Genomic DNA, 57671 nt, shown 5'->3' on the forward strand with positions numbered 1-57671 from the left:
AGGCGTGGGAACCGCGCTGCCCGATTCCCAGAAATAGTCGAACCGGGTGGCAGAAAGCTGATCAGCGTTGAGGCCCGCTTCGGCGCCTACATAGAGGCCGGGCAGATAGCCGGCGGCGGACACGACTTCATACCAGCAATCGCAATAGGCCATGATCGCGGCAGCGGGTGTGCCGTCTGCCACGCCTTCGAGATCGAGCCAGATGCTCACGCCGGGCGGCAGGCCCACTGATGCCGCGTTGACGGCTGCCCAATGCCCCTGCTTGAGGCCCAGTCCGGCGCTCGGCACCCAGCCGGCGGCCGCGACATGCTGAACCGCCATCAGCGCCAGTCCGGCCTGCAGGATGGCGAGCGCTTCCTGTGAGGTGAGGTCGGACTCCTGCTCGGGCCCGTCGCGCGTCAGATAGCGGACCGCGAACCGGAAGCCTTCGGACGCGAATGCGCCGGCACTGTCGCTGGTCAGCACGGTGTCGGTATCGAAACCGCGCGTGCCTGCGGAAGCGGGCTCGACCGTTCCCGGCAACTCGAGATGTATCTGCAGTGCCATTGATGGCGTCGTCGTCGTCGGCGGCGTCGTCGTCGTCGTCGTCGTCGGCGGCGGCGGCGGCGGAGGAGGAGGAGGAGGAGGAGGCGCTGGCGGCGGCGGTGCGGGCGTCGGAAGCGGCGCGACGCGCGGCATCCCACGCTGCAGGAAACGCTCGAGGTGCCAGCTGGTCTTGGCCCGGCGCTCTGGTGATCCTTCGCGCAGCGCAGTGACCCATGCATGATAGAGGTGCCGAAAATGGTGCATCCGGCGGTGGTGCAGGAACAGATCCTGGACGACGATATGCGCGGGCATGTTGGCGCGTACGATCTGGCGGGCCTGATGCCGCCAGCCACGGTCGGCGTCTCCGTCGCCGGCAGGCATCACCGCGCTGATGCGGAAGCTATAGTCCTTCCGGGCATCCTCATGGTTCCCGTGATGATGATGATGCTCACGTGCGTAACGGAGCAGCGTCCATTCGACGATATAGAGCCGCTGCTCGTGACCGGCTGCGGCATGCACCAGTCGATCGGTCATCGCGACGGCCTCAGTCACATCCCGCAATTCACCGAGCACCCAGCACGCATCCTCGATATCCCGGCACACCAGATAGACCGGACCGCTGCCCGGAAGCGCGCCGACCGAATAGCGTGCGGGGTCGGCCAGTGCCGGCATCAGTGCAGCGGCCACGGTCTGGCCGGCGAGGGGCGATGGCTCGTCCTCGGGGACCCGGTCGCGATGCGTGGTATCGACCGGCAGGAAGGTTTGAGAGACCACCGCGCTAAGCTCAGGCGGGAGCCGCCAGCCGAAGCTCGCATCGCGATCTGCAACGACTTCGGCGCCGTCGCGCCGGCATGTCGCGTCGAGCAACGCCAGTTCGATTCGGCAGCGTATCTCGAGGCCGGCTACCCGGGAATCGCCATGCGTGCGGCGATAGTCGAACCCGCGGCCACGATCGCGCGTGGCGGGAACGAGCCTTGTGAGCAGCGCCTTCTTCGCCTCGATTAGTGCCTTGCCCGGCGCTATCTCCACGCTGCCGCATGCCGCGTCGGCAGGCGGCGTCAGTGCTTCGGCATAGAGCGATAACAGGAAGTCGAGCACTTCCGTCTGGCGCGCGACAACCGGATCGCTTGCGGCGACCAGCGCCTCGAGACGCGGCTCGTAACCCGGCTTCAGCAGCGGCAGGACATCGGGCACGATCCCGACCAGCGACTGGCTGACATAGGTCCGGTCGCCCCCTGCGGCGATCGAGAACAGGTCACGGACGAACGCCAGCTGGGCGAAGAAATCCGCCATCAGCTGGTCGAACACCATCAGATAGCCCTTGAGCTGTCTGGCCTGACCGTGACGTGCCGGGCCTGCCCCGGACGGCAGACCATAGGCGCCGATTCCATAGACTTCGGGAAATTGATTCTGGATCGAGCTGTACATCGCCAGATCCGTTCCCTGACCCGAAGGGGGGCGATAGTCGCGGGCATAATCCGTCCAGAGATCATAAGTCCGGCGCTGATCCGCCCAGTCGCGCGCCAGCTTGCGCTGCACCCGGACCGGGTTCGTCCGGCAACGGCTCGTGCCGTGCCTCAGGCGGATCGCGTGGCCGTCGACCCCCGCTTCCGTCTCCAGCCACAGGATGTGACCGCCGGGGATTTCGATTGTATCGCCGAGGGTGAAGGTCCGGTCGGGGAGATGCACCGACAGGTGATCGACCGAAAGCACGCCGGGGACTTCGGCCATGACCTCGAGGAGATACTCGACCGGCATTTCGACAGGCAGAATGGTCAGTTGATCGTCGTCGATGAAACCACGCAGCATCAGCGGGCCGGTGAAGATTTCGGACGTGGTCAGGCCCGCGGCGCGCTGCTGATCGAGCGAAGTGCGTTTCGGCTCCGGCGCCAGTGCCAGGCCGAGCTGGAACAGCAATTCGGCGAGCACCGCGTCGGGATCGACATGGTCGTCGAGCTGGACCTCGGCCCGGATGCGTGTGCGGAGCGGGCGAAGCACGACGACGTCCTCGACATCCTCGCACAAGGCGCGATGTGCGGTGTAGCAATCGAGCACCCTGCGGCGCACGTCATGGGGATCGGGGCCATGATCGTCGCAACCGGGATCGAGTTCCGGAACCAGCACGGCGATGCTGTAGAGCCCCGATACGGCGTGCGGACCGGTCGCCGGCACCTTCGCGAACCATGCGTTGCCGACATGCGGCACCCGATCGATGATCAGCCGCCGCAGATCGTTGGTCGTGACAGGATTGACCGGCATGATCGCGCGCGCCGGATAGAGCGCCTGACGCCGCAATGCGATCCGGCCGGTTCCCGGCGTGCCGAGCAGATCCTCAACCGGGAAGTCGGCGCGATAAGACAGTTCGGTCAGCGCATAACAAAGCTGCTGCAGGATCGTGACGCCGGGATCGGACCAGTTGTAGTTGGTCCAGATATTCCCCGACAGACCCTGAACCAGCGCGGTGCCCTGATCCAGCAACGCGGCATAGTCGAGCCCGGTGTCCTCGCCCGACGGCGGCAACGGCACGGGGTGGGTTCCGTCGCTCGTCATGCGCCAGCTCGCCGGGTGCGATTGCCCAGGCGCGGGAGCGCGGGCTCGATGCTCGACTGGGTCTTGCCTGTCAGGCAATGCGACGTCGCCGAGGTCAGATAGTGCCAGCCTGTCAGGCCGGTCGGGTCCTCCGGGACCAGTGCGATCGACAGGATCGCGCGGACATAGGGACGATTGCGAACGAAATGCGCGACTTCGTTGAGGGTGTAATAGTCGTCCGGTCGCGGACCCAATGCAGGTGCCGGCCAGGGTGAGAGATACTGGATCAGCTCGCTGTTGAGCCGCTCCTTGTTGGCCTCGAGCGTATCCTCGTCGGTGAAGACGAGATCGGCGACCACTTTAAGCCGCAGATAGGTCGGGTTGCTCACCGCCAGGTCGATGAACGGACTGATCCGGCTACTCAGGAAATTGTGGATGTCGCTGAGCATCGCCGAATCGCTCGACGGGATCGTCGAATCTTCGATCGCCGGGGTTTCGCGACCCGGAATGGGGACGATCCAGACACCGCCGGGCACCGGCGCTGCACCGCCATTGCTCGCCGGGACGACCGCAACCTGCCACAGTGACGGGAAGGCAGCGAGGACGAGGTGCGAATAGTCCCAATCCTGAATGCCGCGATCCTTGTGGCGCAGCCGCTCGGCGAGCCACATCTCGAAGCCCGGCCCGCTCGCCGCCGGGGTTCCGCCGGAGGACGGCATCGGCTGGTCGATCGAACCGATGCCGGGCAGCGGTGTCTCTGACTTGGTGATCGTCCCCGCGCGGAGCGGGATGCCGAGATCTGAGCCGCCGCCGGGGCCGACCCAACTCGCCATCGCCGCATTGGTGGCCAGTCCGGCCAGATCGGGGAAGATCGCCGGATCCCCTCTGGTGCCGACGCGCAACGCGGACGGGGTGTCGGCATCGCCCTCGGTGATCGTGAAGCTGAAGATGCCCGAGTTGCGCAGATCGTCGGTCGTGTCGCGCAGGGGCGTCAGATGGGTCCAGCCGGACCTGCCGGTTGCCTGCTCCCAGTCAATCGCGGGCGTTTCGGTCGGCCATCCGCCGATGGGCGGTGCCAGCTGGAACAGCATCGTCAGCTGCTCTGCGGGGTCGGAAAGGCCAATGAAGAGTGCGCCCGCCTGCTCGATCGGAACCAGCAGCGGCACCGAATCGGTGCGCCAGGGGACGGCAGCGACTTTGTCGAAAGGAAGCAGATGGTAGAGGATGGCGTGCGGGGCCTCGTCCGCTTCTTCTGTCGGCGCGGCGGTGGGAAGCGCAGCAGACGCGGTATAGTCGACGGTGATGCTCGCCGCGGTGGGCAGCCATGGCTGGTTGGGAAAGCCGAGCAGATTGGCGCCTTGCATGCATTGCTGGATGCAGTCGCTGGTTTCCGATCCCGAGGCGTCGGTGAGCCGCGCCTGCGCGTCCTGCACTCCCGCCTTCACCATCGAGCGCGCGACGGGGGCGAGCCGTCCGGCCGCGCTCGCCTGAACCGCAAGCACGCCGGAGCCCGCATCGATCAGCGCGCGCGCCTTGGCGAGCGGCGCGGCGGCGGCGATGGCGCTTCCGTTTTCGGCAAGCCAGCCGTCCAGGTTGGCGTGCGTGGTGGCGGCGTCGGGCAATGAACCCCGGAGCCTGTGCAGCCACCCGAACGGCCCGCCCCGGCCGTTGCCGAGCGTTACCGACAGGCTCGCGCGCAGATCGTCCGCGAAGTCGTTCGTGGCGATCGCAGTTTCGATCGCCTGCAGCGCAGCGCCATCCAGACTGGCGACCACGCGGCTGGCAGCGGCCCTGACCGATTGATCGAGTCCGCTGTCGGGCGACTTGGCGACCACGGCAAGGATCGGCGCGAAATGTCCGTCACGCTGCGCGTCGGTGCCCGATTGTCCGCATTGCTGCGCACAGGCCGAAGCCGCCGCAGTCAGCTGCACAGACGCCGCCATCACATTGGGCGCGTACAGGATGTTGCCGAACGCCGTGTCGGGCTGGGCGAGGGTCAGGCGGACCGTGCTCAGCGCCGGATCGTAATAGGCCTGGGGGGCGACGGAACCGACCGAGGCGACAAGCTGCGTCTCGGGCAGAAGCTGGCCGTCCGGCGCGGGTGTCGGATCGCGGGCGGTCGTCTGGAAGAGATAATGGGGCGGCGCATCGGTCGCGATGGACCACCAGCCGGGGTTGAAGACGGTCAGGTCCGCGAGGAAGCTCTGATTGTCATACTGGCTGCCGGGCGGCACGGTGCGGCCATCGGCGTCGACGATATAAGCTCTGTAATAGCCCTGAAAACCGGTGGTGGTGACGGGAAGCCCGAACCAGCCGATCTCCATCGTGAAGCTCGTCATCCGCTTGGCGAAGAGCTCGGGCGCGGTGATGTCGAGTATCGCGCCCTGCACCGGCGGCGAGCCGAAGATCAGGAAGGGCTGGGTCGTGTCGACGGGGCCGCCCGGCGTCGATGCCTCGAGGTCGGCGAGACCGATCACTTCGACATCGATCGACAGCGCCGACAGCATCATGTCGGCAAGCAGGGCATAGGGATAGACGATTACGCCCGACATCGGGTCGGTCGGATCAGCGCTCAGCACCACCGAATCCTGTCGCAGCGCGGCGACCAGCACAGGCAGATCGAGAACCGGAATCGTACCAGGTGTGGCGTCTGCTGCCGGGGGCTCGACCCCGAGCGCGACGAAGGGATCGGCGTCGCCGTCGAGCACGAAGGTCAGCACGAACAGCCCGTAGCTGTCGGTCACCGGAGTCACCGAATACCCGCCCTCGATCTCGACCCAGCCGCCCGTCGTCGAATAGCGCAGCGCGAACGCCGCCTCGATCAGCGTCGTGAAGACCGTATTGGCGGCAACCCCGCCCGCTGCGGCGCCGATCGCCTCGCACATGCTCCACACCTTCGCGAGGCTATCGTCGGTGAGCGTCAGCCCGATCGTGATCGATCGCGTGCCGCCGGCGAGCATGAGCGTGGGACTCGCGATCGCGAACCCGAGCGATGCGGCGACGGTGGTCAGCACACCGCTGACGCCCGTTTCGGTGGCGCCGAACAACGGAAACGGCGAAGCGATCCTCGGCGCCTTATCCGACAGCGCGACCGAGCCGCTCAGCACTTGCGCCAGAATCGGTGGCTTGTCCTGCGCGATCGTCTGGCTTGTCACGCGAAGCGTACGAAGCGCGGCGACGGACGCAATATCAACCGAAAGTGCCGAATCGAGCGCATAGGCGATGCTCTCGCCATCGCCATCGGTGCCGGCAAGGAAGCGCGTGCCCAGCGGCAGTTCGGCGCGCGTCTCTCCCTTGGCCGGCGTGAAGGTCAGGCACAGCGTGTCGGGCGTGCCCTTGCGGCTGGTCTGGCGCAGAACCTCGCTCTGATAGAAGTCGATAAGCCGGGCGGGAAAGCGATTGATCGAAGCCTGGGCGTGGCCGAAGAGCTTCGCAAAGGCGTCGTACAGGCCCGATTGCGGGGGGTGGTTTCTGTCGTTGAAGGACGCGTCGAGCGCCACCAATGTCGCGTCGCGCGCCTGATCGAGCGCAGTCAGCAACGCGATGGCGATGGCGTCGAGATGCTCGACGAATTCCTCCAGCCAGTCGCGGTGATGAAGGCCCGGCACCTGTTCCGGGGCGTGGCCGCCCAGCAGTAGCCGGAGGCGCTGCGCAGGCCCGGCCAGAAGGTCGCGGCGGTCGACTCCGGTCAGGTCGGTCAGCAACTGATCGAACGTGCCCCCGCCCGCCTGTCCGAGCGTCAGGATACGCGCCAGCCGCTGGATCGCCTGCGCCGCAAGCCGCGTGTGCTCGATCCGCGTATCGGCACCGTCCGCTTCACGCAGCGTTGCAATGACCTGATCGAAATCTGCCTGGATGCTCGCGAGGTCGAGGCTGGCGCGCAACGCGAGCGCGATGCTCGGATCGGCCTCGAAGAAGGCCGACCAGTCCCCGTCAGCGGTATCGGTCAGGTCGTAGAAGCGGATCAGCTTCCCATAGTCGCCAGCGAAGGCGAGCAGCGTGGAGAGACTTCGCCCGTCCACCTCGACCCGGCGCGGCGACGGCGCTGCGCGCACGCGATCGATCTGGCTGGGGGCCTGATTAAGCGCGAGAAGGTCGTCGGGCGCGGTCACCGTCGATCGCCCTACATCTCGGGCGGCGCGAGCGTGGCTTCGTTCAGGTAGAACGGATAGACCAGATTGCTGCGCGCGTTGGTCTGGCGGACGATATAGTCGACCGAGATCAGCACTTCGCCCGATACGGGATCGACGGGTGTCACATCGACGCGCGTGACGTCGATCCGTGGCTCCCAATCGAGAATGGCCTTGAGGATCAGCGAGCGGATGTCGTTGATCAGCGTCTGGGTGAGCGCGTCGAACACTTTGAGGCGCAGGTTGGTGCCATAGGTTGCGGCCATGATCCGCTCACCCATGCTGGTCGAGAACAACACCCAGAGGCATTGTCTGATATTGGACTCCCCGCTCGACATCACCACCGTGGCCGGAATCCGGTGCGGATCGAACGTCGGCGGAAAGCTCCAGCCGGTGCCGAGAAAGGCGGTCGACGTGTCGATTTCTTCGGCCATCGCCTAGCCCCCGATCAATACGGTCGGCAGGCCGAGCGTGATCGTGCCCCCATGCGCGGTGCTGTCGCCCATCCGTGCGGCGGGGCGACCGCCGATCTGCACGGTCGCCGATCCCTTGATGACCGAATCGGGGGGCCCGACACACACGCACAGATCGCCGAGACACGCTGCGGGCAGACCGCCAATCAGAACGTTCGGCATGCCGGGACCGGTGATCGGGCCACCAACATGCGGTATCGGTGGCACGCCCGGTGTCACCATCGGACAGGCGTGGAAGTCCGTCACGCGCGCGGCGGGGGGCATCGAAGCGGCTCCTGCAAACGGGTCAATTGATCTTCACCATGCCGCCCTGAACGGTGACCATGCCGCTGGACACGAGCTTGGCCTCCGCCGATCCCTGAGCGGCGAAACTGGTATCGGCGTTGGCCTTGATCGTCAGGCCGGCGATATCGACCCCGGCGGTGCCCTTGATCGACACCTTGCCCTGAGCAGTGATCGCCACGTCAGTCTTGGCGTTGAGCGTCAGCTTGGCGGCGCTGTCGATGGTGACGCCGCTGCTCGCCATCGTGATGGTGCTGCCGGCCTTGTCCTTGATCACGACCTCTCCAACCTTGTCGTCCAGGCGGATGCTCTGCTTGCCGGGCGTCGAGATCTCGATGATCTTCTCTTCCTCAAAGAAATCGATGCGCAGTTTGGATTTGGTGACGATCGTCTTCTGGTTGTTCTTGGCGTCGGGGGTGACCGGCGGCGGGTTCTTCTTGCTGTAGAGGCTGCCGACGATCACCGGGAAACGCGGGTCGCCGTCCATGAACGCGACCACGACCTCGTCGCCGATCTCGGGATAGAATTCCGCGCCGAACTGATTGGATGCGTAAAAGCTTCCCAGTCGCGCCCAGACGCCAAGCGTGCCCGCCTGAAGCAGCGGCAACTGGACCTGAACGCGGAACTCGCCATCCGGATCGCCATCGATCTTGAGTACGATGCCGGTCTGCAAATTGGAGATAGGCGGCAACAGACCCGCGGCGCCGGGGGCGGAGATTTCGGATGCGGTGGCGGCGAACCATTGGGGAGAAAGCCCGATCTCGACATGCGTCATCCACTCCCCGTTCGAGGTGTGCTGATGGACGCCCGAAACATAGGCGGTGCCATTGAACCGGCCGCCCAGTCCTTCGAGTTCGACCGTGCAGCCGGGCTTGGGAAGCGGGCTGCCCTGAAAGCGGATCTCGCCGCGGATCTTGGCGAGCCGTGCCTTGAGCAGTTCGGCCGAGGACCAGTCGGTGAGGTCCGCCGGCTGGAGCGTTCCGGCGGTTTGCTGCGGATAGCGCGCGATGCCAAAGACCTGCGCGAGCTGATCCGATGACAGATTGCCCAGATCATTGTCGCTGGCGCTTGCCTTGCCGGATACCGCGAGCGCCTGTGTGGCCGGGTCCCATGCCGTGCTCTGGATCGAGTCCGCTGTATATTGGGTCGAGGCGTCCATTGCGGCGCGGAAATCGAGGATCGATTCGCCGTAGCCGAGCGTCAGTACGGGCGGGCTGCTCATGTCGGGCGGCGCCACCGTCACCTTACCGTCCGCGACGATCACGACCATGCCGTTGAGCTGCGCCCGGATCAGCATCAGGTCCCAGTCGCTGGCATAATATTGGACGATCGATGGCTGGACCGGAGAGGTGGTACTGACTTCGGCCTTGAGTCCCGCCTCGCCGATCAGCTTCTTGATGACGTCGCTGTCGGTCATCTTCTCGAAGATCGCATTCTTGCGCGCGAGCGTCATCGCCATCGCCTTGTCCGTGGCTTCGACGATCAGGCGCGATGGTCCGTCCTGTGTGACCTGAAGACCCTGACGGTAGATCAGCCCCGAAAAGACCTCGACCTCCTCCTGATCATAGCCCAGCGCGATCTTTACCGTCTTGCCCGGGATCAGCTGATCGGTCTCGCTGATCGGGAAGGTCGCATCCGAAGGGTTGCCGTCGGAGATGACGAGTCGCGCCTGAGGGAGCTTGTTGACGCCGGTCCAGATATCGATCGAGATGACCTGATAGGCATGGTCGAGCTCGCTGCCGTTCGCGGTGATCCTGACCGCGATCAGCGCGCCGGCGGTCTGAGTGGGGGAGGGGGCGGTCATGCTGCGGCCTCTGCGCGGGTCATGGGCGGGAACACCAGCTGCATACCGGGGTGCAACTGGCGGAAACCGGGCAGTCCGTTGAAGGCGGCGACACGCAGATAATAGGTGCTGGAGCCGTAGATACGGTGGCAGAGCGCGGGAAGCGTGTCGCCTGCCACCACCGTCACCAGATGACTCATATCCGGCGACTCCATGTTGGCCTCGGCCGCGAGTTGCTTCTCGCTGGCATAGGACAGGAAGGTCGTGGACACCTTGGCGCGGATCGGCGTGCCGTCGGGCTTGAACAATGTGTAGTTGATCTTGAGCCTGCTCAGCACGCACTGGAATTGCAGCTGCGCCCAGGACAGTTTGAGATAGTTGGGGCGGTGGATGACGCCGTTCACCGTGGCCACCAGCTTGACGAAACTATCGATCAGCCCCGCGACCCCGTCGCTCGGCAGCGGGGTTCCGGGGATTGGCGGGGGGATCACGCCGGTTGCGTCGAACACCAGATCGAACGTGATTACCTCCTGCCCTACACGATCATATTCGGGCGAAGCGCCCGGGCTGCCGGGGGCCTGGCGGTCGGCGTAGGCGATCGAATAGTCGTGTGTGTAGCTGGCGGGGTTGATCCAGACGGTGAAGGGGGCGCCCGTCTGGCTGTTATATTGCGCATCCGAATAGGCGGTGATCACCAGATGTTCGAGGCTGCCCGAGCTCATCTCAGCGCCGCTCCATCAGATTGAGCGTTGCGAGCACATTGCGCACGCATTCCTGGACCAGCGCTTCGCGTTGCGCGTCGGTGAGTCCGGCCGGCGATGAGGCATCGATATCGGGCGCAGCCGGTCTACCCGGCCCTGTGGCTTCGCCGATGGCCATCCGAATGGCGATCTCGCTGAGGTGCAGCGCCATGGTGCGTGATGTTCCCCTAATAGCCGATGAGTGCTGAGACCGCCGGCACCATGGTCACCGCTTCGTTCATGGGCATGCGCGTGACGGCCGCGTACGAGAATTCGAGCGTTTCGGTCAGATACTGGTTCTTGAGCGAATCGAACGGGCCGGTGACCCAGCGGACCGGCCACGCCCGGTCGAAGCTCCATGCTACCAGCGGGAAACGTTCAGGGCCGAGCAGCATGACGACCAGAGTCTGCGTCAGGATCGGTTGATTGAGCGTCGAGCCGACGGTCTGCGCTGCCCATTCCGACAGGAAGGACGGCTCGGTGACATAGCCGCGCTTGAGTACCAGATTGGGCGAGCTGGTAACCCCGGGAAGCTGGTGCGCGTAGCGGTTCTCGCCGCCTTCCTTCACCGTCTCGACCTCGATCTTCGCCTCGACCCCCGACACTTCCTGGAAGCTGGCGTCGGCACCGCTCAACAACTGCAAGGCGGTGCCGCTCCCCGCCACCGTCACCGTGAACGAGAATGCCGGTGGCGGGGTATAGACATTCGCGGCCACTAGGGTGCCGAGATGACCATCGTCTCGAATGCGATATCGAGGCTCTCGACCGCGACTTCATTGCCTTCGGACTTGAGGTCGGTGCCGGTGACCTTGATCGGAAAGGCATTGTTGAGCGTCCACACCATCTTTGGCGCGGCGGTCTCATCGAGCAGGCTGACCACCACCGTCTGGCGCGCGATCGTGTTGAGTTTGATCTGGTTGAACCAGTCCCACAGCGCCGTGTCGTTGACGAAGATGCCCTTGCGCAGCGTGACGTTTCCGACCTTGCCCAGCCCGGGCATCTTGATCGGATAGAAACTGGGGCTGTCGCCATGGCGATATTCGATCGGCGTGTTTTCGGTGCTGAGCCCGGTCACTTCCTGGAAGCTGACCGTGCCCGAAGGAAAGCCGGCAACCGTGAAATAGAATTTCGGTAGCGGCCATACAGCGTCTTCTACTTCGCCTGCCATCATGCGCTCCTGTCATTGGAAACCGTTGGAGAAATGCGTTCGATCGCGAGCCTCGCGATCAGACGCCCTGCATCGTCTGGGTGAAGGTCAGCTCGATGAACTCAGCCGGGTGGATCATCTGAACCGTGACGTTGACGATCATGTAGCCGTTGAGCACGTCGAGCCCGCTCATTGTTGTCGGCACGCCGCATTTGACGGTGAAGGCGTCGCTCGCCTTGTCGCCCATCAGACCGCCGGCCTGCCAAAGCTGGGTCAGGAAGTTCGAGATCGTCGCGACGACGGTCGCCCAGGTGCCGCCGTCATTGGGAGCGAAGACGAACTGGTTGAGCGCCTGTTTGATCGACTGTTCGATATAGACCAGCGTCCGGCGGACCTGGATATAGCGATAGTCGGCGCTGTTGCCGTCGAGTGTCCGCGCGCCCCAGACCACGGTGCCGCGGTTGACCATCGATCGCAGAATGTCGATCGCATTGCCGTTGAGCGGTACGTTGAAATCGCCCTGCTGGTCGTCGCTCAGCGGGACCTTCGGCTCGACAATCTCGTTCAGCGCGAAATTGGCCGGCGCGTTCCAGACGCCGCGCTGAGCATCGTTGAGCGCCCATATTCCCGCCATGATCCCGCTCGGCGGCACGACGTTGAGCTTGTCGGCAAGGATCTGCTGGATGTTGCTGAGCAGCGGCACCGCGTTGAGCAGATACTGGTCGAGCGAGGTGATCTGTTCGGCCGTGGGCTCCGCCGGCATGGTGAAGAGCGTGCTGGCCAGCGAGACCAGCAGCGTATCGGGTGCAGTGCCGACCGTGCCGGTGACGTCGGCCGGCTTGGTGCTGGGCGTCGGGGTCGGTGTCCCCACGACCGGGAAAGCCGCGGCGATATGCGCGGCGACGTCGAGGAACTTGTCGGTATAATTGACCGTGCCGTCTTCCGTAGGGGACGGATAGAGTTTCAGCGCCTCCGTCGTCAGCAGGTTGTTCATCAAATTGGCGCTGTCGGCCAGGTTGGCATAGGTCACATCGGACTTGGACAGCAGCGACGATTCAAGCGCCGGGCCATAGCAGGTGCCGTAGCTGAAGAAGGGCGAGGCGGCCGAGATCAGGTTGTAGAATTCCTGAGCCTGCACCTTCATCGTCGGATAGGTCCAGTTGGCGGGAACGAGCGCGCCCGGCATGTCGAGGATCGCGACGCGATCCTGCAGCGTGTAGGATTGCCGCAGCATTTCATAGGCGACTGGCTGATAGTCGGGATAGGTATAGGTCGTGGTCGAGACGTTGGTTTCAGCGTCGGTCTCGGTTGTCGTGTTCACGAGCAGGCAGGCATCGGGCACCACCAGCATTGTCCCGCCGCGCGTGTCGTTGGCGACGGTCAGGCCGTCGAGCAGATCCTGCGCGGCGACGGTGGTCGGGTCTTCGGCCGGTGTCGGATCGACGGTCCGGTTGCCCCAGTAATTCTTGACGGAAATGACGAAGCAATCGCCGCCGCCATTGGCGTAGAAGAGCTGCATCGCCGCAAACAGATTGAACTGCGAGACGAACGCCAGATTGCCGGGGGTCAGCGACGAGGTTCCGACCAGATAGGTCACCGCGCTCGTCGTGGTGCCGTTGTTGGAGTTGGCCTGGAAGTCATAGGTGGATGCGGTGCCCTGCGCCTGCACGACGCCGTTGGCGCTGTAGCCATAGCCGAAATAATTGTAGTAATCGGCCATCGAGCTGATCGGCACCGCCTGCAGATACATCTGCTTGTTGTTCGACGGATCTCTGGCGGTTTCGGTATAGCCGATGAAGATCGGAACCGCGGTGGCCACGCCGACGACGGACGGCGGGAAGGCGGAAAACTCGGTTACATAGACACCCGGCGTCTTGCGGTCCTTCGTGAGCGACGTAGCCATAGCTTTGCTTCCTTCACGGTTGGGCGGCGTAGGCCACCGGTTCAGACATAAACGAACATCTCCGACGTCCCCGTCGCACTCTCACCAACTGGACCTGGCCAGACCGGCACAGCCGGCGCCACCGGCAACCGTGCCACAGAGATCGCATTTTCGCGGCCGCTGGCGTCGCGCCGGAGACCGTCGAGACGGAAGCGTTGAGCCGATTTCTCGCGAAGCGGGAGCGGCGTATCAGTGGTGAACAGCGTGGCGAACGAGCCGTTGGGCAGGCGCACGGGATCCGGCTCCGCCTCGAACTCGGCGCCCGGTCCGCTGATCTCTACGTCCCGCAGCCGTGAGCCGGGGACCTGTGACACGACATAATATTGCCAGTAGGTTTCGCGCGCGTCGAACGCGAGCCGATAGATCAGGCGATCGAGTTCGGCGGGCCGGGGATCGGCGTGAAAGAGCGGCGGAATCGGATAGATTCCACCGCTGTCGGGCTCGGGCTGGGTGAACAGAAAGTCGAGCAGGACCATGCTGTCGCCACCCGAAGGGACATAGAGCACTTCGCGCGGGTAAATGGCGTTCCCGATCGGCTCGCCGCCCTCGGCCTCGAGCGAGATCGTATAATAATCATTGGGGAGCGAAGTGAAGTCGAGCCAGGCGCGCTTCGGGGAGGCCGGCGTGGCGCCATCGAAGAGCGTTACATCATCGGCGCCGGGCGACGGGAGGACGATCTTCCCCGAAAGATCGGTGACGATCACCCGATGGGTCGCTGGCGGCACCACCAGCGTGACTTCGCCGTTGACCACGTCGCGAAGCGCGTCTCCCCCCATGAACTGGCCCTGCGCGAGCATCGCGACGGTCGGACCGGGGGCCCCCTCTGACTCGCCGTCATGCGCCTGCAGATTGCACCCGAACAGGTTGACCAGCGACTGTTTGGTCTGGATCGGCAGCGCGGTGACGCCGACGAACGCGGGGTTGTTGAGCAGCAACAGGAACGTCATGCGCGTCCAGAAGCCGGTCTGTGCTTCGGGGTTCTGTGCTTCGCGCCGCAGATATCCGATCAGATTGTCGAGATCGGCGGGCTGGTAGAGGACGCTGAAGCCGGTGCCCTCATTCCTGAGGATCAGACCGAGCGAGGCCATCAACTGCGATGTCGCTTCGGTGGGGACCACGTCGAAGTCCGCGCAGAGGCCCTGGTTCTGAGTATAGTAATTATGGGTGAAGATTACGCTGAGCAGTCGCTGGTAGCGGTTCGAAAGGCGCGGAGGGGCATAAGTGAACGAGCGCGATGCCGGTCCGATGCCACCGCTCATGGTTGCATATCCGACTCGGGAGCTTCCGAAATTCCGCCGCCGCTGACAGGATAGGCGCGTGCTTGCATCGCCGGGGATGCAAATTGCAGCATCCTCAGCTTGTAAAATACGCTTGGCAAATACCGTGTGCCTAACATGCTCATGATATAATTGACTTCAACTGGGTCTATGCTGGACAATTCCAGCGTTATCTTGTCGATCTCAGGTCCCAGATCAGGCGCATTTGCTTGCGTGAACCATGGGTTCTGCTGAAAGAACGAAATGATACCGGAAATGGCGGACAGCCCATCCGGGTAATTATGCCCGGAGAAATTGGCCATAAATACCAAATGAAGGTCTATGTATATTGGTGGCTGAACGACAGCGAAGCTGTCCGGTCCTCCTTTTGTCGGCGTGTACGTACTAACAACATTCTCACGCGTTATATTGTACAGGGTCATAACGACCTTATCACGGATGGATTCGCTCACCGAACCATCGTGATAAACCGAACTTGTAAGGACAACCCAATCGTCCCCGCGACGATCTAGATTCTGCATATACTCATTTGCGAGCTTGCGGATTACCTCAAGGACTCCGCGGATGCTCGCCATATCATGATGGTTTGCATATGACCTGAAGAGTCGCAAGAGACAAAAGGAACCAACTTGGTCTTAACCAACCGGCGTCGGGCGTACTTCATCGAATCTGAAGTCGAGAGGACGTCAGTGCTGGTCGTTTATTTGTAATACAGGTGATGACTGCAAGTCAGTGTCCGAGATAACGGCCTTCCTTGCGCAGCTCCTCGCGGATTCCACTCATGATATCCGCGAGTTCGACTCGTTGTGGTTTGCGGGACACCGCCAGCAGGCAGGCGTGGCGCAGTACGTTGACGATCGCTCCGCCGGCGAGCTCGTGATCGGCGGCGAGCGTCTCGAAATCGACATCGGGTGCCAGCGCGAACCTTCCGGTTTCGAACATGTCGCGCCACAACCGCAGCCGCGAGGGGGCGTCCGGCATCGGGAACAGGATCGTCGACTGGAAGCGGCGGGCGAATGCCTCGTCCATATGACTGCGCACATTGGTCGAAAGGATCACCAGACCGGGGAAATCCTCGAGCCGCTGGAGCAGATAGGCGATCTGCTGGTTCGCCGCCCGGTCGTTGGCGCTGCTGGCCTCGGTGCGTTTGCCGAACAGGGCTTCGGCCTCGTCGAAGAACAGAATCCAGTTGCGATTCTGCGCCTGGTCGAACAGCCCGGCGAGGTTCTTCTCGGTCTCGCCAATCCATTTGGAAACGACGCGCGACAGATCGACGCGATAAACGGGTAGGCCATGGTGTTTGCCGAGCAGACAGGCGGTCAGCGTCTTTCCCGTGCCCGGGCTTCCGTAGAAAAGGCAGCGGTAACCCGGCTTCAGCCGGTGGGCGAGGCCCCAGTCGTCGAGTAGGGTCTGCGAATGGCGGATCCACGCGCCGATCATGTCGACCTGCGCGAGCGTGGCCGGATCGATCACCAGGTCCTGCCATTCGAGGCGGGTCGTGACCGGCTCGGCCGGGAAGTGCTCGCCGGGCCGAAAGACATAGTCGTCGCCGGTGAGCAGGCGTTCGACATATTCGCGTGACAGCTGCAACAGCGCAGAGGCCGGTGGTTCCTCAGGGTGCCGATGGTCGATCGACACGATGCCCGATGCGATCAGCCGATGCTCCGGTGCGAACAGCGCGCGGGCGTGGCTGCGCTCCCTCCGGTTGCCGCCGGCAAGCAGGAACAACGCGGTCTCGACGCTGGGCAGGAAGCCGGCATGGGACTGGGCGAGGACGCCGCCGAACTCGGTGAACCGGCGACCGGTCGCCTGGTTCTGGAGCAGGAACGGATCGAGCAGTTCGGGCGCGGCGTGCGGCGCCAGCGCGAGCGCCAGCACCAGGCGTTCGCGCGGGTCAAGCGCGAGATCGCGCAGGATTTGCGCGAAGGAATCGGTGCCGCCGGTCAGGTCGGGCGGCGCAGGAAGGTCCGCGGTTATCGCGCTGCCATCGCCCTGATACAAAGCGAAGCGATGCTGAACCACCTGCTCAAGCCAGGCGAGTTCGCGATCGATCGTCGGTTCCGGGCGCGGAATCTCGTGCAGCATCGGTTGGGCCTCACCAGTCGACATGTACAGGCTCCGCCATCCAGCGATGATAGATCAGGGCAAGGCTCCACGGGATCTGGTCGACCAGCACGTCGAGCGTCTTGCGCTGGACATTGAGGGTCCAGCGGTCCGCTTCGCGCCTGAGACGGCCCTCGCGCTGGAGGAAGGTCTCGCGTAATCCTGCGGGCGAGGTGTTCCTGATGATCGGCCAGTTGGCGATCACCGCGCGGGTCAACTCGTCGCAAAGCAGGCGGTCGGCGTCGGTGAGTTCGATCGCGCGTGCGATGGGCGCAGCGGCGGGAACGCCGCTCAGCAGCTTGTTGAGCGCGAGTTCAGGCTCGGGCGCGTCGCAGCGCTCATCGACCAGATATTGCAGCATATGGACGGCACGCGATGCCGCTTCGATCCCCATGACGCGCGGCACCCCTTGCGCGTCCGGCGTCAGCACCCCGATCCGCTCGAAGAAGCGCGGAAGGAACGGGTTGAACAACACCAGCCCGGCGTTCGCGAGATAGAGATGGTCGCCGGCCTGCGGCTCGGGCAGCCGGGTCTTGTCTGCTGCGGCTTCGCGGGCCGCGGGCGGACGCGACGGTTTCGCTTCGGGCGGTTGGCTGAGCACGGCCAGGACATTGACATAGCCGCCGCTGCGCGCAAGCTCCGCCGCGCGTGTGCGGGTCGCGATCGGCGACGGGTGTCCGGGCAAGGACGCGATCAACCGGTCGAGTGCGACGCGTGGCGGTGGCAGATTCCCTTCCACCAGCATCGCCAGCAGGCTCGCGCGGAGGGTCGCGGCTGTCGCGCCACCCGCGGCGGATGGCGTCATCTGTCGCCAGGCCGCGGCGAGGATCGCGGCCGCGTCGAGCAGGAATCGTGCCCGCGCCGGTGCAAGTCGATGGATGACGCGCGCGAAAATCTCCTCGGGCATTGCTGCCGCCCAGCGTGCTCTGGCTTCGGGCCGGGCCAGCGCGTCGCGCAGCGCGGCATCGAGCGCGGGGTCGCCGCGGTCGGCCAGTGTGGCGAGCAGGCGCAGCCAGTGCGCAAAGCGGGGCGGGTTCGCAGGGCCGCTGCCGGACAGCCAGCCGAACAGCGCCGCCCGGTCCGTCGGGGCCGCGGGCGGCATCCGCTCCGGCTCGGGTCCGGCCTTCGGGGTGGGCAGCGGTTTGGTAAGCTGGCGCCCGTCGATGGGGGCGCCGACGATGGCCGCGGCTATTGCGCGGATCTGGGCGTCGTCGAGGGTACCGCCGGCGAGATCGGCCGAAAGGGTCGCAAGCGGCCCCGCGGGCGCGAATGCCCATGGCGCAAGCTTTTCGAAAAGCCTTATCCTCGCAGCCGCTTTCAGCCGGTCGGCCGCGCGTTGCAGGCGAACTGCGACCTCGTCGGCATCGGCATCGCCGAACAGCCGCTGGAGCTCGGGCGCCGGTGCCTCTGCGAGACAGACGAGCAGCAGCTCGATCCGCGTGTCCGGTGGCGCCCACCAGACGAGCCTGCCGTGTTCAAGCCAGTGACGAAGCAATGCGAGACGGTCGTGGCGTTCGCCGGGCGCGGGCGGGACGGCGGAATCGAGAGCCTCACCGCGCAACACCGCATCGAGCACCCGCGTCCACGCGCTCGCCATGCTTTCGCCCGGCATGTCGGCGAGCCGCGCCGCCCAGCCCGTCGCGTGATCCGCGGAATCCGGCAGCAGCGCCAACACAATCTCCTCGGGCAGCATCCACGCGAGCAGGCGCCCCACAAGCGATCCGGTTTCGCCCGACGCTGCTACCGTCAGCCGGCGAAGCAATGCGGCGAAGCCCGACGGGTTCTGCGTGGCCGCCTGAATAAGATAGGATCCCTGAGCAGAGGGCGTGCCCGCGCGCAGGAACTGCTCGGCAAGGGCCAGCGGATCGGGCCTGGCCATCTCCGATGGGAGGGGCGGGTCTGGCTTGCGTTCCAGTTGCCGCCAGCTGCCGATTTCGAGCACGGACTGACCCTGATGCCGCGCAATTCCTTCCAGAAGCTGTCGGCGCAGGTTGGCGCGGCGGAAGCGCTCGCCATTCGCCAGCACGGTGATGGCGAGGGCCGCGGTCAGGCTTCGGAACGCCGTGGCATCAAGATCGGCCAGTGCGGCCTGCGCATGTCGATCCGCGAGCAATGCGAGGTCGTCGGCGGCTGCGGCACCAGCGACGCCGAACCGCGTCAGCGCTGCTGCTATCCCGTCCTTGCGCATCGTCCGGGTCACCCGCATCAGCAGCGCCGGGTCCCGCGCCAGGCGACGGAGCAACTCGGTGCTACCGGGGCCGCCATCCTCGATTTCGCGCGCAAGCGTGGCTGGGTCGCCGCGGAATTCCTTCATCGCGCCGTCATCGCGGGCATGGGCAACCAGCTTCGAGAAACGTGCAGGGTCGATCCGCGCGGCGCTTGCCAGTTCGTTCGAGAGATGCGCCGCCCAGTCCGCGTGGCGGAATGGCGGCGGGTCGCGCAGCAGCCAGCGTATCGCGATCACCCGGAGATGCGTTTCGAACGCGCCCGCCGAAAGTGCGGCAAGCTCATGCCGGTCCTGAAGCGCGACTAGCGCTGCGATGTCGTTCAGCAGCAGCGCGGCGTGACGGGGCTGAAGTTTCCGGACCACCGCCTTGAACGTTTCTGCTGTCATGCTCCGGATCAGCGTCGTGAGCGCAGGCTCGTCGGCCCGGTGACGGCGCAGCCGCGAGACCAATGCGTCGAGACCATTCAGGTTGCTTGCGGACGACGGATCGCCGGACACCGGCACATCCGCCATCAGCGCCGCAACCGCTGCGGGCAGCGCGCCTTCCGGCGGCAACCGGCGGCGAAGCACCGCAAGCGCCGCTGTCAATGATTCCAGCAGGAAGGCATGGGAAACACCGCCGACCGCGGCAAGGCGGCGCAATAGCAGTTGAAGCCAGCTGCGGCGCTTGAACTGCGATCCGGCCCTACGCGGCAGATTACGCAGCACGGCCAGCCGCAACTGGCGCTCGAACCCGGCATGCGAGAGCGCGATCAAAGGCGCGTCGTCGTGCAGCGTGGTCAGGCCGGCGACATAAGTGAGAATCAGCGCGGCATGCGCAGGCTCGAGCTGCTCGATCAGCGCGGCGAAGCGCGGCGTGGCGAGCTGATACACCAGCACTTCCAGCGCCGCAGGGTCACCGGCCGCGTCCCGGAAACGTCGCAGCAGCGTCCCGCTGTCGCGGTCCGAATGAGGCGCGGGCGCGACTGCTGCAGGGTCGCCAGAGTGGCCGGCGCCTTCATGCTCCGCGATCAGCGCATCAAGCACGCCCGGCAGCGACCCGGCCACCGGCCCACGCCGCCGGGCCTGATCGAGCGCGTCGCGGATCAGCGCGAGTAGCGCAGAATAAGCGATGCCCTGTTCGGCGGCGATCCCGCGAAGCAGGTGCGCAGCATAAGCGCGGCGGTTGAACTGAGTCCCCGGCTCGCGCAGCAGGAACTCAAGCGTCAGCACCCAGGTTGTGCGACGCAGTGCAGGCTCGGGGATCGGCGCGGCCATACTGCGATAGCGCCGGCGCAGTTCGGCCTGATAAGTGAGGATGAGTTCGGCATCGGTTGGCGCAAGGCGCGCCAGAAGTGCGCGAAGATCGGCTTCCGGGAGCTGCAACACCAGCCGGTCGAGCGCGTGCCGATCCCGCGCGCGCCGTCGCAGCATCGTCACCAGCGCGTCGGGCTGGGTGTCGAGCAGGCGCTCGAATGCCTCCGCCGGATCGAAGCCTTCGCTGCCACGGAAGCGCGGGGCGCCATGGACGAGATAAGTGTCGAAATCCTCCAGCGCACCCGTAGAGACGGGCACCGCGCGCCTGCCGGGGGCGACCGCATGGCGCGCTTCCCGCAGCGCTTCGGTGAGTATTTCGAGAAGCGCGCGCTCGAGCGCCGCAGGTGCGTCCTCCTCCAGCCGCCCGGCAGCGATGGTGCCGAGATCGAGATCGAGCCGCGCAAGTTCGATCCGCATATCCGGCACGTCGAGCGCGTCGAACACCCGCTCGATCACCTCCGGCAGATGGCGATGGGCGAGATCCTCGGCGCGCGCGCGCAGCCGCAGCGCCGAATCGAGGTCCGATATCTCGACACTTAAGCTTAAGCGCTCGACCCTATGCGGCTGCGACGGCATGAACAGGCTTTCACGGGTGGAATGAGTACAATATTCAAGCGCATCGGGTGCGCCAGGGACTATATCATCTCCGAACTGAACCGATTCGAAGCCGCCAAACTATGGTAGTTGATTTGATCCGGTGCATTCGAAATCTGCCAATGACGTCGATGTGCCGGATGTCGACTTTCCCGGCCTTTGTATCGGGCGTGAAGTTGCTGTAATGTCGTAAGGCCAATCGGGGAGAGGGGCGATGTCGGGCGAACTTGCTACGCAGCGTCATGCATCGGCTCCGCCGGTTCCGGAAGCGATTGGCGCCCGGGCTATCGCGGCGCGTTCCCCCGACCTTAGCGCGCTGCGGATCGGTCTGAACCGTGCGCCGAATGTCCAGCGTCTTGCCGCGATCCAATCCAGCCTGACCACGCTGCAACCACCCATCAACGTAGCGCAGCTGCACCCTGCGCCGGTGGCTCAGCGCGCAATGCGGGTGGACCTGTTAGATGCTGCCCCAGCGGCGCAGGCGGCGAAGATGAACGTCGTTCTTGAGACGCTCAGACGGATGGGTGGCGAGGTGGGGCAGGAAATCCAGCTCAATCTCTACATCGTCGGGGATCCCAACAAGCTGGAAACCAATCCGGCCGAAACCGAACTCCTGCCGCGGAAGAATCCCAACTTCCGGCGGATCGAAATCAAGGTCCGGAGCTGGTACATCGCGATCAGTTCGGTTGGTGAGATCGTCGCCATGATCGGGCATGAGCTTGGCGTGCATTCGCTTGCCGACCTCGAAATGACCAAGAGCGAGCGTAAGGTCGAGAAGCTCCAGAGCCGGAAACCCTATGTCGCCGCGATTGCCGGAGCGGAACGGCCGCTCGCTCCCATCATCAAGGGCGCGGACGACCGGCGTCAGCCTGACCATGTCAATGTCGCGAAGTTCAAGGGGACCAGGAGCAATCCCGGCCACGCGCCCGGTGAGCCGCTGCCGCGCATGCGGCAATATATCCGGACCATGCTGAGGCTGGGCAGGCAGATCGCGGCGGCGCCGGTGGGCCATGGCGGCGAATATGCCGATGCGCCGGCGCGTCAGCGGGCACTGAACGAGATGTTTCAGACCTTTCTGTTCGACATGGGGCGGTTGATCGCCACCGACGATGGCACCGCCTGGGCCATCGGGACCGGAGCGGGCGATATCGCTGCGGTGTTCAACTGGCTGCGCACCTATCTGATTCAAACGCATGCCGCCGAATATCCCTGGCTCAACACCGTGACGGTCACCGATGCGACGCGCGCTTCGCTCACCGGCACGCTTGCCAGGATCCTGTCCAGGACGCTCTGGGAGCAGAGCGGGGCAATCGCGCGACAGACCGGCCGCGGGCTGCTTGCGCTACCCGGGCGCGTGCTGGGCACGGCCGTGAGTGGCGCGCAGGCGGGTTTGGGCTGGGTGGGTGGATTGTTTACCCGGCGCGCGGCGGATTGAGCGTGGCGTCCCGGTGGTAGCGTTGGGGGTTGGGCGGCTGCTTTCGGGACCCTGTGGACTATGGTAGCTTTCCTCGGGGGATAGGGCTGATTGGAACGCAATGCGTATCTCCGCGCAACACTGGCGGCGATCCTTTCCTGCGGAGACGAGGTTGCGGCGATGTTGTCCGCTCAAGCGCGCGTGCGGCTCGTCGCGCGGCGTGAAATGGTCGCGTGCCAGGGGGAATTGCTCAGCTCGATGTGGCTGGTGATCGACGGCAGGATCAAGATCGAATCCAACTCGGCCAGCGGCAGGTCGAGTCAACTTGCGCTGTGCGGGCCGGGCGATTGGGTTGGACAATATGCGCGGCCCGCAATCGGGCTCACCAACATCCTTGCGACGGAAGCTTCGACCCTTCTCGCCTTCGCTTCGGGTAACTTGCCTCGGCTCGCCGCGAGCCACCCGGAGCTGGGCGCCACGCTCGCGGCCTCGTTCGCGCGACAACTTGAGAATCTGACTGCCAGGCTCGATGCGCGATCGACACTAACGGCGCGGGGCCGAATCTATGCAGAGCTGTTACTGCGTGCGGGCAACGAACTCGCGATCACGCCGCCACCGATCGTTGCCGAACTGGCCCATGTGGCGCAGACCACGCGCGAAACCGCCTCACGCGCGATTGCCGAGCTAGAGCGGCGGGGCATCGTCAGCCGTACCGCCGCGATGCTGTCGATCAACTCCCCACGCCTGCTATCGGATCTGGTGATCTAGCCGCCGCGCCAAAGGCTGAAGAATTCCACCGACCCCGCGATTCCGTCGCTGGCGCCGCCCAGTGCAAGCCGGAAAGGTGCGCCACGTGCTTCGAGCACGAGCGCGGCTGATCGGGTCGCCAGCGGATAGCTGCGCGCCGGGATCGCGAGCAGTGCTTCGATCGCGCTCGTATCGGGCGATCCATCCGGAAAAGGCGGGAGATGATCGAGCACGACATGCGTCGCTTCGGCGGTGTCGAACAGCGTCAGCGCAATGTCCGCAGCCGCCTCGAGGTCGTCGAGGACGAAGACGGCGCCCGTTGGAAGGATCTGTGCCGGGATGCCGGTGCGCTCGGTCAGCAGCGTTGCGGCGGTGTGTCGGCAGCCCAGCAGCGTGATCGCGCGATCGGGCAGGGGCAGGTCGAGGCCGCCAGCGCCCGCCGTACCGCCCTGAACCTCGACGCGGCGGATTCCGGGCCGGTCAGCGCCCAAAGGCGCGCCGTTGCCGGCAAGGCGAAGCAGGATCGCATCGGCATCGAGCAGGCGCGCGCTGCGGACCGCACAGCCGATCGCCATATCCTCGGCGAGCGCAGCGGCGCCGGCACTGAGGCCCGCTGAGAGATCGAGAATCTCGACTTGTGCCGCTTGCGCGAGCAACGCGTCGAACCGCGAGCGCCAGCGATCGCCTGCCGGCATCACCGACGCTGCGACGAATGCCTCCGGCAAGGCCGGCAGCAGCACATGGAGCTCGGCACCGGCACGAACCAGCAGTTCGGCAGCGATGATGTCGAAGCCGGCAGCGAGCGCACCGACGGCGATGCCCGCGCCGTTCGAGGCAATCGCGGCCTCGATCGAAGCCATCAGCCGCATATCGTCCGCGGCGATGCCGATTGGCCCGGCGAAATGGATCGGCGCTGGAGGGCGGCAGGCGTCGAGCCACGCCGCCGGCCTGTCCTGCTCGGCAAGGATCAGGCGGAACTGGCGGAGCGTGACCGCGTGATCCTCCCAGGCGCGCGGGGTTCCGGCAATCGCCTCACGCAATGCCGCGCGTGCCTCGACCTCGCGGTCGAGCAGCAACAATGCCTCGGCGCGCGTCGCTGCGAGCCAATAGCGGGTGTCGGGCTCATGCGCCCCGCTTTCGAGGAGTGCGAGCGTTTCGGCAGCCAATTGGGCGGCACGTCCGCGGGCGCCGCCCAGCAACGACAAGGTTGCCGCGTTAATCAGCGGATAGGTGGCGGGGGCCGCGCGCGCCGCCTCCGCATAGGTTTCCCCCGCCTCGCGGAGCAGCGCGGAGCGGGCAGCGCCGTGCTGCGACGCCGCCCGGTCCTTGAGCAGCCGACCCTTCAGGGTGAGCGCGTTGATCCCGCGCCGCGGCTCGCTCTCGAACAGCGCCCAGGCGGCCTCGGTCGCGCCAGCGCGGGCGAGCGTGCGAACCTCCGACAGACTCACGGATTCATCCTGTTGTACTCGTCTGTTGAGACACGACCGACATCCCGTTCATCTATCAGCCTATAGATAGCGGCTGCAATGCGCGGAGCCGTGAGTTCATCGGCCCTGACCCTCATTCTCGACCTTGGGATCGATGATGATGTCGATCGTTCCGTTGGGGCCATCGTCGGTAGCGAGCCGGACGATCAGGCCATAGGTCTGCTCGCGTTTCGTGCCCTTTGGCACTGGCTTGAGGATGACGCTGAGCGCGTCGTGAGTCTGACCCGTCGAACCGATCGAGCGTGGCTGGAAGATGACGTCATTGGTGCCATCCTCGGCCCTGACGATTCCATGCGTCGATTGCCCCCGAATCTTTGCGTCGAGGAAGGTCGCGTTCCGATCGGCCATGAGGAAGACGACCAGCGCACCGCCATCATATTTGGTCGTGAGCTTGAGGTTGAGGTTCCGCCCCGTGTTCGCGCCCTGCAGTTGGCTGCTAGGGTTCCCCGCCTGCAGCAGGTGCGATTGATTGAGCTCCTCTTGAAGCTTCAGCGAGCCGATCGGGACATTCCATACTGTCACTCGAAGGCTTGCGGGATTGGCGCTGTCGATCCGGACGACGAAGATGTTGTCGTACTGCGGTTCTGCTTCACCTGCGCTCAAATCCGGAACTATGGCCGGAATTGGGGTCAGTATGCTGACATTTGTCTCATCTGGGGTCTCGCGCGGTGCGAGGAACAGTGCATTGCTGGCCATGTCTCTCTCCTGTTTCAATGAATGGATACGCCGGACTCACGTGTGCGAAGATGCTCGCACATGCGTTTCTGCTCGGCCGTCGCTGCGAGCGCGCCGGGTGAGGCGCATGCCTTGAGAGCGGTGGCGACAATCGCGGCGGCGTCGGCGGAACGCGGCGATTCATCGGCGACGAGGCTGGCCAGATAGAGCGTGACCGCCGCAGCCAGCCGCGCCGTCCGCTTGTTGGCGGGATCGCGTGCCGATAGGTCATCGACCACCCGCATCGTCTCGCGCAGCCGTGTCAGCGCCTCGGCATGCCGGCCCTGCGCGATCTCGATCCGCGCCAGCCCGATCGAGGATTCGGTCAGGTCGCGGGCGTAATTGGCGTTCTTTGGGTCCGCTGCGGCAAGCCCTAGCATCAGCGCGTGCTCGCGGCTCCGCTCGGCATGGGCGCGCTCGAACTTGCGCTGGTCGTAGAGGCTGTCGGAGAGCCAGCCATGATTGTCTGCCAGATCGCGAACCACGCCCATGTCGGCCGGCGCCAGGCGTTGTGCCGCCAGGAAATGGACCTGTGCCCGCTCAAAGGCCGCCTGTGCCAGGTCGGGCCGCTTCTCGCTCCGCAGGGCAAGCGTGCCGAGATTGCTCTGCGCATAGCCGCCCTCCATCTGCCAGTCCTTGTTGCGCGGATCGGTGGCGACCAACCGGCGCGCCAGCGCCGAATATCCCTCGAAGCGGCGCCGCGCTGTGACAAAGTCCTCGACCTTCAGCGCCGCGCTGCCGAGCCAGAACTCGCTTTGTGCGTGGCTGTAGATCCGGTCGGTATCGTCGGGCCGACGCGCCAGCAGCGCTGCGGTGGTGCGATGCGCCTCGCCAAATTTGTTGAGCGCTTCCGGCAACCGGCCGCGATCGCCATCGTCCTCGCCCATCGCGTGCAGGATCTGCGCGCGCCGCAACATGCTGTCGTCCGGAAGGTGCGAGAGGTCGCCCTGCGCCGCATAATAAGCCATCGCGCGCTGATTGACCTGCTCCATCACGTCGAGCCGGCCTACGCCTTGCAGCTTCGTTCTCAGATCCGTCAGCATGAACTCGATCAGCCCTTCTGCCTGACTGCGCTCGCGGACCGCCTGTGCACGGGAGGCGAGCGCGAATACCGTGGTCGTGGCCAGCAATAGCATCACCACCAGCGCACCGAGCGTGACCGCCGTCACGCGCCGAAGCCGCCGCTGCGCATCGCGCTGGACCAGCGCATCGAGCGGCAATCCTGCAAGCCCGGCAACGATCTTGAGGAAGGCGTGCCGCGTGCCGTCGCCCTGACGCCGGAAATCGGCAGCAAGAGGCTCGGCCTCGCCGTTGCGCAGTGCCGTGGGCAGCGCCTCGGCGGGATCGCCGCGCGCGTGGGCAACGAGGATCAGCGCTTCGGGATGGAGCATGCGGAACAGCCCGATCTCGCGATCGACCCATTTGGAACGCACAGCATCGGGCGACGCCACCACCACCAGCGCCGAGGAGGCGGCAATCGCCTCGCGCACCGCTTGCGAGAGATCGGCTGCAGCGGAGAGGTCGGCGCGGTCGCGGAAGATGGGGCCGATCCGTCCTGCTGTCTGTCCCGGCAGGGGCGCGACCTGCTCGACCAGCCGGCGCGGCAATCGATAGCTCTCGAGCCGACGTTGAAGTCGCGCCGCGAAAATCCGGTCCGCGTGGCAATAGCTGACAAATGCCCGAAATTGTTTGCTCGAACTCATGGAAGCCCCCGCTCCAATTGTCGGCGTGAGGATGCGATGAATTCCGGATTCACCAAATAGAAATTTGCGTGAGCGCGATGCAGCTCACAGCGTCTGGCGCGTCAACTCCGCCACTCAGGAAGGTTGAACAATCTCGCCGACTCGAACGCAGCTAAGCCCGAGCCACGCAGCGAGTCGCTCAAGTTCGATATTCAGCCGCTCAATTGTTTCGGCAGGCACGCCTGGCTCGAGGGTCACGCGATGCGCGAGGAGTATTCCGGCTTGGCGATCGGCCTTGAGATCCACGCGCGCGACGAGTGCTTCGTTCATGAGAAAGGGCAGGACGTAGTAGCCGTACCTGCGCTTGTGCGAGGGCACATAGATTTCGATGCGGTAACGAAATCGGAACAGGCGTTCGGTTCGACTGCGCTCCCAGATTAAGGGGTCGAATGGCGCGAGCAATGATGCAGCGTGGACGCTGCGGGGCAGGCGGGCTTCGCGGTGCAGCCATGCCTTTTGACTCCAGCCCTGAACGCGGGCCGGGACGAGCGTGCCCGCTTCTGCTTCTGCCGCGATCGCATGGTCTGCCTCTTCGGGTTTTAGCCGGTAATAATCGCGCAGATCAGCAGCGGTTGCGACGCCGAGCGCGCGTGCGCTGCGCTCGATCAATGCGCGTTGCGCGCTTGCCGCATCCGGGGTCGGCAGATCGAGGATGGCCTTTGGCAGCACACGCTCGGGCAGGTCGTAGACCCGCGCAAAGTTTCCGCGGCGCGTGGCGGTGGTGATCTTGCCCGCCCAGAACAGCCATTCCAGCGCGTGCTTGGTATGGCTCCATTCCCACCATCCGCTCTTGCTCGATCCGTCTTCGAAGTCGGCTGCGGTCATCGGGCCCTCCGCGGCTATGCGATCGAGCACTGCCTGCGCCTCGGTTCTTCGCTCGAGGGCGAAGCGCCTCAAACCCTGGTAACCGATCTCGCCCCGTTCTGCGCGGGCCATCCGCCAGCGCAGCAGGGGATGGAGGCCGACCGGAAGCAGGGAGGCTTCATGCGCCCAATATTCAAACATGCGCCGCTGGCGCTTCGGGCCCCAGGCGTCATGCTCGATCACCTTGGGGTCGTAACTTCCAAGCCGCGAGAAGGCGGGCAGATAATGTGCCCTGGTCAGCACGTTTACACTGTCGATTTGAAAGAGCCCGAGATGATCGAGCATCCCTCGCAAACCGCTCGCGGTCGGCTGCTCGAGACGAGGGACACCAAAGCCCTGCGCTGCAAGCGCGATCCGGCGCGCTTCTTCGAGAGAAAGGTCTGTTATCACTCTTCACTGCTTGACCGCTCGGTGAGAAGCGCGTCAACCTGCGATACAGAGGCATGCGTTTATTAGCGTGCCCTCTGTGGCATCCGGCACATGTGGTCAGACGATAGAGCGCCTCACACCAGCGAAAATTGTCGCCCCTTCGCCTCGATCCTGCCAGCCTCAATAGGGCCAGGGTACACCCGGATCAGGCCGGTAGCGGAGAGGAGGCACCAGCCAGCGCGCTCAGTCCAGAATATCCACCACGTTGAGCGATTCGATGCTGTTTATGCAGGAGCCCATGCCCACGGCCCGTATCGGTTTGTCATTGAGATATGCGCTCAGCGCGACCGACAGCATCGCTTGTCCAGCCGGGGTCGAGGCGTTGAATATGAAGTCCCAGCCGGCGCCAGACGTCGCGCACGATGGCGAGCCCGGATAGGGGCCTCGCTGGCTCACCCGAAGGAATGTGTGGCCCGCGCTATCGTTGGCGATGCGGGTGATTTTCACCGGAAAGACATAGGATTGCGCGAACGAAGGTGAACCGCCGAATGCAAGTGCGGCGACCCCGATGAGCTTTGAGAGCTTCCCAATGGTTTCATAATTAATCTGATGAGAATGCATGAATTGTGATCTCCGATGAAAGGGCTCGCAATTCTCGCAAAATAGACTGTTGCTTCATGCCCGTATATCGCGCGGTGAAATGGGCGTGTTGTATCGATCTGATCACTGCACGATCATGACCGCAGAGGCGCTGTGATATGACAAGTTGGAACACGTATTCCCGGACCAGAATCGTATTTTCTTTCCGGTACCGATCGCCGTCAGAATGGTGGCCCAGGCGCGCGCACGACGCTCGTCCGACGCTGCAACAAAAGTCCATTGGTTGACCGCACATCCCGGGGTGTACTGAGCGCCGCCCGTGGTCGAAATTACGAGCGCATCCGAGTCCTCCGTAAACGCGCTGGTGATCGTTAAGTCGGCAGACCAGCCTTGCGCATAAGCGGGCTGGGTTCCCAGGATGCTGGCGAACAATAGGAAAGCGGTGGCTGCAGATCTCATATCGTCCCTCATGCTGGATCATCTGTGAATACTGATTTCGGAACTGGCATCAACGCACCGGCACGGACGCACCGGCGTAAGGATCATATGGCGTTGGAGACGATGTCGGCCGGGGTGGCGGTGGAGGAGGCTCAGGCGGCGGGACAGGTGCGACATTGCTGCCCTTTCCCGCTTCGCCGAGCTTTATCAGCCCCGCGGCGATCACCGGCGCGCCAAACACAATGAAACATCCCAGGATCACGATAGCGCCGCGTTGCAGGTCGACGCGTCCCGACAGCATCCTGAACCCGATCCACGCGACCGCGATGACGGCGACCGTTGTTGCCAGAGTCCCGAGTAGCGTCCCCTGTATCCATTGCGTCGCCTCGACCAGGGTGGACGAACCGGCGGGCGTGGAAAGCGGGTCCGCCACGTTCAGCCTGCTTCGTCCAGCGCGTTGCCGCGAATGACCTGCGAGACGTACCGCCGCCCGCCCCCGCGACCGAGCTGGACGTAGAGATCGATGGTCGAGCGCACATAATGATGGACGTCGGCGCGGCTGAGCTGCGTTCCGCTTTGCAGCGCCAGCAACGTGATCTGCTCGATCGCCCCCTTGGGGCTGTCGGCATGAACCGTGGTCATGGATCCGGGATGCCCGGTATTGACCGCCCGCAGAAACGCCAGCGCCTCGTCGCCGCGCAACTCACCCAGAACAATGCGATCCGGCCGCATACGCAGCGACGCAGCGACCAGATCGTTAGCGCTGACCCGCGCCTCGCCAAGCTCGCTGCGCGCCGCCAGCAGACCGATCGCATTGGCATGCTGGATCTGGAGCTCGGGCGTATCCTCGATGAAGATGAGCCGTTCGTCTGCCGGAATCTCGGCGATGAGTGCGTTGAGGAAGGTGGTTTTGCCGGTCGAAGTTCCGCCAGCGACCAGAAGATTCTTTCGCGCGCGCACCGCAGTGGCCAGTGCTGTCGCGATATCGCCAGAGGCGAGCGCGCGATCGATGTCCTGCTCCGCGCCTGAAGCCGCCGTTGCACGTGTCGCGGTATCTGCGAACGCCCCTGCCTCGCTGTAATCCGTGAGGCGCAGGTTGGGCGATACGTGCTTGCGGATGGCGAGCGCGACCCCGCCGCGTGTGGCAGGGGGAGCCACCACCTGCACGCGGGCGCCATCGGGCAGGGTCGCCGAGAGAAGCGGGTGCTCGCGGCTGATACCTTGATGTGTGAGTGAGGCAATCTGGCGCGATAGCCGCTCGAGCGTCGCTTCATCGAGCTCGGGGTTGTCGAACCGCTCGATCGTCCCGCCGGTGCTTTCCGCCCAGACCTCGTGCGGGCGGTTGACGTAAATGTCGGTCACGTCCGGGCGCGCGAGCACCTCGGCGAACGGCGCCAGATAGGCGCGCAGATAGACCTGGTGACGTAACGGTTTGCTCATCGAACGGCGACCGCGCCCGTAAAGTCGAGATCACGCGCGACGAACACGCTGACGCTGGTGCCGGGTTTGACGGTGAGCGTCGGGGTAATCTGCTGTGGCCGGATCGCCTGCGACGCAATGTTGGAACCGGGGAATGCGTAAATTCGCGGCGCGTCGAGTTCGCGCGAAGCGACGTTCACGCCAATATCGAGGATCGACTGAAGGATCGCGCCGCCGAAGCGCTCGAAGAAATGCGTGTTCACGCGCGCGCGAACCCCGGTCCTGCCCACCGGATCGGCAACGGGCGATCCGATCGCGATCGTAACCCCGTCAGGCCGGATCAGCCGCGTCCAGTTGATCAGAGCGCGTTTCTGTCCCGCGGAATTCTCGGCGTCATACTCGCCGATCAACCGGCTGCCGCGCGGGATCAGAACTCGAGCGCCATCGAACCCGCGTATGTCGCGCGATACGACTGCGCGTGCAAACCCTGCGCGGGTCGAATCAAGCCCCGATTCGAGCACGGCCTGGATCAGCGTCCCCTGCACGATCGTCGTCGACCGGTTAGCGAGCGCGCCGGCGTGCGCGCGGCTGGTATCGCGCGGCGCTGCTTCCCGGCTTCTCCGTGCCGCGGCATCCGCGGGTGCCGGGCGTGTAACGGCGTCGTTTTGGGTCTGCGCACCCTGATCGATAACCAGTACGGCAGCGTTATCCGGGCGCATGGGCTCAGGTTGCCGCGCGATCTGGGGTTGAGGTGGCGCGTAGGCTGACTGCGGTTCGGGCACAGGCGCCGGGCGTACCAGCACGGGCGTCGGCGCGACCTGGGGCGTCGGCGGGGGAGGCGCAGGCAGGCTGAGCGGCGCCGGTGCCGGAACATAGGCGGGCGGAATGGCGAGAGTCGGCGGCGGAGCAAAGGCGGAAGGGTCCGCTGTCCGCATAGCCACCGCAGGCGCCGCGAGCGATCGGCGGCGGTTCTCGAGGACAGTGAACAGGATGACGGCAGCGACGCCGGCCGTCCCCACCAGCGCCCAGACCGGGATCTGGCGTTTCGCAACACCGACATGTGGACGAACGTCCCTCAGCCCTGTGCCTGCGCCTGATGCTTCTGGAGTGCTCATTTCCGGGCTCCCGGTGCAGTACGGGTTGCGCGCGCGACCCGTTTATCGATCCGGAACACGAGCTGCTGAGACACGCCGTCGACCACGAACATCTCGTCCTGAACCACGCCATTGACGAGTGACTCACGGCCCTGGTCATTAACTGCATATATTGCAGGCATCGCGACGTTCGCCGGCCATTCGATATAGGTCTTGATCCCATCATCGCTGATTGCGGAGGGACGCAGTTTCTTGTCGCCTTTGACACGGTAGAGCGTGTCAGTAACGGTTGCAGCGTCGCCGGCCTGCACGCGCGTTCCGGGAGGCGCGGGGTAAGAGAAGCGCACCGTGTACGCCATCGTGGCGGATGGCCCCGGCAGTGGATGCAGATCGAAGGCATAGGTCCGGATATCAGTCACGACGGTCATATTGGTCGAGACCCCTGACTGCGCCGCCTTGATGAAGAGATGATTGCCGCGCTTGGTAGGAGATACCATCCAGGCAGTGCTGTCGCCGAGCCCGACGCTTTCAATCTTCTCGTCGGGCGCAAACTCGACGCTGAGCTGATAGCCTGGCGCGACTTCCAACGTGACGACCTGATTGTTGCGATATTCGACAGTCTGCAGACGAGAGTCGCCGCTCGACGGCTGAGGCCGGTATTGCGCGAGCGAGGGGGCGGCAGTCGCCAGCGCGAGGCAGGCTGCCACGATCCTGAAGCCGATCCTCACGGTTGTGCTCCGCCGGCGGTGATCGGCGCAGGAGATGGTGATGGCACCGTTCCGGCGGGAATGACTTCAGCATCACGACGGTAGCGCATAACCTGGAAGCCGAGCGGGTTGATGTACCGGTCCTCGACTCGCATCGGCTCCCCCGAGAAGCGGTAGCGGATCACCGCGACCCAGGAGCCCAGAGGCCGTGCCTGCCCGCCCTGGTCGATACGACGCGTGTCGTAGCGGACCATTGCCGCGCCTTGCCCAAGTGGGGTCACACTCTTCACCTGCGTTTCGATGATCGTCGAGCGTGGATAGCGGTTGAGCGGGCTGTCGGGGAATGTCGGCTGCATGGCTGCGACATATTGACCGCGCGCGCTGTCCGCCGACCAGAGTGCTACCTTGCGGTAGTTGGTCTGCAGCACGTTGATGTCGAAGCTTTCGCGCGCGATGACATATTGGACGAGGAACGATTGGGTCAGCGCGGTGTCGCCCGCGACGCGCGTGGGCTCGAGCGGCTGAAGTGCCTGGACATATCCCGTCTGCTTGTCGACCATCAGCGTATAGGGCTCGACGGTCTTGAGCGGCGTGAGGAAAATCAGGGCAAGCGCCTGACATATCGCGACCAGCGCCAGAACACCGGCAACGACCCAGGCGACGCGACGCGATGTGCGAAGCGACTCGTTCTGATCCTGTGCCCAGCTCGACGCTTCACGAAAATAGGTTTCGCGAGACTTGGGGTGGTCCGGCTTCATTGTTGATCTCTCCGGCCGGCGCTGGCCGACGCGCGGTTGATGGTGCGGCGGCGAAATGTCTGCCCGAGCGCGAACGCCGCGGGTACTGCCTTATCGCGCGACACGGCGGTGACCGGCACGCGCGTCGCACTCCGCCCCGCGATGCCCGGCCCTTCCTCCTCCCGCCGCTGGTTCGCCGCGACGGCATCTGCAATCGCGATCGCGCGTGAGCGGGCGACGACCGGTTCGCCGGAGCGGGGAGTGGATACGCGTTGTTCGCTGATTTCCGGGATGGGGCGGGGCATGATCGAGCTTACAGCCGACTGCCACACGGCAGGAAACCGGAACCCCATCGCAAGGCGAGACAATGCCCAGAGCATCGCGCCCAGCACCAGAGTGAAAATTCCGGTCGTGACGAGGAGTTCTACCGGCGCGTTGGGGACAGAAATATTCGCCGCCCGAGCGGTGAGAATGCTGGCAAGCCAGGATTCGAGCAATGCGAGCTCGATCCCGAGGACAATCGCAACGCCCAGCGCGCCAAGGGTCGCGCCGAGCAAGGCGCGCAACCATCCTTCGAACAGGCTGCGTGTCGTCTCGAACAGAAGAAAGGCGATGAAGAACGGCGCCAGAGCGAGAAGCAATCCAGCGACGATGCGGACGGCGGCGAACGCCCCGACGACGCCGCTCAGGTAGAGAATTCGCGCCAGCGCGAGCGCGTCGAAACCGGGCAGTATCGGCGATGTGCGCTCCCTTGCCTGCTGCAGGGTCTGCGGCGCTCCCGTTCCGTCGGCGGCCAACGACACCAGCATCCGGTCGGTCGCCTCGAGCCGCGCCACCATGCCGCCTTGTGCGCCGGGCAGGCCGCTCGCGCCGCCGATCGAAGCGGTGAGTTCGGCCGGTCCCTTGAAGACGGTATTGTAAACCAGGGTCTGATAGGGTGGCCAGCTCGTCGCCAGCACCAGCACGATCCCGATCTTGATGAATGCGAGCACACCTTCGCGGATGCTGGGTACCTGGCCCAAGATCATGCGGTACCCGGACAGCGCGACGAAAATCGTGATGAGCGCGGTGAGGGTCAATGTGAAGGCGGATCCGGGTGCGGCAAGCGCCAGATAGCCATTTGCCCCCAGGGTCTGCGCCTGACAGTCCACGAACGCCAGAATCGCGCTCAGATAGCCGCCGTCGATCGGAAGCGCGGGGCAATTCATGCCAGTTCCAGCAGCTTGGGCATCCAGTCTGCCGGATCGTCCCCGCTTGTGCTTCTGATCTCATCGAGCAACCGAACGGTGTGCTCGCGCCCGGACAGGATCGTCAGAACGTCGCGTTCGCCGGTCAGGTTGAGTCGCGCGACCACGCTATGATTGCCATGCTTGATCAGGAAACAATGTGCGCTGTCCGGCAGGTTTCGGATCAGCTCATATTCGTGCTCGCTGAGGCCGAAGCCGCCGATATAGTCGTCCGCGCGCGCCTTCGGATTGGCCATGAAGATCTGCGTCGCGGCCTGTTCGATGATCGCGCTGGCGATGCGACTCTCGAGTGCATCCTGCGCGCTCTGGGTGGCGAAGCCGACGATGCCGTTGCGCTTGCGGATCGTCTTTTCCCAATCCTTGATCCGCCGCACGAACACATCGTCGTCGAGCGCCTTCCACCCCTCGTCCACCACGATGATCGCGGGCGAGCCGTCGAGCCGCTCTTCAACGCGGTGGAACAGGTACATCATCGCGGGCGAGCGCAGCGCGGGATCGTCGAGGATCTGGGTCATGTCGAACCCGACCGTCGGGGATGTCAGATCGGTCAGATCGTCTTCATTGTCGAACAGCCAGGCGCGTTCACCTTCGCCCCACCACGGGCGAAGCCGCGACCAGAGATCAGCTGAGTGTGGCCGGTGCCCGCCGCGGAAGAGTTCGACCAGATAGGCCAGCTGACGATCTTCGGCAGGGCGCAGATAGCTCGCATCGATCGCGTCCTTGATCTGCGCGACCTCCTCGGTATCGGCGCCGCCGGCGAGCAAAATGATCCAGTCGATCAGGAACTGGCGGTTTGCCGGGGTATCCTCGAGCCGAAGCGGATTGAGGCCAGATGGTGTGCCGGGCCGCAGCACGTCATAGCGCCCGCCAATGGCGCGGATGAACAGCTCGGCGCCGCGATCCTTGTCGAAGAAGATGATGCGCGGGTCGAACTTGCGCGCCTGAGCCAGCAGGAAGTTGAGGACGACGGTTTTGCCCGAGCCTGACGGCCCGATCACCGTGAAGTTGCCGAGATCGCCCTGATGGAAGTTGAAGAAATAGGGGCCTGCCGCCGTCGTTTCCAGCAGCGAAACGGCCTCGCCCCAATGATTGCCCCTGGCCTGACCCAGCGGGAAATTATGGCTGCTGGCCAGTCCGGCAAAGTTGCGCGTAGAGACCAGCCCGCGACGTGCGATATATTTGAAGTTCCCGGGGAACTGCGCCCAGAAGGCCGGTTCTAGCGCCAGATTCTCGCGCACGGCCACCGCGCCCAGATCTGCGAGCGCCGCTTGTGCTTCCGCAATCCCTGCATCCACCTGCTCGGGCGTCTCGCCGCGAATGGCGATGGTCAGATGATGTTCGCCAAACCCGGCGCGGCCCGCGGCGACGTCATCCTTTGCATTGGAAAGCTCCGCCCGCAGGCTGACGGCTTCGTCTTCGGCCGATCGCATGCGCCGCAACGCGAGGTTCATACGCGACAGCGCGGCCTGACGATCGACGAACCCGAAGCTCTGTGAGATGGTGAGCTCACAGGGCAGGCGCAGCAGATCATCGAACATGCCCGAGGCGGTATGCCCCGGATAGTCCTTGAGCGAGAGCAGGCCGAGATAGCTGGCCGGGTGACTTCCTTCAGCACCCAATTCTACGACTTCCTGGCCGAAGCTGACCCGGCGCCACGGCACAAAATGGCCGATATCCTGTTCGGGCAGAAGCATCGGACGCATCTCGCCATTGAACAGGTTCGCGAGAAACTCGATCGGCTCGGAACAGTCGCCACTGCGCGTCTCGTAGACACCAAGCAGGCGCGGATCGTAGCTGCCAAGCGTGGCCATCAACGCCTCGCGTGCAGCGTCGAGTTCGCGCAGCTCCTGGGCTTCGGCTGCGGCACGATCGATCCCTGCGCTGCCGAGCCATGAGCGTATTTTGTCCAGCACGCCCACACGCCCCTGCATGGGGCGGCGAACGAGTGTCAGAAACAGCTCGTTGACGTAAAGCTGCTTGGTGGCGAGGCGCGCGCGCCAGCGCTCATCGAGCTGTTTCGAGAAGCTGTCGGGATATTCGGGAGTCAGTTCGGCATCGACCCGCCGCCGCACGACATGATGATAGAGCGCGAAGCGCGAGGTTCCGACCGCTTGCAGCATCGCGTCGCGCAGGCGCTTGCGATAGTCGAGCTCCTCGGTATCCGCGGTCTCGAAATGCAACCCTCGCAAATGGATGATCTGCATCAGCAAGCCATCGCGGGTGCGGAGCGTGTGCTCGTTGACATGGCAGGCATAAGGCAGGTGGTCGCCCGCCGCCTTCTCGCGTGCCATGACCTTGGGATCGCTGGTCAGGGGCGGTAAGAATTGCATCGCCAGATCGCATGATTGCGGACCCGCGGGCAACGCCCGATACGCGTCAGCCAGAGGTCGAAGAAACGCGGTTCACGAAGGCAGGCGATCACGCCAATGCCATGCACGACGAGGGCGAGCACCACCACCCATGCCGAACCGAAGATCAGGAAGAGTTCGGTCGCGATCACGGCGTTGGCGACGAACCAGGTGTATGTGACGCCGGCGAACATCTGCGGGCGCGTCAGCGCTACAAACACCGTATCGCGCTCGAGCCCGTTCAAGGCTCAGTTACCGAGGGAAGCGGTCGACTGAATGCCCGCCACGATACTGGCCGCTCCAAACAGGACAAAGCAGCCCAGAATAACCGTGGCGCCGTAACGCCAGTTGATGCGCCCGGTCAGCATCATGAGCCCGACCGCTGCGACCGCGATCACTGCAACGACCGTGGCGACGGTGCCGAGGAGGGTGCCTTGCAGCCACTGTACAGCAGATACGAGAACACCAGAACCAGCGGGGTCACCGAGCGCTTCCTGTGCTCGAGCGGGAGCCGCAGCGAGCGCTGCAGTCAGCGCCACAGCGCATGCGCGGAAAATACGACCTTGAAACACCTTTTACCCCACCCCTGATTCGCCGCCATGATGCGTTGGCAGAGACGTTTTGCCAATATCGCAATGCTATGCCTGCATCGGCGCAACGTTGCGGCGGTTGCGCCGTTTCGCGATTGCCTTTGTTCCGGGGGCGTGCCTATCTTCCCATAAATTTCGGAGCTGAATATACTCCAGGGCCGGCACTGGAATATTATTACAGTAATATCTTCCGTGAAGATTTCCGCTCAAGATTAGGTGCTGGAAGTAACTATCGCTGGGGACGGTATGAAGAAGCGAAATTATCAGGTAATTTCCACGATAGCGGCTGCGTTCGTGGCTTTTGTTCCGTTGTCTGCGCAGGCAACTGTTAATTGCACTGGTGTTCTGACTAAGGCTTTTACCGATTCAGCCGGTAGAGTTATGATCTATGCTCCATGGAGATCGGAATGGACGCAAATATGCGATCTTAATTCTGTGTGGAATGGCGTACAGACTGCAACATGCTTCGCTTGGTTTTCCGTAGTGAATACTGCAATCGTTAACGGAAAGAGTGTCAATATCTACTACACGCATGCTCAGGCGAATTGCACTACGCTGGAAATCTATGGGTATAGCCCCGCGCCCGGCTATGTGATGCTCATGAATCCTTAGATGGAATCTATGCGGATGCGACCGATTGCGGTATCCCCGGTGGAAGGTATAGATGGAGTTGGTATGAAGCGCTCGACCTTGGCCATTTTTCTTGTGGTTCTGTCTGCGCCGGCTCTGGCTCAGGAAACCACGACCTATCAATATGACGCACTGGGGCGGCTGGTTCGTTCCAATGTCACCGGCGGTACGAACGACCAGGTCGAAACGAGCATCGCCTACGATCCGGCCAGCAATCGCACCAGCTATGTCGTTGCGAATGCGCCTACGGGGCCCGGGCCAGGTAATCCGGCGAAGCCCAAGCTGATCGTGGTCCCGCTCAACGGCTTCACGATCATCCCCATAAAATAACGATCCGCCGGCTTGGTCGGGCTCGCTCTTGTCGGGCGCTTCTGCGGTGGGGAGAGTTACTGCTCGGCGATCGGGTTCGAGCGCCGTCAGCAGGGTATGCGATCTCGTGACGCTCCGGTGGTGTCACGAGATCCCGACCTGTCTGCAAATGGCAGGCTATAGTGTGCCTGAGGTGATATAGGCGACGGTGCATTCGGTTAGGGAAGGATTCAGCCTGACATATACCGTCAAATTCTGCAGGTGAGCTGTCAGAAGAAAGGTGTAGAGCCAATCGGATTTAGGATCCGTCGGGTTGATCTTCAGCAGATTTCCCTGATTTGGCGTGCAGGACAGCAGGGACTCGTTACCGGTCGTAGAGATCCACGTTGCGGCGTAGGAATCGACATACATGTACGAAATCTTGACCGCATGACACTCTCCCCCTCCGCATTCAGCTGCGGCGATTTGAGGCGTCAGGATTGCGGCAATCGCCAATGATGCAGCGATCAACTTTTTCATAAATTCCCCCATCGAGATGTGAACTGAATATCGCCGCGAGCGACGGATGTCTCTGGCCTCGCTTCAAACTTGCTTGCGGTCCGGCGCCTTACGTCAGCTCGCACGGTGTGGTCCGGCATCCCGCGACCTCACTGTTCCAACGCCACCTCGAATTCGCTCGTCGACTCGATCGAGGAGTCGAAAAAGAGCGGAGCGGTTACGCCGGAGACGGAGCGTTTGAGGCCCGTCGTCGAGGCCACGGCAAAGCTGGGCCCGGTTCCATAGCTGACCGTGCTGCCCTCGCGCCAAACCCAGACACGCTGATCAATCGCGAAGGTCAGGACGTGGGCGCCGCTTTCGTAGATATAGCCGTCGCCATAGCGATGGACCTGTACGCCATAGTTTAAATCGGCATAGCCCGTGCCGGCTGCAGCGTTCGTGCTGAAACCGAACATGCCGTTCGGTGATCCGCTGAGCGATCGCGCGCTGATCTTCACGTTATTGGGTAACACCGACAAGCTATGCGCACTGGCGTCGAATGCGGCAGCGACGCCGCCCGTCTTCTGGATCCGCCAGCGATTGGCGGCAAGGCGGGTGACCGAGCTGTTCAGGTGGTTGACGACATCGATCCCGCCGCAATTCGCCATGTCATCGGCAAGTGTGACTTCGAAGTCGCTCGTTCCGCTTGAGAACGAGGAATCGAAATAGAGCGTGGCGGGCGCACCCGCGACGGAGCGTTTCAGCCCGCTTGTCGAAGCAGTGGCGAAGTCAGCGCCGGTTCCATATTTCACGGTCGAGCCTTCGCGCCACAGCCAGACTTTCTGATCGATTGGAAAGTTGAGCAGATGAACGCCGTCCTCGTAGATATAGGCGACACCATCCCAAAAGATCTGAAGGCCATAGTCGAGGCTGGTGTAGGCGTTGTCTACGGATGGGCTGGCGCTGAAGGCGATGAAGCCATTTGGTGCTCCTGACAGGGATCGCGCGCTGATCTTGGTGCTGGCGGAAACGGGCGAATTCGATTCGGCGCTGGCATCGAACTCGCCATAGATGCCACCCGTCTTGCGAAGCCGCCAGCTGCCGGAGCCAAGTGGGGAGAGCGTGGTGTGCTGACGATTGATCAACATCGTTCCGTTACCCGCGACGCCGTATCGGGAGCGGTTGCTGGCAGCGTCATAGTCAATCTGCACGGCGACGTTGCCGGTTCCGCATGTCATGGTCGAACCGATAAGCCGGCCAAGGGCGTCATACCGATAGTCGGTTTGCTCAGCCTGTCCGGCATGAGCCGGATTGACCGCTACCGTTATCATGAGCGCCGCGATCAGAGCTTTCATGTCAGTGCATTCCTCCCCCGGATCGGCTTCGATGTAACGTCGCCAGAGTCAGACTTGTACCGAATAAGACCGTTCGTTGAAGCACGAACCCATGTATTTCCGGGATTGTTTCGCCGGCATACGATCCTGCGTGAGGATCAGACGTTCCTCAGCATACGCACCGCATGATCGGCCGCGCGGACCGTGAGCGCCATGAAGGTGAGCGAAGGATTCACGCAGGAAACGGATGCCATCTGTGCACCGTCGGTCACGTACAGGTTCGACGCATCGTGCGCCTGGCTCCAGCTGTTGAGGACTGACGCGCGCGGGTCTGTGCCCATGCGTGCGCCGCCCATTTCATGAATGGCGTCGCCGGGCACATGGGGGCTTGCCGAGCTGATGACGTTGCTCAGGCCCGCGGCCTTGAGCATGGCCTCACCCTGCGCGCGTGCGTCCGCCATCATCCGCAGCTCATTCTCGCGGAAACGGACGTCGAAGCGCATCAACGGAACGCCGAAGCGGTCCACTTTGTCAGCGTGCAGCGAAACGCTGTTGTCGCGATAGGGCAGGCATTCGCCGAAGGCGCCGATATGGAACTTCCAGGGGGCATATTTGCGCATCCCATGCTTCATCGACGCGCCGAAACCGACGGGCGTCGCAGTAGGGCGAAACGCCGCGCCCTGATAGCCATAGCCGCGCGTGAAGCCGACATCTTCGTCACCTTCGTCACCGCTGAGATTGCGGAAGCGCGGGATATAGACCCCGCCCGGACGGCGGCCATATTCGATATACTCGGTCATCCCGGGGATCTCGCCCTCGATCCCGACGCGGAAGATGTGATCCATCACATATTTGCCGAGCGTCCCGCTCGAATCGAAATGACTGCGCCCGCTGCCCTCCGGACGTGAGTTCATGAGAATCTGAACCGATGCCATGGCCGAGGCGCACAGGAAGACGAGATCGGCATTCACCACTTCTGCCTGACCGGTCTTCGCGTCGACGAAACGGACACCGGTGACGCGCTTCTTCGCCGGATCATATTCAAGCTTGGTGACCACCGCGTCCGACCTGAGCGTTAGCCGCCCGGTCGCGCGCGCTGCCGGCAGCGTGACCGCCTGGGTCGAGAAATAGGAGCCGAACGCGCAGCCATTGCTGCATTGGGAGCGGAACTGGCATTTGGTGCGGTTCTGCTCCGGCTTGTCCTCGGTCAGGTTGGACAGGCGCGTATTGATCAATTTGCGTCCCGGGAACTGCGCCTCGAGCCGTTGCTTGACCCATTTCTCCGCGATGTTCATCGGGATCGGCGGCTGAAACTCGCTGTCGGGAAGATGGGGCAAATTCTCGCGCGAGCCGGAGACGCCGATGTATTTCTCGACCCGGCTGTACCAGGGTGCGACGTCGTCATAGCCGATCGGCCAGTCGCCATCGATGCCTTCGCGCTTGTTGGCTTCGAAGTCCTGCGCACTCCAGCGAAAGCTCCAGCGCCCCCAGATCAGCGACTTGCCGCCGACCGCGCCGGGCCTGATCCAATGAAACTCCTTGCCCTCATCATGGGCATAGGGGTTGAGCCGGTCGTCATTGTAGAAGCGCCGGTTGCTAGGCGAGACATAGCCGTTCTTTGCGATGAAATAATCGCTCTCGATCAGCGGTTTGGGCATGATGTTGCGCGCCGGGACCTCATAGGCCGGCTTGCCGTCATAGGTATAGTCCTCGCCATGCTCGACCATCACGCCGCGATCGAGCATCAGCACGCGCAAGCCCTTCTCCGTGAGCTCCTTCGCCGCGAAACCACCGCTCACGCCCGACCCGATGACGATCGCATCAAACCTGTTGGTCGAAGCCATAATCTTGCTCTCCTGTCCGGTCAGAACCGCAGCGCGCGCAGCGTCTGGAAACTCGTGGTGACGTCGGGAAGGTAAGGCGCCGGCGCCTGGTCGTTCTCGACATAGAAATGGCGCACGCCGGCACTGCCCTTGCGCTTGAACAGTGCGGCGAAATCGATGGTGCCTTCGCCCACCGCGACCATGCTGCGGTCGGCGCGCATGTCCTTGACGTGATAGCCATAGATGCGGCTCGACAACCGGTCGATCAGCGCGCCGGCATCCTCGCCGGCCCGCACCGCCCAGAACAGGTCGAGTTCGATCTTCACCAGCGACCGGTCGGTTTCCCTGAGCAGCTGATCGAACAGGCTCACGCCGCCCGGCTTCTCCGTGAACTCGAAGTCATGATTGTGATAGGCAAAGTCCAGCCCAGCCTTTTTGAGCTCTGCAGCGAAGCGGGCGATGTTGGGCAGCGCCGCCTGCCATGCCGGGCCGGTACGATGTTCGGCCGTCATGTAGGGCAGGACGATCGTATCGGCGCCAAGCGCCTTGGCGAGGGTGACCTGCCGGTCGAATTGCTGAAGCAGCGCGTCGTAGCCGACATGGATCGACGGTGCCTTCAGGCCAAGCCGGTCGAGCGTGCCGCGCAGCATCGCGGAGTCCATGGCGTCATATCCGCCGCCGCCGAATTCGACCTCCCGATAGCCGATGCGCGCGACCTGCTCGAGCGTGTCGGTCGGGTTCTTCGCGAAGAGTTCGCGCAGCGTATAGAGCTGAAGGCCGATCGCCCGGCGCTGCGCGGCGGCGGCAGGGAAACAGGCAAGCGCGGCGGCGCCCGCAGCGCCTGCGAGCACGGTTCTGCGTGCGATCATGCGGAATACACCTTGTTGATCTGAGAGTAGAGAAATGCGCCGTTATACTCGCCCGGCACCGGGAGATATTCGCGCTCCTGCGTCATCCCGATCTCGGAGGTGTAATAGCCGGTGATGACGAGCTGTCGGAACGGCTCGAAGAATTCGCCGGCTCCGGGCAGCTGCTTGTTCATGGCCAGCGTCAGCAGCGCATCCTGCTGCTCCGCGGTCGCCTTGGCGGCGGGCACGCCATGGTCGCGCATGCTGCGCGCCTCGATCGCGTCGAGCCCGGCCATGATCGGCACGCGATCGCCCGGCAGCGCCCAGTCGGCCAGCATCTTCTCGATGAAGTCCGGCACGCCGGCGGCGATCGCGCCGGGCGTATCGGTCGTCGGGATGACGCGATCGCTCAGCGCGGACATTGCCGCGCGCTGGATGGGTGTGAACACCCGCACGCTCGGCGGCCCCTCGGAGATGGCGGGGATATCGACACTGCGCGGCGCGCCGGCCGCACGCGCAAGCGGCGCGAACAGCGATGCGCCGAACATGCCGGCCACACCCGCCAGCGCGGTTCTGCGATCGATCATTTTGCCTCTCCCGGCAGGTCCTGCGCGACGGCCGCCTCAGGCAGCGGGCGCACCCAGATGTTGCGGAACGAGACCGGCGAACTGTGGTCCTGCAGCTGCAATGGCGCTGAATCGGGATGCGGCTGATACGCGGCGACCTTGCGCCACACCGTGGTGCCGAGCAGCGCCTGATGGTTCTGCACCAGCACGCCGTTCAGGAAGACCGTGACATAGGCCGGGCGCACCAGCTTGCCGTCGGCGGCGAAACGCGGCCGCTCGAAGATGATGTCGTAGCTCTGCCACTCGCCGGGCTTGCGCGCCGCGTTGACCAGCGGTGGCTTCCAGCCATAGGCCGCACCGACCGTGCCGTCGGCATAGGTCGGGTTCTGATAGCCGTCGAGGATCTGGACCTCGTAGCGCTGCATGAACCAGACGCCGCTGTTGCCGCGATCCTGTGACGTCCCCGCCGGCGGATTGGGCGAACGGAATTCGAGATGGAGCTGGACGTCGCCAAAGCTCTGGCGCGAGACGAGATTGTTGTCGCCGCCGCCCGCTGGCCGCGCCGGGACCGTCAATGCACCGCCGGCGACGGTCCACGGCGCCAGCTGGCCGCGCCACGCATCCGCGGACTTGCCGTCGAACAGGACGATCGCGTCGGAGGGGGCGCCGCCCGGTGCCGCCGCCGGTGCCACCACCACAGGGGCTGGCCGGTCCGCATCATGGACGCGCCACTTGCCGTCCGGCAGCATCGGTGTGTCCTTGAAACCCGGCTTCTCCTGCGCCGATGCGCCCGTGATCGCGATCCACGCGGCCATCACGCAACCGGCCCTGCGCATATGCGTCATGCCTCTCCTCCTTGTCGATCGATGTTGCGATAGGCGGCGATCAGGCGATCCTCGCCGGCGCGGCCCGCTGTCGAATTGCCGTGCTCCATGCCGATCACGCCGGCGTAGCGCCGCGCGCGGAGCCAGCGGACGATCGTCGCATAGTTGATCTCGCCGGTCCCCGGTTCCTTGCGGCCGGGATTGTCCCCGAACTGGAGATAGGCGATCTCGCTCCAGCAGGTCTCGAGCGCCGGGATCAGGTTCCCGGACTGGATCTGCTCATGATAGAGGTCGGCGAGGATCCTGACTGCGGGGTTGTCGACGCCGCGCGCCACGGCATAGCCTTGCGCGATCGTCTGCATGTACACGCCGGGATGGTTGGTGCGTGTGTTCAGCGGTTCCATGACCAGCGTCAGCTTGTGCGGCGCCACGATGTCACCGGCCCGGCGCATGACGTCGATGATCCGCGCAGTCTGGATGTCGACCGGCACGCGCGGATCGAGAAACCCCGTCACCACCGTCATCTGCGTCGCGTTCAGCCTTTTCGCGACATCGACCGCATTGCGGATGTCGGACAGGAATGCCTCGCGCTCGGCATCGTCGTTGCCGCCGAGCAGTGGCCGCGACTGCGCCCATTTCGGCATGCTCGCGACGAATACGCCCATGCGCATGCCGCGCTGCGCGAGCGCCCGCGCCATCCGCTCCTGCTCATCGGTCGGGCGTTTCGCGGCTTCATTGTCTTCCCACGCCCGGAAACCCTGATCGGCGGCGAAGGCGATCTGCTCGATCAGGCTGCCCCGGCTCGCAAAGCTGCCTTCGTGCGGTGCATAGGCAAGCGAGAAATAGGCGGCGTTGGACGCGGATTCGCGCGCGCCCGCCAGCGCGGCGAGCGGCAGGATTGCCCCTCCCGTGAGCAAGCTTCGGCGCGCGATCGGTGGCATCACTTTGCGCTCTCGGCCTTCAGATAGGCGATGATCGCGGCGCGCTTCGCCGGATCTGGGGTGCCGATCGGCATCCGCGTTCCGGGGACCTTCTTGGATGGGTTGGCGAGGAATGCGTCCAGCGTCTTCTCGTCCCATTTCAGCTTCGAGCCTTTCAGCGCTGCGGAATAGCTGACGCCGGGTACCGAAGCTGCGGGCTTACCAATGACCCCGTAGAGATTGGGGCCGAGCCCGTTCTTGCCGCCCTTGTTGGTGGTGTGGCAGGCGCGGCAGGCAGCAAAGGCTGCCGGTGCCGCGCTGGTCTGTGCAAAGCTGGGCGCAAGCGCGGCGCCCAATGCCGCCAGCGCCACCGCTCCCGTGGCCACACCCGCTACCAACTTCATCTCGTCTCTCCCAATCTCTTCTCTTGTTCGGTGACGGCCTGCTTCATCCGCTGCCGATCGCGGTCCACTTCTCATCCGATGCGGCGTTGGCGGCGACCGTCTCGACAAAGCGCATCGTGCGTAGCCCGTCGGTGAGACCGGGGAACCCGCCTTGCGTGTCGCCATCGCCGTCCCGAACCGCGGCTGCGAAGGCGCGGTAGATGTTGGCGAACGCCTCGAGGTAGCCTTCAGGATGCCCCGCCGGGGTCCGGGTCAGCGCAAGGGTGCGCGCGTCGAGACCGGGACCGCCGGTCCGCACCGTCTCGGCGGGCCGGTCGAGCCAGCGCAGGATCAGCGAGTTCGGCTCCATCTGCGACCATTCGAGCCCGCCAAGCTCGCCATGGAGGCGCAACTTGAGACCATTCTCCTCGCCGGCCGCGACCTGGCTGGCCTTGAGCATACCGCGCGCGCCACTCTCGAAGCGCAGCAATGCGCTCACATCGTCGTCGAGCAACCGCCCCGGCACATGCGTCGTCAGGTCCGCGCAGACCGCCTCGGTCTTTAAGCCCGATACATGCTCGGCGAGCTGGAAGGCGTGCGTACCGATATCGCCCAGACACCCGCCGATCCCTGCGCGCGTGGGATCGGTGCGCCATTCGGCCTGCTTCTGGCCATCGCGATCGATTGGCCGGCTCAGCCAGCCCTGCAGATACTCCGCCTGCACCAGCCGGATCGCACCGAAATCGCCGCGCGCGACGCGAATGCGGGCCTCCTCGATCAGCGGGTAGCCGGCATAGGTGAAGGCCAGCGCGAACAGCCGTCCGCTCGCCTTCACGGACTGCGCGATCGCCTCGGCCTCGGCGACGCTCATCGCCATCGGCTTCTCGCACAGCACATGGAAGCCTGCGTCGAGCGCCGCGATCGCCACCGGCGCATGGAGGTGGTTGGGCGTGACGATCGCGATCGCATCGACCCGCGCCTCCGGCGGCAGCGCACGCTCGCCTTCAACCAGTTGCGCGAAGGTACCGTAGACGCGTTGTGGATCGAGCCCGAGCGCGTCACCCGTCCGCGCGTTGCGCCCGGCATCGGTGCTGAACGCCCCCGCAGTCATCCGCCACTCGCCGTCGATCGCAGCGGCCATGCGGTGGACAGCGCCGATAAACGCGCCTTCGCCACCCCCCACCATGCCGAGCCGAAGCGGCTGTCGCGTCATCTTCAGAGCCCCAGCAGCTTGCGGATCGCGTTCCGGTCGGCGCCGCTCGCCGCGAAATCGTCGAACGGCCGCTCGGTCAGGCGAATGATGTGATCGCGGATGAAGGGCGCGCCTTCGCGAGCGCCGTCCTCGGGATGCTTGAGCGCGCATTCCCATTCGAGCACGGCCCAGCCCGTGTAGCCATATTGTGCGAGCTTGCTGAAGATGCCGACAAAATCGACCTGTCCGTCGCCCAACGAACGGAAGCGGCCGGCGCGATCGACCCAGCTCTCATAGCCGCCATAGACGCCGGTCCGCCCGGTCGGGTTGAACTCGGCATCCTTCACATGGAAGCACGAAATGCGGTCGTGATAGCGATCGATGAAGTCGAGATAGTCGAGCTGTTGCAGCACATAGTGCGACGGATCGAACAGGATGCGTGCGCGGGGATGGTTGTCGACTGCGGCGAGGAAGCGCTCCCAGGTCGCGCCGTCATGGATATCCTCGCCCGGATGGATCTCGAATGCGCAGTCGACGCCTGCCTCCGCGAATACGTCGAGGATCGGCACCCAGCGACGGCCTAGTTCGGCAAAGGCTTCCTCCACCAACCCTGCAGGCCGCTGGGGCCAGGGATAGACATAGGGCCAGGCAAGCGCGCCCGAGAAGGTGGCGTGCGCGTTGAGTCCGAGATTGGCGCTCGCCCTCGCAGCCAGCTTGACCTGCTCGACCGCCCAGACCTGACGCTCGGCAGGTTTGCCGTGCAGTTCGGCCGGGGCGAAGCCGTCAAACAGCTGGTCATAGGCGGGATGCACCGCGACGAGCTGGCCCTGCAGGTGCGTCGAGAGCTCGGTCGGCTCGACGCCATGGGCGGCAAGCCTTCCGCGCAGGTCATCGCAATAGGTCTTGCTCTCCGCGGCCAGCTTCAGGTCGATCAGCCGCGGGTCGCAGGGGATCTGGACCCCCTTATAGCCAAGCCCGCCCGCCCATTTGGCGAGTCCGTCGAGCGTATCGAACGGCGCCTTGTCGCTCATGAATTGGGCAAGGAAGATCGCAGGGCCCTTCATCGCGGTCATGCGGCGGCTCCCTTCCGGCTATCGTCGCGGAACAGGAGCTGGAACAATACGGTGATGACCAGAGCGGCGATCGCCGGATACCACCACATCTGCTGCCAGTCGGCGATCGTCGGCGCCGCGGGCAGCTGGGCGTAGAGCAGCCCGCCGATCTGCGAGCCGAGCAGCATGCCGACACCATAGGTGAACAGCGTCAGCATGCCTTGCGCCTGGGCGTTGACCCCTTTGGGCGTGGCGATGGTGCCGGTATAGATCGCGCCGGCGACGAAGAAGAAATCGTAGCAGACCCCGTGCAGCGCCACGCCGAGATAGACCGCCCAGAGCGATCCGTCACCGTCGCCGATCGCGAACAGCGCATAGCGCAGCGCCCATGCCGCCATGCCCACCAGCAGCAGCGGCTTCACGCCGAACCGGCGGTACAACCACGGCATCGAGAACATAAACGCCAGCTCGGACATCTGCCCGATCGCGAGCGTGCCGCTGACATTCTCAATGCCAGTCGCACCGACATAGGGCGAGGCATAGGCGTAATACATGGCGAGCGGGATCGAGATCAACGTCGCGCAAATCACGAAGATGAGATACGAGCGCTGCCGCATCAGCCCGAACGCCTCGACGCACAGCACCTGACGCACGAGGCTCTCGTCGCTTGGCGTATCGGGCTCGATGGTGGGGAGCGTGAGGCTGTAGATGCCGAGCGCGATCGATACGACCGCCGCGACGCGAAAGATCTCGGGGCTTGCCGACAGCGCCGCCCAGCCGATGATTAGCCCGGCGACGATCCAGCCAAGCGTGCCGAAAGCCCGGACGAAGGGGAAGCGGTCGTCGCGCGCGCCAAGGCTCTTCAGCGCGATCGTGTTCGCGAGGCCGACGGTCGGCATGTAGAGGATCATGTAGCCGAGCAGCACCCACACGAAGGTGCCTCCCGTCTCCGGCGTCAGCAGCGCCGGCAATGCCAGCAGGATCGCGCCGCCGATGAGATGGAGGATCACCATCAGCGCTTTGGGACTGAAATATCGGGTCGCGGCCATGCCGAGCAGGAAGGACCCGGCGATCGAGGCGATCGGACCGACCGAAAAGGCGTTGCCGATCAGCGCGCCAACTCCGACGGTCTGCATCACCAGACCGAGCGTGACGGCCCATGCCCCCCAGACGAAGAATTGCATGAACATGAGCGCGCTCAGCCGCGCCATGAGCGTTGCCGATACCGAATGCGAGGCAGCATTCTGCACCCCATTGGCCGTCGCCATGCGATCCCCTCCCGTCGATGTCGTTCGTTCTTTTCGCGACTCAGGCTAAGCAGGTCGAATGCCAATGTAAAGGATTACATCAAAATCGGTCGACAGGGCGTATCGCAGGCGACATGAAGCAATAATGCCAACGATTATCGACGTCGCCGCAGCCGCGGGCGTCTCTACTGCCACGGTTTCGCGCGTATTGAGCCAGCCCGAACGCGTGGCGGAAGCGACGCGCCAGCGCGTGCTCGAGGTCGTGCAATCGCTGGGTTATTCCCCGAACGTCGCCGCACGGACGTTGCGCACCCTGCGCGCCGCCAAGATCCTGCTGACGGTGCCCGACATCTCGAACCCATTCTTCGCGAGCATCATCCGCGGCGCGGAGGAAGCGGCGCGCGATGCGGGCTATGCTGTAGTTGTAGGCGACACCCGGCACGATCCGCAGGTCGAGGACCAATATGCGGAGATGCTGTCGCGCCGTGAAGTGGATGGGCTTATCTTTCTCGGGCATCGCCTGCCGGAAAACCTGAGCCCGCTTTTCTCCCGGCCGGGTATTGCAGCACCGGTCGTGAACGGCTGCGAATATAGTCCGGATATCGGTGTCCCGAGCGTGCATATCGACAATGCCGCCGCGAGCGGCGATGTGCTCGAGCATCTGATCGAGCTGGGCCATCGCGATATCGGCATCATCACCGGTCCGCTTATCAGCCCGATCAGCCGTGACCGTCTTTCTGGTGCGATGGAGGCGGTCGAACGGCATGGCCTGAGGGATTGCCTGCGGGTGCAGAACGGCGACTATTCAGCGAAGCTGGCGTTCGAACTGACGGGCGACCTGCTTAAGCAGAACATTACTGCAATCTTCTGCTTCAGCGACGAGATGGCAATGGGCGCGATCAGTGCGATCGGCGCGGCGGGCCTGACCTGCCCCGGGCATGTCTCGGTCGTTGGTTTCGATGATCTGCCGACCGCCCGTTTCTTCCAGCCCGCGCTCACCACCATTTCCCAGCCCAAGGGGCTGATCGGCCAGAGGACGGTCGAGTTGCTGGTCGAGATTCTGCGCGATCCGGGAAGTCCGATCCGCCAGATCACGTTGCCCCACGAACTCATCGTCCGCGACAGCACGCGGTCAGTTCGTAGTGAGACAGTGCGGCTCTAAGCTGGCGCTGTCTCCGCTCAATTGGCGGCGGCCGCGATCTTTTTGAGACGGGTCTGGATCTCGCTCTCGGCCAGCCAGTGCCCGCGCACCATCACCCCGGCGCGGCGCTCGACATGGGCCAGATTCTCAAGCGGATTGGCGGTCAGCAGGATCAGGTCGGCGCGCTGTCCCGGGGCGATTGTCCCGAAACCTGCCTTCGGTCCGAAATAGCGGGCTGCCTCACGCGTTCCGGTCGCCAGCACCTGATAGGGCGTGAGCCCCGCCGCGTGCATCATCCGCATCTCGTGGTGGATCGAGAAGCCAGGCACGTTGAAGAATTGCGGCGCGTCCGAGCCCAGCGCGATCGGTGCGCCCGCGGCGTGAAGATCGCGCACCAGACGGCGCCGAAGCTCAACCAGCCGCCCTGCCGCATCCGGCTGGAAATCGGGGCGCGCGGCGAAGTCGCGCTTCGCTTTTACCCAGCCATCCAGCACGCGCTTGGGCATGTAGCGCATTTCCGGTCGCAGGATCATCGCTTCCGGGGTCTCGGATGAAGCGAGATGCTCGACCAGGCTCAGCGTCGGCACGTTCCAGGTGCCAGCCGTGATCGTGCGCTTGACGGCATCGGGGATGCGGCGCGCATCGGCTAACTGCACCCAGCCGCTGCCGAAGAAGCCGGGCGGGCGTCCGGCGGTATCCCTGCCTTCCGGAACCAGAAACTCGACATAGCGGTCGAGATGGTCGATCGATGTCTGCCGGCTCTCGAGCGCATCGGTGAGCCGTACGCCCTCGGGAATATGTCCGCCGAAAGGCATTCCGATCGCGTTCGCGGTCTCCGCCATCGCGAGATAGGCGTCCCGCGGCAGGCTGCCGATCTTGATCAGATCATACCCTGCCGCGCGATAGTCGCGCACTGCCTGGCGTGCCTTGTCGGGCGTGCCGGCGGCCGGTGCGCTTAGCCATGGGCTCGCGGCATAGAGTGTGGGCCCAAAGAGCTCCCCCGCGGTGATACGGTCGCGCACGGAAAGGTGTGACGCATTCCCAGCCATGTTGCGAACCGTCGTGACGCCGTTCGCGACATAGAGAAACAGCATGGCGTCGCGATACGCCGGATCTTCGGGGCCGGGTATATGGCCATGCATCTCTGCCAGGCCGGGCATCAGCCAGCGGCCCTTGCCCTCGATCCGGTGGGCGCCCGCCGGAATGCGTGCGGCAGTCGCCGGAGCCATCGCTACGATCCGCCCGCCCTGCACAACCACGGTCTGGTTTGGCAGCACGTGTTCGCGGTCCATCGGCACGACGTTGACGCCGACAAAGGCGATCGCCCGGTCAGATTCGCTCGTGTCGGGGGCGGTTCCTCTTGCCGCGACAAATGCCGCTGCGACCAGCAGCAAGCACGCGAGAACAACCAGCGGAACGCGCATATCGAGAGAGGTGAGGCGTGACATGTAACGCTCTCCTTCCAGCCGGACCGGTTCGCGATCCGCTATCGAAGGCTATCACCCGCGGGACGGCCTGTCAGTCCCACTGCCGGCGCAAGGTCCTCATTCTTCTTATTGGCGCCGAGGGCAGCCGCCCGGGTTCAGGTGGAAACTTGATCCCGATTTCATGCGCGTGTCGGTGAGCCCGCGCAGATGCGGAGCTGGTCATTAGTGGCTCATCAGGCGGTAGGCGCGGGGAGACACGCCAAAACGACGGCCAAACACAGCGGTGAAGTGCGAGGGCGTCGAGAAACCCAGGCCGTAGGCAAGTTCCGCGACCGTGACGTCGCTCTCCAGCAAACGTCGTGCCGCAAGGTGAAGGCGATGCGTGCGAACATAGTCGCCATAGGCCATACCCAGGGTCCGCTTGAATTGCCGGCTGAAATAGGCTGGCGACAAATGGCATAGCAGGGCCGCTTCCTCGAGTGTGGCCGGGTGAGCGGGATCGCGGCGAAGCTGCTCGAGCGCCGGGCCGAGCCGATCCACGCCGGTCTCGCGGCGCGCGACCGGCTCGCTTTCGATCCCCGGCGCGTGCACGATTGCCGCCGCCAGCACGTTGACCAATGGCGATGCCAGTGGATCGGCGGCGTCGAGACCGGCGAGCCAGTCGGCGATACCCGCGATCCGCTCGCCCAGAGCGCCGTCCGGCCGCACGCAGAAGGAAAGGGCAAGCCGCTCGAACCCCGGCTGACGCGCCAAGGCTTCCGCACTGATCGCGTCGATCTGAACCAGCACCCAGTCCTTCGGGCCGGCATCGAGCGTAAAATCATGAACCTCCATCGACGGCACATAAGCGATCGAGCCCGGCGACAGCGGGTAACGGCGGCCGTTGGCGATGAAGCTTCCCGCCACGCGATGAAAGACGACGAACTCGCAGACGTCATGAACGTGCGGGAACGGTTCGGTTGCATGTGCGTGGACGGGATGCCGGATGCGCTCGGCCGCAAGGTCGCGCCCGGTGGCAGCATGACGGGTTCGCAAATCGGACGGATGGGCATCGGTGCCCGGGTCATTTGATCGCCTCTTCTGTCTCCATCCGCCGGCACACATGCGAGATCAGGGGGTGCCGAGGATCCGAACTTCGTATGGCGCTAGTGTCAGCGCCGCAGGATCGGCTGCCTTGCTCCCATCCATCAGGTCGCGCCAGACACCGCCCAGCGCCGGTAGCGTGACCCGGGCGATGTCGGCGCTCGTGTTGGCCAGGATCAGTGCGCGCGCGTTTCCTTGCTCGCGCAGGAAGCACAACGCCGGCGACGCATCGTCGCACAGAATTTGTTGCGTACCCTGGCGCAGCTCTGGTCGGGCTGCTCGAAGTGCCAACAGCTTACTATAGAAATCGTGGAGCGCCTCAGGCCGTCCTTGCTGTTCCTGAAGCGAGATTCCATCGCTGCTGCGGTTGTAGCGATGGATCCACGACGGCCGTTCACCTTTGTACCAGATGGCGGAGCCGGGCGCGGAGAGATCGCTATCCCATCGGAAGGCTTCGCGGAGGGGAATATGCGCCGCATCGGAGCGTGCGGTTTCGTCAACCCGTCCGCGCATCCCCAACTCCTGCCCGTAATAGACGAGCGGGGTACCGCGAAGAAGCAGTGTGAGCGCCGCTCCGATCCTTGCCTTGCGCTGATCGTCGCGGACTTCGGACATGAAGCGATCCGTGTCGTGGTTCTCGAGGAACAGGATCTGTCCCTTGGCGGCAGGGGTCACCGCGTCCATCGTGCGGATCGCCTTCAGGATCGCGGGCTTGTCGAGCTTGGTCAGGGCGCCGCGCAGCGGAAAGGCGAAGGCGAGATCGGCGTTGCCACGCTTGAGCCAGTCGTCGCCATAGCCCCAATCGGCCTGTTCCGCGAGAATGCGAGCGGAAGGGTTGCGGGCCTTTACCGCGCGAAAGATGGGGGTCCAGAAATCGGCGAACAAATTGGTCAGGCGACCCTTGTGGTCGAGGTCGTCCATCATGTGGTCGATGCGGAAGCCGTCCACGCCATCGCGCAGGGACCCGTCGCCATGCGGGTCGATCCAGTGGAGGAACAGCTTCTCGAAATAGCGTTTCACCGCGGGTGTGCGCATATCGACCATCGAAATGCCGATCCACTTGCCGTCATAGCCCGGCCAGGCGGGCTGCTTCAGAAACGGTTGCGGTTCCTCGTTCGTCCTGGGCCGATCGTACAGGATGTGGCGGCTGAACCGGGAGCCGGGCCTTCCGCGAGATTCGCTCAGCCAGGGGTGGCCTTCAGCTACATACTGGATCTCCTGATCGAGATAGACCTTCAGCCCGTGTGTGCGGGCAGCCCGGACAAAGGCGAAATAGTCCTCCATGGTTCCGTAGGCGGGGTCGATCCCCTCGAAGTCGGTCGCGAAATAGTTGTGATAGTAAGGCGATGGCTGAAGCGGCGTCAGCATCAGCGAGGTGACGCCCAGCGACTTCAGATAGCCGAGCTTCTCCGTCATGCCTTTGAGATCGCCGATGCCGTCGCCATTGCCGTCGCGGAAGCTGCGCACGAAGATGTGATAGATCACTTCTTCACGCATAGCCTCAGCCGTCAGCGCCGGCCGGTCCGAGGATTTGACCTCTGCCGGAGGTGCGACGTGGGGCGTCAACGCAGCGAGGGCAAGCGAAGCCAGGATCGTCATGCAGCAGGTCTCCTGTCGGGGTGGGCGAGTACGGTGCCGAAAAAACGGAGGCTCTCCGCGAGCTCGCGCCGCCAGTAGTTCCATTCGTGCCCGCCAGGGCGCTCGGCATAGCCATGCGCGATCCCTGCGGCGCTGAGTGCGTCATGCAGCTCACGATTGGCGTCGAGATAGGCGTCCTCGACACCGCAGTCGAAGCGGAACGGCGGCAGCCCGCCGGAGGTGTTGCGTAATGCGGAAAGAACACACCGGTCCGCGGGTGCATCGCTCCAACCCGTGCGGGACTCGGCGATGAGCCCGTCGATCTGCTCAATCCGGGTGAGGGCGGAATGCGCCGATGCGGCGGTTATGCGCGCCGGATGCTTTCCCGCAAATCGGAGTGCTGCGAATCCGCCCAAGCTCAACCCACAGACAAGCAGAGGTGAGGGGCTGGTCGCGTAGGCCAGCCGCGCGGCAGCCGGCGCTTCCTCCAGCGCCCACGCTTCGAAATCCTGCGTGCGATGGGCAACATAGCCCGATCCATCACCCCATAACCCATCCGAGGGCATGCAGAGGATCACCGGCGGCAATGCGCGTTCGGCAACGAGTGCTTCGGCGGTCAGGTGCGCAGCACCCTTGGCCGCCCAGGCCCAGTGCGATCCATAGACGCCGTGCAGCAGGAGGACCACCGGCGATTCCGCAGTGATCCCCGCGGTCGCATACAGCGTGAGATCGGCGCGTTGCCCCAACGCCATGCTCTTCACGGTCATGAAGCGCAGTCCGTTGAGGGGCGTTGCGGGATCGGAAAGTTCGGTGGTTCGGAACATGGTCAATCGATCTGCACCACGCCCTTGGCGCTGGTTCCGGCGAGCATGTCGTCGAACGCGCGGCCAAGGTCGGCGAGGGGGTAATGGTGCGTGATGAGCGAAGCCACCTCCAGCGAGCCTTGCGCGATCCAGTCGAACAGCCGGGGGAAATCGCGCGACGGCACGCAGCCGCCATAGAGCGGCGCCAGATACCGCTTGTTCCAGAAGAAGTCCGGCATCGGCACGGTCACCTCGCCGTGCGCGCCGCTCACCTGAAGCGCGTTGCCGCCATTGCGCACGAGCAGCACGGGCAAAAACGCGAGCCCGGCGACCCCGGTGGCTTCGAAGGCGTGATCGACCCCGCGCCCGTCGCTGAGCGCCTTGATCTGCGCAATCAACGCGGCGTGCCCCGCATCGTCGGGAGAGGTCAGGACCGTATGCGTGGCGCCGAGCGCGCGTGCCCGCTCGAGGCTCGCCGGCCGACGATCGATTGCGATGATCGTCGTTGCGCCAGCCAGCCGGGCGCCCTGAATGACGTTCAGACCGACGCCGCCCAGACCGACGACCGCGACGCTGTCGCCGTGCCGCACGGCAGCGACATTTACCGCCGATCCGACCCCGGTCATCACCGCACATCCAAGGATACATGCCTCGCTGACCGGCAACGAGGGGGGCAATGGCGTGACCGCTTCAACCCGGACCAGCGCGTACCGCGCGAAGGTGCCGAGATGGAACGCACGTTCGACGCTCCGCCCCTTCCAGCGGGTGTGACCGGCGTGTGCGCGGCTGGTACCGAGCCGCGCAGGCTCTATTTCATGCGTTCGCTCGCACAGCGCCTCATCACCGCGCGAACATTGGAAGCAGGTGCCGCACGGGATGGCCCAATTGAGCAGAACGGGTTGCCCGATCGAAAGATGCGCAACGCCCGCGCCGATCGCTTCGATTTCGCCGGCGCCTTCATGTCCGATCACCAAAGGTCCCGGCCAGCGGAGCGAGGCGTGATCGGTATGGCATACCCCTGCCGCGCGCAGCCGGACGCGAACCTCGCCGGGACCCGGCGGCGCCACGCTGATCTCGTCGATCACGAAGCTGCCCTGGCCATCGGCGATCGCTGCCGGTCCGGTTACCGGCCCGATGGTCACGCCGCCCGCTTCTCGAACAGCACCGGGTTCTTCGGTGTGTCGATGACTTCACCGATCGTCGCGCCGGGGCACCAGCGCGCCCAGTCAGCCTCCTGCATCGCGTTCTCGGGCGCCTTCAGGCGAATGTCGCGATCCATATAGATCATGGTCATCACCGAACGCGGCTGATCGGAACGGTTCGGACCTGCACGGTGGAACGTCCAGCCGAGGTGAAAGCTCACCTCGCCCAGATCGAACGGTCCGTCGATCACCGGAAAGCCATGCTGCTGCATGTCGGCGGTAATCATCCGCTCGCTTTCATCCGAGATACCCAGATCGCGCCCGAATTCGACCGACTGGCTGCCTTCGAAGAAGGCGAGCGGCCCCATATCCTGCGGGACCGCCTGAAGCGGGATCCACGCCGTCACCGTGCGATCGCTGTCGAGCGGCCAGTAATATTGGTCGGCATGGGCGGGGGTGATGCCGCCGCCGGGTTCCTTGTAGAGCGACTGGTCATGGTAGAGGCGGACCCCTTCGACCTCGAGCAGCGCAGCTGCGATCCCGGCGACGCGGCGGCCAAAGGCGAACTCGCGCACCGTCTCATTCTCTTCCCACAGGTTCATCACCTGCAGGAATGCCTTGTCATAGGTCGTCCGCTCGTCGAGCGGCAGCGTCTGCGTGTTGAGCGCGATCGTCAGTCGCGTGATTTCTTCGCCATAGTGGCGCAGCGTTTCGGCGGAGAGCACGTCCTTCAGGCGGATGAAACCATCGCGGTTGAACTGCGCGACCTGCGCTGCCGTGACGGGGTAGGGGGTATTCAGATCTTCGGTCATGAGGCGCACCTGTTGGTCGCTGCGAATGATGGAGAATAGCATGGGGGCGGCGCCGCGCTGCGCGTATCGCTGTCACGAACCCGGTCAAAAACTGTCGGATTCATGCTGCCAGAGCGACCGGTGTGCATCAGCGTGGCAGGATCATCTCAGAACTTCAGCGTCGCGCCGGCGTAGACGACCCGGCCGAACCGCTGGAGCGTCCCCGTCTGCGCTTCCCGCCCGAAGTAGGACCGGGTCGGCGCGTCGGTCAGATTGTTGCCCTGAACATACAAGGTCAGCCCGTTGAGCGGGCTTCCCGGCTGGAACGCGTAGGACATTTGCGCATCGACGATGGTTTCCGGCGCGTTGCCGGTGATCTGTTCGTTCAACCCGAACTGCGGCGCGACGAAGCCCGACCGATAACGCACGCCAACGCGCGTCGCGAACCCGCCCTTGTCGTAGAAGATCGTCGGATTGACGACATGCCGCGACAGACCGGGCAGCGGGATCGAGACTGCCTGGCCTGAAAGGGCGCT

General features: G+C 64.4%; 53 protein-coding genes (2 of these 53 cut by a window edge). 6 read left to right on the forward strand and 47 right to left on the reverse strand.

Going from position 1 to position 57671, the window contains the following annotated elements; all coding sequences use genetic code 11:
- The 14 genes from AC07NK_RS19595 to AC07NK_RS19660 all read right to left on the reverse strand — a co-directional run.
- Positions 1–3075 carry the 5' portion of a DUF1906 domain-containing protein gene (locus tag AC07NK_RS19595; protein ID WP_495172309.1) on the reverse strand. Its footprint begins 171 nt before the window's first position, so 3075 of the gene's 3246 nt are visible here — the first part of the coding sequence; its start codon is at positions 3073–3075; its stop codon lies beyond the left edge, outside the window.
- Entirely contained in the window at positions 3072–7166 is a 4095-nt protein-coding gene (locus AC07NK_RS19600) for a baseplate J/gp47 family protein (RefSeq protein ID WP_495172310.1), read from the reverse strand. Before AC07NK_RS19600 ends, AC07NK_RS19595 begins: the two co-directional genes overlap by 4 nt.
- An 11-nt stretch (positions 7167–7177) precedes the next feature.
- On the reverse strand, positions 7178–7618 hold the full coding sequence (locus AC07NK_RS19605) for a GPW/gp25 family protein (protein ID WP_495172311.1): 441 nt from the start codon (positions 7616–7618) through the stop codon (positions 7178–7180).
- 3 nt (positions 7619–7621) lie between these two features.
- A complete protein-coding gene (locus AC07NK_RS19610; RefSeq protein WP_495172312.1) occupies positions 7622–7921 on the reverse strand; it encodes a PAAR domain-containing protein in 300 nt (99 codons plus the stop codon).
- Between the two features lie 22 nt (positions 7922–7943).
- Entirely contained in the window at positions 7944–9743 is a 1800-nt protein-coding gene (gene vgrG / locus AC07NK_RS19615; protein WP_495172313.1) for a type VI secretion system tip protein VgrG, read from the reverse strand.
- Positions 9740–10444, reverse strand: coding sequence for a CIS tube protein (locus AC07NK_RS19620; protein ID WP_495172314.1), 705 nt, complete (start codon positions 10442–10444; stop codon positions 9740–9742). Before AC07NK_RS19620 ends, vgrG begins: the two co-directional genes overlap by 4 nt.
- A 1-nt stretch (position 10445) precedes the next feature.
- Positions 10446–10634 (reverse strand): DUF5908 family protein, encoded by a 189-nt coding sequence (locus AC07NK_RS19625; protein ID WP_495172315.1) that lies wholly within the window; start codon positions 10632–10634, stop codon positions 10446–10448.
- Between the two features lie 16 nt (positions 10635–10650).
- Entirely contained in the window at positions 10651–11178 is a 528-nt protein-coding gene (locus AC07NK_RS19630; RefSeq protein ID WP_495172316.1) for a phage tail protein, read from the reverse strand.
- Complete coding sequence (locus AC07NK_RS19635) at positions 11178–11630, reverse strand: phage tail protein (protein ID WP_495172317.1); 453 nt, start codon at positions 11628–11630, stop codon at positions 11178–11180. Before AC07NK_RS19635 ends, AC07NK_RS19630 begins: the two co-directional genes overlap by 1 nt.
- 58 nt (positions 11631–11688) lie before the next feature.
- Positions 11689–13512, reverse strand: a complete 1824-nt coding sequence (locus AC07NK_RS19640) for a phage tail sheath family protein (RefSeq protein ID WP_495172318.1) — start codon at positions 13510–13512, stop codon at positions 11689–11691.
- 41 nt (positions 13513–13553) lie between these two features.
- Positions 13554–14810, reverse strand: a complete 1257-nt coding sequence (locus AC07NK_RS19645; RefSeq protein ID WP_495172319.1) for a hypothetical protein — start codon at positions 14808–14810, stop codon at positions 13554–13556.
- Entirely contained in the window at positions 14807–15403 is a 597-nt protein-coding gene (locus AC07NK_RS19650) for a Pvc16 family protein (protein WP_495172320.1), read from the reverse strand. Before AC07NK_RS19650 ends, AC07NK_RS19645 begins: the two co-directional genes overlap by 4 nt.
- A gap of 154 nt (positions 15404–15557) precedes the next feature.
- The gene (locus tag AC07NK_RS19655) at positions 15558–16937 is read right to left on the reverse strand and encodes an ATP-binding protein (protein WP_495172321.1); all 1380 of its coding nucleotides are present in this window, start codon (positions 16935–16937) and stop codon (positions 15558–15560) included.
- Positions 16924–21030, reverse strand: a complete 4107-nt coding sequence (locus AC07NK_RS19660; RefSeq protein ID WP_495172322.1) for a contractile injection system tape measure protein — start codon at positions 21028–21030, stop codon at positions 16924–16926. Before AC07NK_RS19660 ends, AC07NK_RS19655 begins: the two co-directional genes overlap by 14 nt.
- A gap of 508 nt (positions 21031–21538) precedes the next feature.
- Between AC07NK_RS19660 and AC07NK_RS19665 the strand changes: the two genes are divergently transcribed.
- Together AC07NK_RS19665 and AC07NK_RS19670 are read left to right on the forward strand one after the other, a co-directional pair.
- The gene (locus AC07NK_RS19665) at positions 21539–22483 is read left to right on the forward strand and encodes a hypothetical protein (RefSeq protein WP_495172323.1); all 945 of its coding nucleotides are present in this window, start codon (positions 21539–21541) and stop codon (positions 22481–22483) included.
- Positions 22484–22573: 90 nt separating this feature from the next.
- Positions 22574–23230, forward strand: a complete 657-nt coding sequence (locus AC07NK_RS19670; RefSeq protein WP_495172324.1) for a Crp/Fnr family transcriptional regulator — start codon at positions 22574–22576, stop codon at positions 23228–23230.
- Here the strand turns inward: AC07NK_RS19670 and AC07NK_RS19675 are convergent.
- The 15 genes from AC07NK_RS19675 to AC07NK_RS19745 form a co-directional block, all read right to left on the reverse strand.
- Positions 23227–24657 (reverse strand): tetratricopeptide repeat-containing protein, encoded by a 1431-nt coding sequence (locus AC07NK_RS19675; RefSeq protein ID WP_495172325.1) that lies wholly within the window; start codon positions 24655–24657, stop codon positions 23227–23229. The two genes, AC07NK_RS19670 and AC07NK_RS19675, sit on opposite strands and share 4 nt — an antisense overlap.
- A 96-nt stretch (positions 24658–24753) precedes the next feature.
- Positions 24754–25392 carry a hypothetical protein gene (locus AC07NK_RS19680; RefSeq protein ID WP_495172326.1) on the reverse strand — a complete coding sequence of 213 codons (639 nt, stop codon included), beginning with the start codon at positions 25390–25392 and terminating at the stop codon, positions 24754–24756.
- Positions 25393–25406: 14 nt separating this feature from the next.
- Complete coding sequence (locus AC07NK_RS19685) at positions 25407–27113, reverse strand: toll/interleukin-1 receptor domain-containing protein (RefSeq protein WP_495172327.1); 1707 nt, start codon at positions 27111–27113, stop codon at positions 25407–25409.
- Between the two features lie 114 nt (positions 27114–27227).
- A complete protein-coding gene (locus AC07NK_RS19690) occupies positions 27228–28406 on the reverse strand; it encodes a winged helix-turn-helix domain-containing protein (RefSeq protein WP_495172328.1) in 1179 nt (392 codons plus the stop codon).
- Between the two features lie 222 nt (positions 28407–28628).
- Positions 28629–29006: a hypothetical protein gene (locus AC07NK_RS19695; protein WP_495172329.1), complete on the reverse strand. Its 378-nt coding sequence runs from the start codon at positions 29004–29006 to the stop codon at positions 28629–28631.
- 102 nt (positions 29007–29108) lie between these two features.
- Positions 29109–29444 carry a hypothetical protein gene (locus AC07NK_RS19700; protein ID WP_495172330.1) on the reverse strand — a complete coding sequence of 112 codons (336 nt, stop codon included), beginning with the start codon at positions 29442–29444 and terminating at the stop codon, positions 29109–29111.
- A gap of 49 nt (positions 29445–29493) precedes the next feature.
- Positions 29494–29856, reverse strand: a complete 363-nt coding sequence (locus AC07NK_RS19705) for a TrbC/VirB2 family protein (RefSeq protein ID WP_495172331.1) — start codon at positions 29854–29856, stop codon at positions 29494–29496.
- Positions 29857–29858: 2 nt separating this feature from the next.
- Positions 29859–30863, reverse strand: a complete 1005-nt coding sequence (gene virB11, locus AC07NK_RS19710; RefSeq protein WP_495172332.1) for a P-type DNA transfer ATPase VirB11 — start codon at positions 30861–30863, stop codon at positions 29859–29861.
- Complete coding sequence (locus AC07NK_RS19715) at positions 30860–31957, reverse strand: TrbI/VirB10 family protein (RefSeq protein WP_495172333.1); 1098 nt, start codon at positions 31955–31957, stop codon at positions 30860–30862. Before AC07NK_RS19715 ends, virB11 begins: the two co-directional genes overlap by 4 nt.
- Positions 31954–32664 (reverse strand): TrbG/VirB9 family P-type conjugative transfer protein, encoded by a 711-nt coding sequence (locus AC07NK_RS19720; protein WP_495172334.1) that lies wholly within the window; start codon positions 32662–32664, stop codon positions 31954–31956. The genes AC07NK_RS19715 and AC07NK_RS19720 overlap by 4 nt, the downstream gene beginning before the upstream one ends.
- Positions 32661–33401, reverse strand: a complete 741-nt coding sequence (locus AC07NK_RS19725) for a VirB8 family type IV secretion system protein (protein WP_495172335.1) — start codon at positions 33399–33401, stop codon at positions 32661–32663. Before AC07NK_RS19725 ends, AC07NK_RS19720 begins: the two co-directional genes overlap by 4 nt.
- The gene (locus tag AC07NK_RS19730) at positions 33398–34588 is read right to left on the reverse strand and encodes a TrbL/VirB6 family protein (RefSeq protein WP_495172336.1); all 1191 of its coding nucleotides are present in this window, start codon (positions 34586–34588) and stop codon (positions 33398–33400) included. The genes AC07NK_RS19725 and AC07NK_RS19730 overlap by 4 nt, the downstream gene beginning before the upstream one ends.
- The gene (locus AC07NK_RS19735; protein ID WP_495172337.1) at positions 34585–36957 is read right to left on the reverse strand and encodes a VirB4 family type IV secretion/conjugal transfer ATPase; all 2373 of its coding nucleotides are present in this window, start codon (positions 36955–36957) and stop codon (positions 34585–34587) included. Before AC07NK_RS19735 ends, AC07NK_RS19730 begins: the two co-directional genes overlap by 4 nt.
- A complete protein-coding gene (locus AC07NK_RS19740; protein WP_495172338.1) occupies positions 36936–37220 on the reverse strand; it encodes a VirB3 family type IV secretion system protein in 285 nt (94 codons plus the stop codon). Before AC07NK_RS19740 ends, AC07NK_RS19735 begins: the two co-directional genes overlap by 22 nt.
- A gap of 3 nt (positions 37221–37223) precedes the next feature.
- The gene (locus tag AC07NK_RS19745) at positions 37224–37514 is read right to left on the reverse strand and encodes a TrbC/VirB2 family protein (RefSeq protein WP_495172339.1); all 291 of its coding nucleotides are present in this window, start codon (positions 37512–37514) and stop codon (positions 37224–37226) included.
- A gap of 5 nt (positions 37515–37519) precedes the next feature.
- Between AC07NK_RS19745 and AC07NK_RS19750 the strand changes: the two genes are divergently transcribed.
- Positions 37520–37897: a hypothetical protein gene (locus AC07NK_RS19750; protein ID WP_495172340.1), complete on the forward strand. Its 378-nt coding sequence runs from the start codon at positions 37520–37522 to the stop codon at positions 37895–37897.
- A gap of 343 nt (positions 37898–38240) precedes the next feature.
- Positions 38241–38525, forward strand: a complete 285-nt coding sequence (locus AC07NK_RS19755) for a hypothetical protein (RefSeq protein WP_495172341.1) — start codon at positions 38241–38243, stop codon at positions 38523–38525.
- Between the two features lie 156 nt (positions 38526–38681).
- Here AC07NK_RS19755 and AC07NK_RS19760 read toward each other — a convergent pair whose 3' ends face one another.
- The 11 genes from AC07NK_RS19760 to AC07NK_RS19810 all read right to left on the reverse strand — a co-directional run bounded on the left by AC07NK_RS19760 (position 38682) and on the right by AC07NK_RS19810 (position 49191).
- Positions 38682–39023, reverse strand: coding sequence for a hypothetical protein (locus AC07NK_RS19760; protein ID WP_495172342.1), 342 nt, complete (start codon positions 39021–39023; stop codon positions 38682–38684).
- 128 nt (positions 39024–39151) lie between these two features.
- A complete protein-coding gene (locus tag AC07NK_RS19765) occupies positions 39152–40336 on the reverse strand; it encodes a hypothetical protein (RefSeq protein ID WP_495172343.1) in 1185 nt (394 codons plus the stop codon).
- A 137-nt stretch (positions 40337–40473) separates the two neighbouring features.
- Positions 40474–42159 carry a GMC family oxidoreductase gene (locus AC07NK_RS19770; RefSeq protein ID WP_495172344.1) on the reverse strand — a complete coding sequence of 562 codons (1686 nt, stop codon included), beginning with the start codon at positions 42157–42159 and terminating at the stop codon, positions 40474–40476.
- Positions 42160–42179: 20 nt separating this feature from the next.
- On the reverse strand, positions 42180–43007 hold the full coding sequence (locus tag AC07NK_RS19775; protein WP_495172345.1) for a sugar phosphate isomerase/epimerase family protein: 828 nt from the start codon (positions 43005–43007) through the stop codon (positions 42180–42182).
- Positions 43004–43573, reverse strand: coding sequence for a gluconate 2-dehydrogenase subunit 3 family protein (locus AC07NK_RS19780; RefSeq protein WP_495172346.1), 570 nt, complete (start codon positions 43571–43573; stop codon positions 43004–43006). The genes AC07NK_RS19775 and AC07NK_RS19780 overlap by 4 nt, the downstream gene beginning before the upstream one ends.
- Positions 43570–44397 carry a 3-keto-disaccharide hydrolase gene (locus tag AC07NK_RS19785; RefSeq protein ID WP_495172347.1) on the reverse strand — a complete coding sequence of 276 codons (828 nt, stop codon included), beginning with the start codon at positions 44395–44397 and terminating at the stop codon, positions 43570–43572. Before AC07NK_RS19785 ends, AC07NK_RS19780 begins: the two co-directional genes overlap by 4 nt.
- Entirely contained in the window at positions 44394–45317 is a 924-nt protein-coding gene (locus AC07NK_RS19790; protein ID WP_495172348.1) for a hydroxypyruvate isomerase family protein, read from the reverse strand. Before AC07NK_RS19790 ends, AC07NK_RS19785 begins: the two co-directional genes overlap by 4 nt.
- Positions 45317–45700: a c-type cytochrome gene (locus AC07NK_RS19795; protein ID WP_495172349.1), complete on the reverse strand. Its 384-nt coding sequence runs from the start codon at positions 45698–45700 to the stop codon at positions 45317–45319. The genes AC07NK_RS19790 and AC07NK_RS19795 overlap by 1 nt, the downstream gene beginning before the upstream one ends.
- Before the next feature lie 43 nt (positions 45701–45743).
- Entirely contained in the window at positions 45744–46892 is a 1149-nt protein-coding gene (locus AC07NK_RS19800) for a Gfo/Idh/MocA family protein (RefSeq protein WP_495172350.1), read from the reverse strand.
- 2 nt (positions 46893–46894) lie between these two features.
- Entirely contained in the window at positions 46895–47944 is a 1050-nt protein-coding gene (locus AC07NK_RS19805; protein ID WP_495172351.1) for a sugar phosphate isomerase/epimerase family protein, read from the reverse strand.
- Complete coding sequence (locus AC07NK_RS19810) at positions 47941–49191, reverse strand: MFS transporter (RefSeq protein WP_495172352.1); 1251 nt, start codon at positions 49189–49191, stop codon at positions 47941–47943. Before AC07NK_RS19810 ends, AC07NK_RS19805 begins: the two co-directional genes overlap by 4 nt.
- Before the next feature lie 124 nt (positions 49192–49315).
- Here AC07NK_RS19810 and AC07NK_RS19815 point away from each other — a divergent pair, with 124 nt between their 5' ends.
- On the forward strand, positions 49316–50332 hold the full coding sequence (locus tag AC07NK_RS19815) for a LacI family DNA-binding transcriptional regulator (RefSeq protein ID WP_495172353.1): 1017 nt from the start codon (positions 49316–49318) through the stop codon (positions 50330–50332).
- Between the two features lie 17 nt (positions 50333–50349).
- On the opposite strand, the gene AC07NK_RS19820 is transcribed toward AC07NK_RS19815, so the two are convergent.
- On the reverse strand, positions 50350–51759 hold the full coding sequence (locus AC07NK_RS19820; protein WP_495172354.1) for an amidohydrolase family protein: 1410 nt from the start codon (positions 51757–51759) through the stop codon (positions 50350–50352).
- 201 nt (positions 51760–51960) lie between these two features.
- On the reverse strand, positions 51961–52644 hold the full coding sequence (locus tag AC07NK_RS19825) for a helix-turn-helix transcriptional regulator (RefSeq protein ID WP_495172355.1): 684 nt from the start codon (positions 52642–52644) through the stop codon (positions 51961–51963).
- 3 nt (positions 52645–52647) lie between these two features.
- Between AC07NK_RS19825 and AC07NK_RS19830 the strand changes: the two genes are divergently transcribed.
- Complete coding sequence (locus AC07NK_RS19830; RefSeq protein ID WP_495172356.1) at positions 52648–52809, forward strand: hypothetical protein; 162 nt, start codon at positions 52648–52650, stop codon at positions 52807–52809.
- A gap of 39 nt (positions 52810–52848) precedes the next feature.
- Here AC07NK_RS19830 and AC07NK_RS19835 read toward each other — a convergent pair whose 3' ends face one another.
- The 5 genes from AC07NK_RS19835 to AC07NK_RS19855 form a co-directional block, all read right to left on the reverse strand.
- Positions 52849–54420 (reverse strand): alpha-amylase family glycosyl hydrolase, encoded by a 1572-nt coding sequence (locus AC07NK_RS19835; protein ID WP_495172357.1) that lies wholly within the window; start codon positions 54418–54420, stop codon positions 52849–52851.
- Positions 54417–55166 carry an alpha/beta hydrolase gene (locus AC07NK_RS19840; RefSeq protein WP_495172358.1) on the reverse strand — a complete coding sequence of 250 codons (750 nt, stop codon included), beginning with the start codon at positions 55164–55166 and terminating at the stop codon, positions 54417–54419. Before AC07NK_RS19840 ends, AC07NK_RS19835 begins: the two co-directional genes overlap by 4 nt.
- A 59-nt stretch (positions 55167–55225) precedes the next feature.
- On the reverse strand, positions 55226–56344 hold the full coding sequence (locus tag AC07NK_RS19845; RefSeq protein WP_495172359.1) for an alcohol dehydrogenase catalytic domain-containing protein: 1119 nt from the start codon (positions 56342–56344) through the stop codon (positions 55226–55228).
- The gene (locus AC07NK_RS19850; protein ID WP_495172360.1) at positions 56341–57156 is read right to left on the reverse strand and encodes a phytanoyl-CoA dioxygenase family protein; all 816 of its coding nucleotides are present in this window, start codon (positions 57154–57156) and stop codon (positions 56341–56343) included. The genes AC07NK_RS19845 and AC07NK_RS19850 overlap by 4 nt, the downstream gene beginning before the upstream one ends.
- Before the next feature lie 146 nt (positions 57157–57302).
- Positions 57303–57671, reverse strand: partial view of a TonB-dependent receptor gene (locus AC07NK_RS19855; protein WP_495172361.1) — the 3' end only. The gene runs 2445 nt beyond the window's last position; 369 of the gene's 2814 nt are visible here — the last part of the coding sequence; its start codon lies off the right edge, out of view; the stop codon is at positions 57303–57305.

This window comes from Sphingomonas sp. GW821-FHT09B04, assembly GCF_059418285.1.

Coding starts and splice junctions, on each gene's coding strand:
- AC07NK_RS19625 (WP_495172315.1), bottom strand. CDS start 10,634: ATGGCGCTGCACCTCAGCGAGATCGCCATTCGGATGGCCATCGGCGAA.
- AC07NK_RS19735 (WP_495172337.1), bottom strand. CDS start 36,957: ATGCAATTCTTACCGCCCCTGACCAGCGATCCCAAGGTCATGGCACGC.
- AC07NK_RS19605 (WP_495172311.1), bottom strand. CDS start 7,618: ATGGCCGAAGAAATCGACACGTCGACCGCCTTTCTCGGCACCGGCTGG.
- AC07NK_RS19620 (WP_495172314.1), bottom strand. CDS start 10,444: ATGAGCTCGGGCAGCCTCGAACATCTGGTGATCACCGCCTATTCGGAT.
- AC07NK_RS19635 (WP_495172317.1), bottom strand. CDS start 11,630: ATGGCAGGCGAAGTAGAAGACGCTGTATGGCCGCTACCGAAATTCTAT.
- AC07NK_RS19665 (WP_495172323.1), top strand. CDS start 21,539: ATGAACGTCGTTCTTGAGACGCTCAGACGGATGGGTGGCGAGGTGGGG.
- AC07NK_RS19785 (WP_495172347.1), bottom strand. CDS start 44,397: ATGACGCATATGCGCAGGGCCGGTTGCGTGATGGCCGCGTGGATCGCG.
- AC07NK_RS19645 (WP_495172319.1), bottom strand. CDS start 14,810: ATGAGCGGTGGCATCGGACCGGCATCGCGCTCGTTCACTTATGCCCCT.
- AC07NK_RS19695 (WP_495172329.1), bottom strand. CDS start 29,006: ATGCATTCTCATCAGATTAATTATGAAACCATTGGGAAGCTCTCAAAG.
- AC07NK_RS19610 (WP_495172312.1), bottom strand. CDS start 7,921: ATGCCCCCCGCCGCGCGCGTGACGGACTTCCACGCCTGTCCGATGGTG.
- AC07NK_RS19755 (WP_495172341.1), top strand. CDS start 38,241: ATGAAGCGCTCGACCTTGGCCATTTTTCTTGTGGTTCTGTCTGCGCCG.
- AC07NK_RS19640 (WP_495172318.1), bottom strand. CDS start 13,512: ATGGCTACGTCGCTCACGAAGGACCGCAAGACGCCGGGTGTCTATGTA.
- AC07NK_RS19725 (WP_495172335.1), bottom strand. CDS start 33,401: ATGAAGCCGGACCACCCCAAGTCTCGCGAAACCTATTTTCGTGAAGCG.
- AC07NK_RS19840 (WP_495172358.1), bottom strand. CDS start 55,166: ATGACCGTGAAGAGCATGGCGTTGGGGCAACGCGCCGATCTCACGCTG.
- virB11 (WP_495172332.1), bottom strand. CDS start 30,863: ATGAGCAAACCGTTACGTCACCAGGTCTATCTGCGCGCCTATCTGGCG.
- AC07NK_RS19685 (WP_495172327.1), bottom strand. CDS start 27,113: ATGAGTTCGAGCAAACAATTTCGGGCATTTGTCAGCTATTGCCACGCG.
- AC07NK_RS19795 (WP_495172349.1), bottom strand. CDS start 45,700: ATGAAGTTGGTAGCGGGTGTGGCCACGGGAGCGGTGGCGCTGGCGGCA.
- AC07NK_RS19850 (WP_495172360.1), bottom strand. CDS start 57,156: ATGACCGAAGATCTGAATACCCCCTACCCCGTCACGGCAGCGCAGGTC.
- AC07NK_RS19800 (WP_495172350.1), bottom strand. CDS start 46,892: ATGACGCGACAGCCGCTTCGGCTCGGCATGGTGGGGGGTGGCGAAGGC.
- AC07NK_RS19815 (WP_495172353.1), top strand. CDS start 49,316: ATGCCAACGATTATCGACGTCGCCGCAGCCGCGGGCGTCTCTACTGCC.
- AC07NK_RS19805 (WP_495172351.1), bottom strand. CDS start 47,944: ATGACCGCGATGAAGGGCCCTGCGATCTTCCTTGCCCAATTCATGAGC.
- AC07NK_RS19770 (WP_495172344.1), bottom strand. CDS start 42,159: ATGGCTTCGACCAACAGGTTTGATGCGATCGTCATCGGGTCGGGCGTG.
- AC07NK_RS19760 (WP_495172342.1), bottom strand. CDS start 39,023: ATGAAAAAGTTGATCGCTGCATCATTGGCGATTGCCGCAATCCTGACG.
- AC07NK_RS19660 (WP_495172322.1), bottom strand. CDS start 21,030: ATGCCGTCGCAGCCGCATAGGGTCGAGCGCTTAAGCTTAAGTGTCGAG.
- AC07NK_RS19730 (WP_495172336.1), bottom strand. CDS start 34,588: ATGAATTGCCCCGCGCTTCCGATCGACGGCGGCTATCTGAGCGCGATT.
- AC07NK_RS19680 (WP_495172326.1), bottom strand. CDS start 25,392: ATGGCCAGCAATGCACTGTTCCTCGCACCGCGCGAGACCCCAGATGAG.
- vgrG (WP_495172313.1), bottom strand. CDS start 9,743: ATGACCGCCCCCTCCCCCACTCAGACCGCCGGCGCGCTGATCGCGGTC.
- AC07NK_RS19700 (WP_495172330.1), bottom strand. CDS start 29,444: ATGAGATCTGCAGCCACCGCTTTCCTATTGTTCGCCAGCATCCTGGGA.
- AC07NK_RS19765 (WP_495172343.1), bottom strand. CDS start 40,336: ATGAAAGCTCTGATCGCGGCGCTCATGATAACGGTAGCGGTCAATCCG.
- AC07NK_RS19750 (WP_495172340.1), top strand. CDS start 37,520: ATGCGCGGAAAATACGACCTTGAAACACCTTTTACCCCACCCCTGATT.
- AC07NK_RS19655 (WP_495172321.1), bottom strand. CDS start 16,937: ATGTCGACTGGTGAGGCCCAACCGATGCTGCACGAGATTCCGCGCCCG.
- AC07NK_RS19650 (WP_495172320.1), bottom strand. CDS start 15,403: ATGGCGAGCATCCGCGGAGTCCTTGAGGTAATCCGCAAGCTCGCAAAT.
- AC07NK_RS19780 (WP_495172346.1), bottom strand. CDS start 43,573: ATGATCGATCGCAGAACCGCGCTGGCGGGTGTGGCCGGCATGTTCGGC.
- AC07NK_RS19830 (WP_495172356.1), top strand. CDS start 52,648: ATGAAAGACGACGAACTCGCAGACGTCATGAACGTGCGGGAACGGTTC.
- AC07NK_RS19810 (WP_495172352.1), bottom strand. CDS start 49,191: ATGGCGACGGCCAATGGGGTGCAGAATGCTGCCTCGCATTCGGTATCG.
- AC07NK_RS19775 (WP_495172345.1), bottom strand. CDS start 43,007: ATGATCGCACGCAGAACCGTGCTCGCAGGCGCTGCGGGCGCCGCCGCG.
- AC07NK_RS19835 (WP_495172357.1), bottom strand. CDS start 54,420: ATGACGATCCTGGCTTCGCTTGCCCTCGCTGCGTTGACGCCCCACGTC.
- AC07NK_RS19715 (WP_495172333.1), bottom strand. CDS start 31,957: ATGAGCACTCCAGAAGCATCAGGCGCAGGCACAGGGCTGAGGGACGTT.
- AC07NK_RS19820 (WP_495172354.1), bottom strand. CDS start 51,759: ATGTCACGCCTCACCTCTCTCGATATGCGCGTTCCGCTGGTTGTTCTC.
- AC07NK_RS19790 (WP_495172348.1), bottom strand. CDS start 45,317: ATGCCACCGATCGCGCGCCGAAGCTTGCTCACGGGAGGGGCAATCCTG.